Origin of the sequence: Pseudomonas californiensis (assembly GCF_021147775.1) — a bacterium.
In the GTDB taxonomy this organism is placed as follows: domain Bacteria; phylum Pseudomonadota; class Gammaproteobacteria; order Pseudomonadales; family Pseudomonadaceae; genus Aquipseudomonas; species Aquipseudomonas californiensis.
Genome location: NZ_JAGTPK010000003.1, coordinates 57,672 through 115,342, shown reverse-complemented (window position 1 = coordinate 115,342; position 57,671 = coordinate 57,672). Strand labels below are relative to the sequence as shown.

At 57.8% G+C, this 57,671-nt stretch carries 50 protein-coding genes (2 of these 50 cut by a window edge); 33 read left to right on the top strand and 17 right to left on the bottom strand.

Going from position 1 to position 57,671, the window contains the following annotated elements:
- The 8 genes from KDX37_RS04165 to KDX37_RS04130 form a co-directional block, all read right to left on the bottom strand.
- A protein-coding gene (locus tag KDX37_RS04165) for a glycosyltransferase family 4 protein (RefSeq protein WP_231651416.1) crosses the window boundary here: on the bottom strand, positions 1–950 show its 5' portion. It extends 151 nt beyond the left edge of the window; only the first 950 of its 1,101 coding nucleotides appear in the window; the start codon lies at positions 948–950; its stop codon lies off the left edge, out of view.
- On the bottom strand, positions 941–2,158 hold the full coding sequence (locus tag KDX37_RS04160; protein ID WP_231651415.1) for a glycosyltransferase family 4 protein: 1,218 nt from the start codon (positions 2,156–2,158) through the stop codon (positions 941–943). The genes KDX37_RS04165 and KDX37_RS04160 overlap by 10 nt, the downstream gene beginning before the upstream one ends.
- A gap of 3 nt (positions 2,159–2,161) precedes the next feature.
- Positions 2,162–3,418 (bottom strand): cellulase family glycosylhydrolase, encoded by a 1,257-nt coding sequence (locus KDX37_RS04155; RefSeq protein ID WP_406641499.1) that lies wholly within the window; start codon positions 3,416–3,418, stop codon positions 2,162–2,164.
- A gap of 58 nt (positions 3,419–3,476) precedes the next feature.
- Entirely contained in the window at positions 3,477–4,655 is a 1,179-nt protein-coding gene (locus KDX37_RS04150; protein ID WP_231651413.1) for a glycosyltransferase, read from the bottom strand.
- Positions 4,655–6,646 (bottom strand): exopolysaccharide transport family protein, encoded by a 1,992-nt coding sequence (locus tag KDX37_RS04145; RefSeq protein ID WP_231651412.1) that lies wholly within the window; start codon positions 6,644–6,646, stop codon positions 4,655–4,657. Before KDX37_RS04145 ends, KDX37_RS04150 begins: the two co-directional genes overlap by 1 nt.
- Positions 6,647–6,663: 17 nt before the next feature.
- On the bottom strand, positions 6,664–7,443 hold the full coding sequence (locus tag KDX37_RS04140; RefSeq protein ID WP_231651411.1) for a polysaccharide biosynthesis/export family protein: 780 nt from the start codon (positions 7,441–7,443) through the stop codon (positions 6,664–6,666).
- Positions 7,444–7,594: 151 nt separating this feature from the next.
- The gene (locus KDX37_RS04135) at positions 7,595–9,052 is read right to left on the bottom strand and encodes a mannose-1-phosphate guanylyltransferase/mannose-6-phosphate isomerase (RefSeq protein WP_231651410.1); all 1,458 of its coding nucleotides are present in this window, start codon (positions 9,050–9,052) and stop codon (positions 7,595–7,597) included.
- The gene (locus KDX37_RS04130) at positions 9,052–10,488 is read right to left on the bottom strand and encodes an undecaprenyl-phosphate glucose phosphotransferase (RefSeq protein ID WP_231651409.1); all 1,437 of its coding nucleotides are present in this window, start codon (positions 10,486–10,488) and stop codon (positions 9,052–9,054) included. The genes KDX37_RS04135 and KDX37_RS04130 overlap by 1 nt, the downstream gene beginning before the upstream one ends.
- 513 nt (positions 10,489–11,001) lie before the next feature.
- Between KDX37_RS04130 and yegS the strand changes: the two genes are divergently transcribed.
- Positions 11,002–11,922, top strand: a complete 921-nt coding sequence (yegS, locus tag KDX37_RS04125) for a lipid kinase YegS (RefSeq protein WP_231651408.1) — start codon at positions 11,002–11,004, stop codon at positions 11,920–11,922.
- Here the strand turns inward: yegS and KDX37_RS04120 are convergent.
- From KDX37_RS04120 to KDX37_RS04110, 3 genes are all read right to left on the bottom strand, one after another.
- A complete protein-coding gene (locus tag KDX37_RS04120; RefSeq protein WP_231651407.1) occupies positions 11,906–12,568 on the bottom strand; it encodes a response regulator in 663 nt (220 codons plus the stop codon). The two genes, yegS and KDX37_RS04120, sit on opposite strands and share 17 nt — an antisense overlap.
- Complete coding sequence (locus KDX37_RS04115) at positions 12,568–13,458, bottom strand: sensor histidine kinase (protein ID WP_231651406.1); 891 nt, start codon at positions 13,456–13,458, stop codon at positions 12,568–12,570. The genes KDX37_RS04120 and KDX37_RS04115 overlap by 1 nt, the downstream gene beginning before the upstream one ends.
- Before the next feature lie 372 nt (positions 13,459–13,830).
- Positions 13,831–14,262: a hypothetical protein gene (locus tag KDX37_RS04110; RefSeq protein WP_231651405.1), complete on the bottom strand. Its 432-nt coding sequence runs from the start codon at positions 14,260–14,262 to the stop codon at positions 13,831–13,833.
- Positions 14,263–14,836: 574 nt separating this feature from the next.
- Here KDX37_RS04110 and KDX37_RS04105 point away from each other — a divergent pair.
- The 3 genes from KDX37_RS04105 (at position 14,837) to KDX37_RS04095 (ending at position 17,380) form a co-directional block, all read left to right on the top strand.
- Positions 14,837–15,766, top strand: coding sequence for a chemotaxis protein CheV (locus KDX37_RS04105; protein WP_231651404.1), 930 nt, complete (start codon positions 14,837–14,839; stop codon positions 15,764–15,766).
- A 102-nt stretch (positions 15,767–15,868) separates the two neighbouring features.
- On the top strand, positions 15,869–16,678 hold the full coding sequence (locus KDX37_RS04100) for an MOSC domain-containing protein (protein WP_231651403.1): 810 nt from the start codon (positions 15,869–15,871) through the stop codon (positions 16,676–16,678).
- 69 nt (positions 16,679–16,747) lie between these two features.
- Positions 16,748–17,380: a hypothetical protein gene (locus KDX37_RS04095; RefSeq protein ID WP_231651402.1), complete on the top strand. Its 633-nt coding sequence runs from the start codon at positions 16,748–16,750 to the stop codon at positions 17,378–17,380.
- 56 nt (positions 17,381–17,436) lie between these two features.
- Here KDX37_RS04095 and KDX37_RS04090 read toward each other — a convergent pair whose 3' ends face one another.
- Complete coding sequence (locus KDX37_RS04090) at positions 17,437–19,365, bottom strand: transglycosylase SLT domain-containing protein (protein ID WP_231651401.1); 1,929 nt, start codon at positions 19,363–19,365, stop codon at positions 17,437–17,439.
- 203 nt (positions 19,366–19,568) lie between these two features.
- Here KDX37_RS04090 and KDX37_RS04085 point away from each other — a divergent pair, with 203 nt between their 5' ends.
- Complete coding sequence (locus KDX37_RS04085; protein ID WP_231651400.1) at positions 19,569–21,479, top strand: ATP-binding cassette domain-containing protein; 1,911 nt, start codon at positions 19,569–19,571, stop codon at positions 21,477–21,479.
- A 66-nt stretch (positions 21,480–21,545) separates the two neighbouring features.
- Here KDX37_RS04085 and KDX37_RS04080 read toward each other — a convergent pair whose 3' ends face one another.
- The gene (locus KDX37_RS04080) at positions 21,546–21,986 is read right to left on the bottom strand and encodes a universal stress protein (protein WP_231651399.1); all 441 of its coding nucleotides are present in this window, start codon (positions 21,984–21,986) and stop codon (positions 21,546–21,548) included.
- A 127-nt stretch (positions 21,987–22,113) separates the two neighbouring features.
- Here KDX37_RS04080 and KDX37_RS04075 point away from each other — a divergent pair, with 127 nt between their 5' ends.
- From KDX37_RS04075 to KDX37_RS04045, 7 genes are all read left to right on the top strand, one after another.
- Positions 22,114–22,551 carry a hypothetical protein gene (locus tag KDX37_RS04075; RefSeq protein ID WP_231651398.1) on the top strand — a complete coding sequence of 146 codons (438 nt, stop codon included), beginning with the start codon at positions 22,114–22,116 and terminating at the stop codon, positions 22,549–22,551.
- A 623-nt stretch (positions 22,552–23,174) separates the two neighbouring features.
- Positions 23,175–25,322 carry a fatty acid oxidation complex subunit alpha FadB gene (fadB, locus tag KDX37_RS04070; protein WP_231651397.1) on the top strand — a complete coding sequence of 716 codons (2,148 nt, stop codon included), beginning with the start codon at positions 23,175–23,177 and terminating at the stop codon, positions 25,320–25,322.
- A gap of 23 nt (positions 25,323–25,345) precedes the next feature.
- Complete coding sequence (fadA, locus tag KDX37_RS04065) at positions 25,346–26,521, top strand: acetyl-CoA C-acyltransferase FadA (protein ID WP_231651396.1); 1,176 nt, start codon at positions 25,346–25,348, stop codon at positions 26,519–26,521.
- Positions 26,522–26,626: 105 nt separating this feature from the next.
- A complete protein-coding gene (locus KDX37_RS04060; RefSeq protein ID WP_231651395.1) occupies positions 26,627–26,863 on the top strand; it encodes a DUF1653 domain-containing protein in 237 nt (78 codons plus the stop codon).
- A gap of 113 nt (positions 26,864–26,976) precedes the next feature.
- A complete protein-coding gene (gene topA, locus KDX37_RS04055) occupies positions 26,977–29,589 on the top strand; it encodes a type I DNA topoisomerase (RefSeq protein WP_231651394.1) in 2,613 nt (870 codons plus the stop codon).
- A gap of 123 nt (positions 29,590–29,712) precedes the next feature.
- Entirely contained in the window at positions 29,713–30,234 is a 522-nt protein-coding gene (locus tag KDX37_RS04050; RefSeq protein WP_231651393.1) for a DUF6586 family protein, read from the top strand.
- A gap of 64 nt (positions 30,235–30,298) precedes the next feature.
- A complete protein-coding gene (locus tag KDX37_RS04045; protein WP_231651392.1) occupies positions 30,299–30,532 on the top strand; it encodes a hypothetical protein in 234 nt (77 codons plus the stop codon).
- A 14-nt stretch (positions 30,533–30,546) separates the two neighbouring features.
- On the opposite strand, the gene sulA is transcribed toward KDX37_RS04045, so the two are convergent.
- Positions 30,547–31,017: an SOS-induced cell division inhibitor SulA gene (gene sulA / locus KDX37_RS04040; RefSeq protein ID WP_231651391.1), complete on the bottom strand. Its 471-nt coding sequence runs from the start codon at positions 31,015–31,017 to the stop codon at positions 30,547–30,549.
- Between the two features lie 9 nt (positions 31,018–31,026).
- Positions 31,027–31,635: a transcriptional repressor LexA gene (lexA, locus tag KDX37_RS04035; RefSeq protein ID WP_231651390.1), complete on the bottom strand. Its 609-nt coding sequence runs from the start codon at positions 31,633–31,635 to the stop codon at positions 31,027–31,029.
- 259 nt (positions 31,636–31,894) lie between these two features.
- Here lexA and psrA point away from each other — a divergent pair, with 259 nt between their 5' ends.
- The 3 genes from psrA to KDX37_RS04020 all read left to right on the top strand — a co-directional run bounded on the left by psrA (position 31,895) and on the right by KDX37_RS04020 (position 34,465).
- Entirely contained in the window at positions 31,895–32,614 is a 720-nt protein-coding gene (gene psrA / locus KDX37_RS04030; RefSeq protein ID WP_231651389.1) for a transcriptional regulator PsrA, read from the top strand.
- Between the two features lie 90 nt (positions 32,615–32,704).
- A complete protein-coding gene (nagZ, locus tag KDX37_RS04025) occupies positions 32,705–33,715 on the top strand; it encodes a beta-N-acetylhexosaminidase (RefSeq protein WP_231651577.1) in 1,011 nt (336 codons plus the stop codon).
- A gap of 9 nt (positions 33,716–33,724) precedes the next feature.
- Positions 33,725–34,465, top strand: coding sequence for an S-methyl-5'-thioinosine phosphorylase (locus KDX37_RS04020; RefSeq protein ID WP_231651388.1), 741 nt, complete (start codon positions 33,725–33,727; stop codon positions 34,463–34,465).
- Between the two features lie 65 nt (positions 34,466–34,530).
- Here KDX37_RS04020 and KDX37_RS04015 read toward each other — a convergent pair whose 3' ends face one another.
- A complete protein-coding gene (locus KDX37_RS04015; RefSeq protein ID WP_231651387.1) occupies positions 34,531–35,070 on the bottom strand; it encodes a cytochrome b in 540 nt (179 codons plus the stop codon).
- Positions 35,071–35,487: 417 nt separating this feature from the next.
- Here KDX37_RS04015 and KDX37_RS04010 point away from each other — a divergent pair, with 417 nt between their 5' ends.
- The 3 genes from KDX37_RS04010 to KDX37_RS04000 are packed head-to-tail and all read left to right on the top strand — an operon-like array spanning position 35,488 to position 38,443.
- Positions 35,488–36,201 (top strand): endonuclease/exonuclease/phosphatase family protein, encoded by a 714-nt coding sequence (locus KDX37_RS04010; RefSeq protein ID WP_406641496.1) that lies wholly within the window; start codon positions 35,488–35,490, stop codon positions 36,199–36,201.
- On the top strand, positions 36,198–37,448 hold the full coding sequence (clsB, locus tag KDX37_RS04005) for a cardiolipin synthase ClsB (RefSeq protein WP_231651385.1): 1,251 nt from the start codon (positions 36,198–36,200) through the stop codon (positions 37,446–37,448). The genes KDX37_RS04010 and clsB overlap by 4 nt, the downstream gene beginning before the upstream one ends.
- A complete protein-coding gene (locus KDX37_RS04000) occupies positions 37,445–38,443 on the top strand; it encodes a lysylphosphatidylglycerol synthase domain-containing protein (RefSeq protein ID WP_231651384.1) in 999 nt (332 codons plus the stop codon). Before clsB ends, KDX37_RS04000 begins: the two co-directional genes overlap by 4 nt.
- Before the next feature lie 60 nt (positions 38,444–38,503).
- On the opposite strand, the gene KDX37_RS03995 is transcribed toward KDX37_RS04000, so the two are convergent.
- On the bottom strand, positions 38,504–39,412 hold the full coding sequence (locus tag KDX37_RS03995; RefSeq protein ID WP_231651383.1) for a MurR/RpiR family transcriptional regulator: 909 nt from the start codon (positions 39,410–39,412) through the stop codon (positions 38,504–38,506).
- 273 nt (positions 39,413–39,685) lie between these two features.
- Between KDX37_RS03995 and KDX37_RS03990 the strand changes: the two genes are divergently transcribed.
- From KDX37_RS03990 to KDX37_RS03920, 15 genes are all read left to right on the top strand, one after another.
- Entirely contained in the window at positions 39,686–41,623 is a 1,938-nt protein-coding gene (locus tag KDX37_RS03990; protein ID WP_231651382.1) for a bifunctional 5-dehydro-2-deoxygluconokinase/5-dehydro-2-deoxyphosphogluconate aldolase, read from the top strand.
- 46 nt (positions 41,624–41,669) lie between these two features.
- Entirely contained in the window at positions 41,670–42,569 is a 900-nt protein-coding gene (gene iolE / locus KDX37_RS03985) for a myo-inosose-2 dehydratase (protein ID WP_231651381.1), read from the top strand.
- 13 nt (positions 42,570–42,582) lie between these two features.
- Complete coding sequence (gene iolB / locus KDX37_RS03980; RefSeq protein WP_231651380.1) at positions 42,583–43,392, top strand: 5-deoxy-glucuronate isomerase; 810 nt, start codon at positions 42,583–42,585, stop codon at positions 43,390–43,392.
- Between the two features lie 26 nt (positions 43,393–43,418).
- A complete protein-coding gene (locus KDX37_RS03975) occupies positions 43,419–44,921 on the top strand; it encodes a CoA-acylating methylmalonate-semialdehyde dehydrogenase (RefSeq protein WP_231651379.1) in 1,503 nt (500 codons plus the stop codon).
- 36 nt (positions 44,922–44,957) lie between these two features.
- Positions 44,958–45,788, top strand: a complete 831-nt coding sequence (locus KDX37_RS03970; RefSeq protein ID WP_231651378.1) for a TIM barrel protein — start codon at positions 44,958–44,960, stop codon at positions 45,786–45,788.
- A gap of 72 nt (positions 45,789–45,860) precedes the next feature.
- On the top strand, positions 45,861–47,804 hold the full coding sequence (gene iolD / locus KDX37_RS03965; protein ID WP_231651377.1) for a 3D-(3,5/4)-trihydroxycyclohexane-1,2-dione acylhydrolase (decyclizing): 1,944 nt from the start codon (positions 45,861–45,863) through the stop codon (positions 47,802–47,804).
- A 51-nt stretch (positions 47,805–47,855) separates the two neighbouring features.
- On the top strand, positions 47,856–48,866 hold the full coding sequence (locus KDX37_RS03960; RefSeq protein ID WP_231651376.1) for a Gfo/Idh/MocA family protein: 1,011 nt from the start codon (positions 47,856–47,858) through the stop codon (positions 48,864–48,866).
- 86 nt (positions 48,867–48,952) lie between these two features.
- Positions 48,953–49,972 carry a Gfo/Idh/MocA family protein gene (locus KDX37_RS03955; RefSeq protein ID WP_231651375.1) on the top strand — a complete coding sequence of 340 codons (1,020 nt, stop codon included), beginning with the start codon at positions 48,953–48,955 and terminating at the stop codon, positions 49,970–49,972.
- A 262-nt stretch (positions 49,973–50,234) separates the two neighbouring features.
- A complete protein-coding gene (locus KDX37_RS03950) occupies positions 50,235–51,854 on the top strand; it encodes a methyl-accepting chemotaxis protein (protein WP_231651374.1) in 1,620 nt (539 codons plus the stop codon).
- 583 nt (positions 51,855–52,437) lie between these two features.
- Positions 52,438–52,608 (top strand): hypothetical protein, encoded by a 171-nt coding sequence (locus KDX37_RS03945; protein WP_231651373.1) that lies wholly within the window; start codon positions 52,438–52,440, stop codon positions 52,606–52,608.
- Positions 52,609–52,671: 63 nt separating this feature from the next.
- Complete coding sequence (locus tag KDX37_RS03940) at positions 52,672–53,601, top strand: sugar ABC transporter substrate-binding protein (RefSeq protein ID WP_231651372.1); 930 nt, start codon at positions 52,672–52,674, stop codon at positions 53,599–53,601.
- Positions 53,602–53,659: 58 nt separating this feature from the next.
- Complete coding sequence (locus KDX37_RS03935) at positions 53,660–55,237, top strand: sugar ABC transporter ATP-binding protein (RefSeq protein WP_231651371.1); 1,578 nt, start codon at positions 53,660–53,662, stop codon at positions 55,235–55,237.
- A 47-nt stretch (positions 55,238–55,284) separates the two neighbouring features.
- Positions 55,285–56,310: an ABC transporter permease gene (locus KDX37_RS03930; protein WP_231651370.1), complete on the top strand. Its 1,026-nt coding sequence runs from the start codon at positions 55,285–55,287 to the stop codon at positions 56,308–56,310.
- Positions 56,311–56,612: 302 nt separating this feature from the next.
- On the top strand, positions 56,613–57,017 hold the full coding sequence (locus KDX37_RS03925; RefSeq protein ID WP_002554078.1) for a TraR/DksA family transcriptional regulator: 405 nt from the start codon (positions 56,613–56,615) through the stop codon (positions 57,015–57,017).
- Positions 57,018–57,210: 193 nt separating this feature from the next.
- Positions 57,211–57,671 carry the 5' end (the start) of a methyl-accepting chemotaxis protein gene (locus KDX37_RS03920; protein WP_231651369.1) on the top strand. It continues 1,132 nt past the right edge of the window, so 461 of the gene's 1,593 nt are visible here — the first part of the coding sequence; the start codon lies at positions 57,211–57,213; its stop codon lies off the right edge, out of view.

Below are 57,671 nucleotides of genomic sequence, written 5' to 3'. Positions count from 1 at the left end.
GAAAAATGCGGGCTGTCGGGAGGAGAGATTTCGTCGAGCGACGAACCGGTGGCGACGGCAACCCGGGTGCCAACGCTTAACGCTTCGATCACCGGCAGGCCAAAGCCTTCGCCCCATGACGGTTGCCAAAGCCGATCGGCGTTTGTGTAGACCGCCTGCAGCTCGTTGTCGTTGAGGCCGCTGAGCACATGCAGCCCCTGCAACTGGCGCTGGGCCTCGGTGAGTGGGTCAGCTCCGCCGACCAGCACCAGATCCGGGGTGTCCACAAATTGCATGCGCGCAGTCTGCCACGCGTCGACAAACCATTTGATGTTCTTGCGCGGCTCGCGGGTGCCTACGCACAGCCAGTAGCGGGCCGGTAACTGGAGGCGACTGATATCCGCGGGCTCGCCCTTGAAGCCATCAACCATCAGCGGCACGATGCGCAGCTTGTCACGGACCTTGGGAAACAATCGCACCACTTCGCCAGCGGTGTATTGCGACGGCACCCAGACCTGATCGGCCACCCGCAACGAGTGGGCGATTGACAGGTAGTCGGTCAGCCGGTAAATCCGCGCCTTGATACGCGAACCATGGTTGTTCTGTTGGGTGATCTGAAACAGATCGTGCAGTTGCAATACGTAGCGCATGTCCGCCGGTTTACGACCCAGCGGCAGACCCATATTGATGTTGGCAAAGTAGACCTGGATGCCCGCGGCCCTTAGCGCCCTGGGCAGGTAAATTCCTTCAAAACGCAGCCTGTCGGGCAGGCGGTGAACTGAATCCAGAGGTGTGGCCCACCTGGGTGCGTGAATCAGGCGACGGACCGGATGATCATAAGGTGCAACGCCGAACAGCTGCAGCTGGACGTCGGGGTGCGCACGAAAGGCCGCTTCGAGCGCAGCGTTCTGGCGGCCAATGCCGCTGGTGGGATAACCGGCGGCTGCGCGGTAATCGAGTCCTATACGCATGAGCGCGATCCTTGCCTGTTGAGCATAAGTCGGGTGTAGATAACTTCCAGCTGTGCCGCCGATACGGACCAGTCATGCCGCGTACGCACATAGGCGCGTCCAGCTTCACCGATCCGGTTGAGGCGTGTCGCTTGATCAATGTTGTCGATGATCAGTTGCGCCAGACCGCCAGTCTCTTCACTGCCCAGATACTGTTCGCCATTGGTGACGGAAAGGCCCGACACACCCTGGCCGGTGGTCACGATGGGCAGCCCTGCGGCCATTGCTTCGAGTATCTTCAATTTCGAGCCGCCGCCCTGTCGTAATGGCGCGAAGAATACCGAGGCCTTTGCCTGAAGCTCGCGCAGGTCGGGCACGAAGCCCAGCCATTCGATACGTGGGTCCGTCCAGCGCTCGCGCCAGGATTGCGGCAATGCGAAGCCGCCAATCGCAAAACGCACGTTTGGTGATTTGGTCCATACCTGAGGCATGATTTCATCCAGCGCCCATTCGACAGCGTCGATGTTGGGGCCGTATTCGTAGTTGCCGATGAACAGCAAACGCTGACTGGCGCGGTCGGCCTGCACACTGGCGTAATAACCGCAGTCGACGCTGTTGACCACGTAGGAGGTGGCTTTACCGGTCAGGCGTGACAAGACCTTGGCATCGTCTTCAGTGACGGCCACCAGCTCACCCGCCTGATGCAGTACCCGCTGCTCCCAGCGCCGATAACGCCAGCGGTCATAAGCGGCAAATGCACTGGCCCAGCGCGGCAAGCGCTCATAGCTGGCTGAGCCCAGGTCCGATTCCACGTTGTGTTCGGTCAGAATGAACGGCTTGCCCGATTGCTTGAGCGCTCTTTCGAACGGCTGGAAGGCATAGGTGTGCTGCAACTGGATCACGTCCCAGTCTTCCTGCAGCAATTGTTCGAACGCCTGTTCAAGCGCGGGCGAGTAACCGTTGACGCTGGCCAGCATTGGCGGCGGGGCAAAAGCTACTGCAAGCAGGGTACGAGGGCTTAACAGCGGGCGTCGATCGATCACGATCAGGCGCTCCAGCCAGGGCTCCAGTGCAGAGCGACATTTGTCATCCAGTGGCGTTTTGGACTGAACCAGCAACGTGATGCGATGGCCTCTTGCGGCCAGGTTGCGCAATAAATGGTATTCCCGGGTTTTTCCGCCGCTGGTAGTGGGCCAGGGCAGATAAGGAAGCGTCCAGAGTATGCGCATCGGTCAGGGCTTCCATTCCAGAATTTGCAAAGTCGGTTTGAGCGCCAGCGTAATGCCCTGGGTACCGGACAAGGGCACCCGGCTTCCCGTCAACGGATCGTGAACCACAGCGTCATTGATGTTCGGGAAATTCAGCGTGGCACCCTTGGCGCTCCAGAACATCAGCAAATGTTTGCCGTCGTCACGTCTCCAGCTCACCGCATACAAGTCGTCCGGGACCTCGCTGACCGCTGGCGGCTCGGCAGGCAACAGGCGAGGCCCGGTAATGCTCAGGAAGTTTTTCAGTCCGGTGTAGACCGGCTTGGGCATGGCTTGCAGGTCGAGCAGGCCGTAACCCTGATCGCGGGCAGAAGCGCGCTCGTCCAGGTCGCTGAGGTTGAACAGAAAGATGCGCTGGAAGTCGAGAGCGCTCATCAGCGCCAGCCGCCGCAGGGTGAAGTCGGCCTGGCCAGCGGTGCCAATCAGGTGCTGCATCTCGACAGGGCCGTCATAGCTCGACCAGCCCCATTCGGTAGCCCACACCTGGCTGACGCCATTGCTGTGCAGCAGTTGATTCATTGCGTTGGAACGCACCAGAAAATCGCGATCCGGGACCGAGTCACCTTCCGGGTATTCAGAGTAGGGATGATACGCCGCCACTATGTTCTGGGTACCCAGGCCATTTTCGAGCAACGTCTGAAGCATGTAGCCGGGCGTGCTGTGCATCTGGCTGTAGTAGGCCATACCGGCCGTCACGATGGTTTTGTCCGGCAGCACGGCGCGTATGGCATCGGCGGTCGTGGTCAGCAGACGTCCGTAAGCGACCGGGTCCTCCTTGGGCAGCCATACGATATTGGGCTCGTTCCAGACTTGCCAGTTGCCCACTTCAGGATAGCGCTGTGCGAGAGCAGTCATACGTGTAGCGAAGGTGGCGAAGTCCTTGGGCGGGTACTGATCACGGCTCGCAGCCTTGGCCGGCGCGCTGCTGGCGAACGGCGCCGAACCGACGAGATAGGCGAGGGTGTTGTAGTGACGGGCCTTGATAGCTGCCATGGCGGCATCGAGTTCGGTCAGGGCCAGCTTGTCTTTTTGCGGCTCGATGACCGGCCAGTGAATCGTCAGCCTGACCCAGTTCAGCCCCAGCTCGTCCAGCCGTGCCATCTGCTGTTCGTAGATCATCGGGTCGAAATACTGAAACTGGACATTGACGCCGAGAAAGTCCCGCCAGACCACCTCCCGGGGTGCCTTGAGTACCGTCGAAGCGTGGCTGACGCTGACCATCGTCAAGCCGATCAGCGCCGCCGCGATACTCCACCATGCTTTTGATCTGGACGGCATGTCAGTTCACCTCGCACGCTTGTCGGAACACGTCCCGGAAATGTTCGGCGGTATGGCTCCAGACTCTTGCCTGACCCATCAGCGCCGCTTTTTCGGACCACTGCACCGCCAATTGCGGATTGGCGCAAAGTTGGCCAAGCGCCTGTGCCAGCCCTGGCACATCGCCCTGCGGATAAATCATACCGTTACCGTGCGAGACCTCCTCGGCGAACGAGCGCGCATCTGACGTGATCACACCCCTGCCACAGGCCACTGCCCAGGACAATGCACCACTGGTACCGCGCAACGTGCCCAGAATCTTCAGCTTGCTGGATTCCCGGTAGGGCAGAACCATCACATGGTTGGCCTGGATGACCTGGGGGATCTGTTCGGCCGGCAGGTCGAGTTGCCAGTCAATGAGATCCACCAGCCCCAACTGACGAATGCGCAGACGAAGCTGGTCGAGATAGCTGCCCGATGGACCAAAGGCCATTTCCGGCTCACTGCCGCCAGCCAGTGTCAGCCTTACGTTAGCGCGCAACGCAGGTTGTGATGTGAACACGCTGGCCATCGCATCGAGCAGGTCCTCAATACCCTTGCCGCGATAAATGAAGCCGAAGTACAGCAGCCGCAGCGGCTGCATTGGCGGCAGCGCCATCGGTGCAATGGGAGCGTTGCCATGATTGATCACGGTCATTTGCGACGGTTTGAGCCGCATGCGTTGTCTGAGGCTCTGACTGCCCGCTTGCGTCAGGGTCACCAGACGCGTCATGTGCTGCGCCACTTGGCGCTCCTCACGCAGGCAGAGCGGATCGGCCAGTACGGTTGCGATTTCAGGTAATGGTGAGCGCATGCCGCTGACTATCGACAGCGGCCACGGCAGCTTTTCCCTGCGCCATACCAGCCTTTCGGGGTCGTGCACGGTGGCGGTCAACGGCAGCTTCGGGAAACGCCGCTGCAGGCTGCGCAAGGCCTGAAACTCGGCCAGCCGACCGCCGCCGAGTTCGGCGTGTACCAGATCGATGGCGCTCCAGTCCGTCTCATCCACTCTTTGCTGCGCAGCACGCGGGTCATTACCGACGCCGCGCAAGGGCGTGCTGACCTGCAAGCCGAGCTGCTCCAGCGCCTGTTTGAGATGCCCGGCGTAGTCGGCAATGCCGTTCTGCTCGGGAGGCAGAGGGGCGAGCAGAGCAATATGCATCAAACTCGGCTCCCGATACGCTTCAGGACCCTGAGTACCTGCTCAGGTACTTCGAAGCGACGACGGTTGAAGATAACGCCGTCTACTTTCTTGAATGCGGTATTGAGGTTGTGCAGGGTGTCTTCGAGCATCGGCACGGTAGTTTCCTGAGCCCGCACCACCAGCAGAATCAGGTCGGCATTGCGCAGCAGAACAAACGCTTCCTGATTGGTAGAGACGCCGGACGCGTTGATCAGGACAATTTCGCCAGGACGTGCCGGTGTGCGACTTTCGGTGCGCACTTGATGGCCCTGTTCGATCAGCAGAGTTGCAAGACGACTGATCACGAAGCTCACCCCCGCACCTGCCTTCACTGATGTGAAACCCAGAGTCAGACCTTTTTCATCGACCTGATCCAGCGGCAGGATGCCGTACACCCTGTGCAGGTTGGAGGTGAAAGCCGCGCTGCGTTCCTGGGCGCGCTCAAGGTCGGGCAGGCTGGTCCAGACCGGCACGCCAAAACTGCTCTCGATCTTGTCCCCATCGTGGATACGCTGGTCCAGAAGGTAGAAGAAGTACAGCGCCAGAGCACCGACCACAAGGCTCAATGGCAGTGCGAGCAGCAGCATCATCAGGCTTTTCGGAAAGACGCGGCTCGGGTTGTAAGTGGCGTCTTCGATCAGCGCGATGTTACTGATCTGGCTGTTATCCAACTCACGGTCGATACGTGCCTTCTCCAGGCTGTCGGTGTAGAGCGCGTAGCTTTTCTCTGCGGCGTCCAGCTCGTTCTGCAAGCGCGACAGCTCCGGTTCCAGGTTCAGTGCCTGTTGCCGGTCGCTTTCCAGTTGGGCGATTTGGGTGTTCTGTTGAGCCAGTTGGGTCAGCAGGCGGGCATAGCTGGTTTGCTGGTCGGCATACACGTTCTGCATACGGTTGTAGATTGGGTTGGGCGTAATGTTTTCCGAGCGCTGGACCGTTGCTTCCTGTTCATTCAACAGTTTTTTGAGGTTGTTGATTTCTTCATTGACGGCGCGGATTGGCGGCGCCTGTTCCTTGAACGAGCGCAGCAGTTCCTGACGTTCGACTTCCTTGCCGTTGATGCGGTTTTGCAGGTCCTGGCGGTTGGGGTTGAGGGCCAGTTCTCGTCCTGCCGAAACAGTCTTGGGTTGCTCGGCCAGCTGTTTCTTCAGCAGGTCCAGGCCAGCTTTGGTGGAGGCGATGGCGCGTGTGGTGTTGTTGCGTTCGGTACGCAGGTCATTCAGTCCCTGCGAGGTATCGGCCAGCCGCTGGGAAATGCTCACCGCACTCAATTGGTTGAGGTAGTTCTGGATCTGCTTCTTGTACGAAAGGATATTGTTGCCGGTGTTTTTGACTTCCGACTCATAGAAGGCATACAGGCTCACGCGACCCAGGGTGCGGGTACGTTGCACCTGATACTCTTCGATCCAGGTCTTGAGCACCGTTTGCGCGGTTTTCGGATCGTTCCAGTCAAACGTCAGCTCCATCACCGAGGAGCCTGGTTCGTGGCGGACCTTGAAGTTTTTCTCCAGATCCTCAGCCATCCGCTCCGCAGGGGTGCGTTTTTCTACCAGCCCGAGAAACTGAAGAATGCCGCGGCCTATGTCGACGATTGAGCTTATGGTGCTCTTGATCAGATTTTTAACCGACGCCAGCGCACCGGTTTCAGGTTCAGCCCTGGACAACTCGGCAAGGTACTTTTCAGACACCGTGCGCATGATCGGTCTGCCGGTCAACATGCGCTCTTCGTCGAGCAGCGGATCGCGCAGCGCACTCGGCACCACGATGGCCTGGCGGTTGGACAGCTCGATAGGCACTGTGCTGCTGTCCCGGCCTGGTTTCACCAGCAGCAGTGCAGTCGATTCATAACGGTTGGGGAGCAGCAGGGCGCCCAGCAGAACGACGATGAACGTCGCCAGAACAGTAACTTTGACTTCGCGCTTGAAAATGAAAAACAGGCGCAGCAGGTCGCGAAATGAGCGGATATTGATCATGTCTGTTTCCCTGACAGTTAATTGCTGTTGCGCAACTCGTAGTTCATGCCCAGCCCGATCGATTTTGCGAAAGGAATCAACTGGTTGAAATACAGGGTGACGCCGTCGACTTTGTTCCCGACCGATGATTTGGGAACAAACACCACGTCGCCGCGTTTCAGCAGAACTGGCGCGGTGGGACCGCCAGCGGACCCGGCCCAGAGAAACTTGCTGTAGTCAAAAAAATAGGTTTTGTAGAGGCCGTTCTCTTCCTGGCGCAGCAATGCTACCTGTCCTGCATCAGCGTCGAGCGCAACGCCGCCAGCACCGACGAGTGCCTGTTCCAGGTTGGTCGCGACGTTGGCAGGCAATGTGACCGAGTTGCGAACCGCGCCGCCCACGAACACCGTATTGCCTGGTGACTGCGAAATATTGATGGTCAGCGCAGTTTCGCGATAAACGTCCTGCAACTTGTTTTCCAGCAGATCGTTGAGCTGCGGCAGCGTAAGCCCTGCGGCTTTGACGGTGCCGATATACGGGTAGGAAAACGTACCGTCATTGAGAACCTGAAACAGAGTCAGCTCGTAGATCGAGTTGGCGGTGAACGCCGAAATCGACGGCGACTCGCCGGTATTACGCACGATTCGCAGCGTGTCCCCGGCACGAATCCTTTCCGGTGGCAGCGGTTTTCCCGCCAATGCCCGGCCTGCTGCCAGGCCTGCTTCGACCTGAGCGCGGTCATCGGGCAGCCCGATCCTTGAGGGGGTATTGCAAGCGCTTAGCAGCAATACGCTGACGATCAGCATCATGCTCTTCATTTTTCCTGAACTCCTGTCATGCACGAATACGGCTCCCTTTCGGGTAATAAAATCATGGTGGCGGGTACAGCCGGTTTCGGATTGCGTCGGTTCAGCCCTCAATGATTGAAGCAGCAGGCTGCGGTCAGCAGCCTCGTCCTGCTACTCTGTTTCAGCTTTTTACAACTTGCTCCGGTACCCTTCCGTAGATATCGGTGAAGCGCACAATGTCGTCCTCGCCCAGGTATTCACCACTCTGGACTTCGATCATCACCAGGTCGATGACGCCCGGATTGACCAGCCGATGCGTGAATCCCGGTTTGATGAATGTCGACTCGTTGGTGTCGAGCATGAACTCGCGTTCGCCGTTGGTGACTGTGGCCATGCCACTCACCACGATCCAGTGTTCACTGCGATGGTGGTGCATCTGTAATGACAACGACGCTTGCGGGCGGACGACGATGCGTTTGATCTTGAATCGCTTGCCTTCCTCCAGCACGGTGTACGTTCCCCAAGGGCGCGTCACGGTACGGTGCAGCCGGTAGGCGTCGTGACCCTGGCGCTTGAGTTCCTGGGCTATGATCTTCACGTCCTGACTGCGCGCGCCATCAGCAATCAGCAACGCATCGGGCGTGTCGATGATGATCAGGTTGTCCAGGCCGATCGCACCCACCAGACGCTTGGGTGAGTCGATGTAGCAATTGGTCACGTCATGCAGCACGGTCTGGCCATTGCACTGATTGCCCTGCGCATCGGCGGGCGACAATTCGCGCACCGCCTGCCATGAGCCGATATCGCTCCAGCCGAGCTGGCACGGAACAACGGCCACCTTGGCGGAGCGTTCCATCAGCGCATAGTCGATGGAAATGTCTGGTACCAGGCCGAACGATTCACCGTCCAGTTCTATCTGCAATTCCCGGTTGCCTTCCTTGCTCCGGCTCGATTGCAGGCACGTCCTGACTGCGTTCAGCACATCGGGCGCATGAGCTTCGAACTCCCGTAACACAGCATCGGCGCGCATACAGAACATCCCTGCATTCCACAGATGCAGGCCGCCGTCTAGATAGACCTGTGCGGTCGCTGCGTCGGGCTTTTCCACGAAGCGTGCAACCTGGTAGGTTCCTGCGTTGAGCGACTGGCCTTTTTCGATATAGCCGAAACCGGTCTCCGGTTGAGCAGGCAAAATGCCGAATGTCACCAGCCAGCCTTGAGCGGCCAGCTCCTGCGCGGTGGTAACGGCTTTGGAAAATGCGTCAACATCCGTGATGAGATGATCGGCGGGCAAGACCAGCAACTGGGCATCACCGCCATACAGTTGCGCCACGTGAATGGCTGCGGCGGCGACGGCAGCAGCGGTGTTACGCCCGAACGGCTCGAGAATGAAATCCAGTCTGACCTTGGCTTTGTTCAACTGGCGATAGTCGTCCACCGTACGGAAATACACCTCGCGATTTGTAACAGTCAGCAGTCGTTCGACCGCTGGAAGCCCTGTCGCCCGTGTGAAAGTCTTCTGCAGCAGGCTTTCTCCGTCAGGCAGGCGCATGAACGGCTTTGGCATGGCTTCGCGGGAAACCGGCCACAGGCGGGTGCCTGAACCGCCAGCGATAATGCAAGGTATGAGGATGCTCATCAATAAACCTCACGAGTGAAGATCACTGCCGGAACAGTGCGCATAAGGATGTAGAGGTCGAACCAGACGGACCAGTTTTCTATGTACTCAAGATCGAACTCGACGCGTTTTTCGATTTTTTCCACGGTGTCTGTTTCACCACGATAGCCGTTGATCTGAGCCAATCCGGTGATGCCCGGTTTGACTCGATGCCGCGACGTGTACTCCTTGACCGCTTGCTCGAAAAGAATTCCGGCCGCTTTGGTGGCCGTGGCGTGGGGGCGGGGGCCTACCATCGACATGCTGCCCGCCACCACATTGAACAGTTGCGGCAGCTCATCCAGGCTGGTCTTGCGAATGAAGCGTCCAACCCGAGTAATCCTGGCATCACCCCGGGTTGTCTGTTTTTCCGCCGTTGCGTCGGCGTGATGCTGATGCATCGAGCGAAACTTGAACACTTCGATCAGGCGATTGTTATAGCCATAGCGTTTCTGGCGGAACAGCACCGGCCCACGCGAGTCGAGCTTGATCGCCAGCGCTACCAGCACCATTACCGGCGACAGCACCAGCAGCGCCAGTGTCGACAGCACGATGTCTTCCGCACGCTTGATGAACGGTGACCATCCGCTGAGTGGCATGTCCGACGCGTTGAACATCGGCAGGCTGGCGACCTCGGTAATACGGTTGTGGCTGTGGCGGAAGGCGACCATGTCCGGCACCAGCAGAACATTGACCGGCAACCTGCGCAGTTCATGAATGATGTGGTCCATACGGTTTTCCGCCGTCCACGGCAAAGCGACCAATACCTGGGTGACTTTCTCTTCGCGGATCAGGCGTTCCAGATCGCTGGTGTTGCCCAGCATTGGCAGATTGGCAACGGTCTTGGGCAAACGGCCGATGCGATCATCGATAAAGCCACTCACCCCCGAGCGAATGTCCTGGTGCCGCTGAAGGTACTCGGCCAAGCGCTGTCCATTTTCGGTGGCGCCGAGAATTACTGCGTTCTGCAAAAACATGCCTTTGCGCATCTGGCGTTTGAACAGCAGCAACAGCAGCACGCGAACGACACAGAACAAAGCGAGGCTGGTCAGATACCAGATCACCAACTGTTCATTGGAAAAGTAGCCGAACAGCCCCAGAGTCCGTTGCATGAACAGCAACAGCCCGAACGCGGCGGACCATGCGACCACAATTCCGCGCAAACGCAGTGCGTTACTGAACAGAGCTTCGGAGTAGACGCCCATGGCCTGAAAAAGCAGCACGCAAACGATGCCGAAAAAGAGCTGAGTAGGCAGGTAGCTTTGCGGTTGCTGACCAACATTGTCCTGCATGAATGCGACGATCAGCAGGCCAGGCAAAATGCAGGCAACACCATGTGTTAGCCGGATGCCGAAAAGAAAGTATTCCACCAGGCTGGTGCGGGTGAGTGACAGGCTGTCTACCGGTTGCAACCTCATATGGCTTCCTTACTCCTTGGGAACCGACGCCTTGGCGCTGACTCACCGCTTGCCCCGTGCAATACATCGCAGAGTCAAAAAAATATCGTTTTCGGGGTTTTTCCCAAGTGTAGCCAAATACTTGTCATGGCGAATGCAATCTGGCCCTGTCTATTGTGAATATCACTTTGTGTATGTCGGCTTGCGACGCGTTTTACTTAATATTTTTCAGTCAGTTGTGAGGGGCGCCTTCCTGTGAGTGTTTCGCTTGAGTAAAGCTCATGACTCGGAAAGCGTGAGGGGAAACTGTCCGTTTTCTGTACGCAGCGAGCTCAAATTTATCGTCACAGCGCTTTGCCCCAGCCCTGCCGGGGAATGCAAGAAGGGACGGCGTCGAAAAAAAACTGTGCCCGATGGGTTTTTTTCAGTTCGCGAGGGTCACATCCATGCGCTGTGCCGATGTTTCCAAAAGCGCCAGCAGAAATGAGCGCCACTCAACCGCGGTACTCGTACAGGTCACCACAGGGGATTTTCATGACACAACGCAGGGCAATGCTCATTCTTCATGGCAAGCAATCGCTCAACGAAGATGTTAGAGACGCCGTTGCTGACAAACGCAGACAGGGATGGGACCTTGATGTGCGTCTTACATGGGAAGCTGGCGACGCGCAGCGGCTGGTGGAAGAAGCCCTGGCCGCCGGGCATCGTCACATCGTGGCGGGTGGAGGCGACGGCACGCTGCGCGATATTGCAGAGGCGCTGGCCGTTGCCTCACAGCCCGGCGCCAGCCTGACCATTCTGCCGTTGGGCACCGCCAATGATTTTGCCCGCGCCGCCGGTGTGCCTCTTGAGGTAGCCAAGGCGCTTGAGCTCATGGACGTCACACCGCGTGTCGTTGACCTGGGCGAAGTCGCCGGCAAGCTGTTTCTTAATATGGCAACCGGCGGCTTCGGCAGTCAGGTGACCGCCAATACTTCCGAGGACTTGAAGAAAGTATTGGGCGGTGCGGCTTATCTGTTTACCGGGCTGACGCGATTCAGCGAGTTGCATGCGGCTCATGGTGAGCTGATCGGCCCTGACTTTCACTGGCGTGGCGATCTGTTGGCGCTGGGAATCGGTAATGGTCGTCAGGCGGGTGGTGGGCATGTGTTGTGTCCAACCGCGCTGGCGGACGACGGCTTGTTGGACATCAGCATCCTCCCTGCGCCTCAGGAAGTGGTCGGGACACTCAAGAGTCTGCTGGAGGGAGGGTTGGGTTTCGACAATATGTTTATCCGTGCACGCCTGCCATGGGTCGAGTTGAAGTCAGCCAAAGGCTTGGATATCAATCTGGATGGCGAACCCTTGTCAGGGGAAAACCTGCGTTTCGAAGCGCGTCCTGCGGCCCTGCGCGTTCACCTGCCAGAAGATTCACCCGTGCTCGGACAGTCCGCCCGCATCAGTCGTCCAGACTGATAATACGCTCGCGTACACAGAACAGGACCAGACCGGCCACGTCAAAGATCTGCAGTCGCTTCATGATCTGCGAACGGTGAGTCTCGACCGTCTTGATACTAAGGTTCAGGCCGCTGGCGATCTCGCGTGTCGATTTGCCGCGTACGATCAGCCGGAGTATCTCCAGTTGCCGCGCGGTGAGGTTGTGTCTGTCCTGTAAAGGTTCGGCCCGGTCGGATCGAGGATTCTGCAATGCACGGTTTATAACAGTGTGAGCGATGGCGGGACTGAGGTAGCGCTCGCCGCCGCGCAGTGCTTCAAGTGCCTGCTCCAGCTCCTTGGCGGTAGCGTCTTTGAGCAGATAGCCGTGAGCGCCGGTTTCAAGCGCACGCATGATCATGTCCGGATCAGTGTACATCGACAGGATCAAAACCTTGCAATGTGGTTGAACCCTCAGCAGTTGTTCCAGGGCATCCAGGCCGTCGATGTCCTTCATGCAGATATCAAGAAGGATAATGTCGGGTTTGAGGCTTTGGGCAAGATCCGACAGTTGAGCGCCGTCCGCAGCTTCGCCAACGATCGTGTAGCCGGGTATATCCGAGACCAGGGCGCGCACGCCAGCCCTGATCAGCGAATGGTCATCGACCAGTAACAGATTGCAAGTCATTATGGCTTCTTGTGTGAACGGGCTCGCTCATCCGTGCGGGGAACCCATGGAAACAGAACATCTATACGCGTGCCCAGTCCGGGGCCGCTGTGCAAAGACCAGGAACCCTCCAGCAACACTACACGTTCACGCATGCCGGCCAGCCCTCGCTGACCTTGATGGGCTGGGTTGTTTGCGGGCTCGAAGCCTGTGCCGTCATCCGTGATGAGCAGCGATAGTCCTGCGGGAAGCCGCTGCAGGCGAATCAGCAGGTTGGTGGCATTGGCGTGGCGCAGCATGTTGGTCACTGCTTCCTGGCTGATTCGGTAGGCCGCGACGGCCATCTCTTCCGGAATGCCGGTCAGCCGCTGATGACATTCCAGACTCCAACGTATCTGGGTGTCGGCAAGTGTCGTGACCAGGTGCGCACGCAGGCCTGCTTCCAGGCCTAGGCTCGTCAGTTGGCGAGGGTTCAGGATAGTCGACAAGTCCCGCACTTTTTCCAGCGTTTCTGCAAGGGTGCCGTTGAGTTGCTCGGCATGAGTGTTCAGCTCAGCGGGCAGTCGGCGTTGAAGCCAGGCGCACTGCAACTGCGCGCCGGTCAGCATCTGGCCGATGTCGTCATGCAGCTCACGGCTGAGTCGGTGGCGTTCGTTTTCCTGAACATTCAACATGCGCTCGGCGAGTTCATGTGGGCGCATGTGAATCATCAATGACCACTGCCAAAGGAAGATCAAAACAGCGATGAAGGCCATCAGATTGAGCGCCAGCAAGCCGAACGACATCTGTATATCGATCACAAGGCACACGCTGTTGAAGATCGCGGCGCACAGACAAAGTGCGCCGGTGATCCAGTGGAGGCTTCTGGCAGTGATCGACCTGAACCTGAAAGATCTGATACTGGCTTGCATATCGAACGGCGCCATTAATCGTCATTACCTAAAATCAGATAATTTGATGTCAAATTGATATCGGACAATAAGTTGAATGATTGCCTGGCTATAATCAAACTGCCTGGAGTAGGTCATCACGATGGGAACTCAGCCTCTCTGACCGGTCCGCTCGCATGCGATGATCAATCTTACCTTAATGTCGCATGAATTTAATGAGTCCGTGCATGACTGGTAAGCAAGACAGTTAACATGCGTCGAATTGTTTTCAAATAACTAGTTATGTCGGGGATCTTGCAAATACTATCTTGTAGCGTCGTTGATCCGGCAGCGTAACTTCGGGCTGCCGTCGGCAGTTGACCTATGGCAGCCGAATCGTGAGTGAGCGGGCAATCAGCCCGGAGGATGGTCGGATGCCGACCCTGGGCGAGCAGACAATGCCGCGAGTCGGGCCAGCAGCTCCTGTTGCTCTTCGTTGTCCATGGTCAGCTCTCCGGTTTGAGGGTCGAGGAGCTCAAGTTGCCATGAAATCAACGCAAGGCAGCGCTTGACGGTAGCCAGCGTTTCCTCTGAAAGGCCATTGGCCGGTTCAGCGCAATCCAGCAAGTGCGTCAATTGGCGGGTGAAATCGGCAATGCACTGGACCGAGGCATTATTTGCGGCGTCGGTCAGCTTCAATAGCGAGGTCAGCAAACACTCGATGGCGTCTTCATCGTCGCAAATCAATTCAAGGTGCGACAAACATTCTTCCGACTTGTACAACAGGGCTTGCGACTCGGCGAGAAACTCGTCGTGTTGTTGGTGCCAATGGTTGCTGCTCAGCATCCTTCATCTCCACACATCATGGATAGCGAACTTCCGCCCGCGGCGAATGGCTGACAGTAGATGTCGATTTCACAGGAAAGTCTGTAGGGCGTTTCCGAATATAGACCAATGATGGCGTATTGAAATTGCGATGATAAACACTTCAGTGAATCAATCCGTTTGGCAGTGCCGATATAACGCACTGTATTTCCTGCAAATGTGGCCGATTGAGCGGGGACGCAGATCCCGGCTGGGTTGGCTGGTTGCAAGGATTGGAAAGCTAGCACAAGCCTGACTCCATTCATGCAATGAGAATGGCGTCACAATAGTGGCAATCAGATACCGATCATATCAGGGTAGCCCTGAGGTGATTTAGGGGATGCCCCTATTCTCGGGGTGATAACCCTGATGCTACGGCGCAAGGGAAATACACGTCATTGGTCGCGTCTGAAGCGGTCGTGTGGCACATCAGTAAAGCGTGATGGTAAAGTGACATCAATGCCTGCGAATGGCCTTTCATCGCCATTAAGGTCCGGCTCGTTTCAGCCGATACACGTTTAGCAGACTCATCGTGACCATCGCTTCAGGAGCTAAAATGGCTGGCATTCTCGACACAGTAGATCAACGCACACAGCTGGTGGGCGAGAATCGCCTGGAAATCCTCATGTTTCGCCTTGCCGGCCGACAGTTGTTCGCCATCAACGTGTTCAAGGTCCAGGAAGTGCTGCAGCTCCCCAAGCTGACGCTCATGCCGCAACGACATTCGTTCGTCTGTGGCGTCGTCAATTTGCGCGGCCAGACGCTGCCGGTGATTGACCTGTCGCAGGCCATTGGCATGCGACCGCTGGTGCCGGGGCCTGGCAGCACGATCATCGTGACTGAGTACAACCGCTCCGTGCAGGCGTTTCTGGTCGGTGGTGTGGATCGCATCGTCAACATGAACTGGGACGCGATCATGCCGCCGCCTGCCAGCGCGGGTCGTCAGCATTATCTGACGGCTATCAGCAAGGTCGATGACCAGTTGGTGGAAATCATCGACGTCGAAAAAGTACTGGCTGAAATCGTGCCCTACAACGCCAAGGTGTCCCGCGAGAAGCTGGAAGACCCGGTGCTGGAAAATGCGCGTGGCCGCGAGGTCTTGCTGGTTGACGACTCGAAGGTGGCATTGGCGCAGTTGCGCGATACATTGTCGCAGCTCGGCCTGAAGTTGCACGTGGCAAGCGATGGCCTGAAAGCTCTCAATATGCTTAAAGGCTGGGCTGACGCCGGTGAGGACGTACACGAGAAACTGCTGATGGTGTTCACCGACGCAGAAATGCCAGAGATGGACGGTTATCGTCTGACGACCGAGATTCGTAATGACCCGCGGCTGCGCAGCCTGTATATCGTTTTGCACACTTCGCTGTCTGGCAGCTTCAACGAGTCGATGGTCAAGAAAGTCGGCTGTGACAACTTCCTGTCCAAATTCCAGCCCGACAAACTGGTTGAAGTGGTTCGTGAGCGCCTGATCATGATTCAAGGCTGATAACGCTCTGCGAACCTTCGATCCGGGATGCCTGCCAGGAGCCGCTTCGTATAAGCTTTGCCGCCCATGTCAAAGCTTATCGAGCCCCCAAGGAAGCAGGTCATGCTACGTCTAAGCTCGCTCTACCGTTTTCCATTGAAATCCTGCAAGGCTGAAGCCCTGCAGCGCGCCTCGTTCGACGGCCTCGGTCTTGCCGGTGATCGGCGCTGGATGCTGGTCGATGAGCGCACAGGGCGGTTCCTCACTCAGCGCGCCATCGCGCATATGTCACAACTGTCGGTGTTATGGAATGCCGAAGGTGGTGTCACGCTCAGTGCGCCAGGCTTCGAGTCGCTCGACGTTGCTGTGCCTGTCGATGAGCCGGAGAGCCTGCGCGGTGTGACCGTCTGGCGTGACTCGTTGCAGATGCCCGACGCGGGCACTGTGGCGGCCGAATGGGTCTCGAGATTCATCGGCCAGCCAACGCGAATGGTGTACATGCCAGTTGAACGCGCCCGCTGGCTGCCCGGTGGCTACGGTGCGATCGATGACCGTGTGAACTTTGCCGACGGCTTCCCGCTGTTGCTGATCGGGCAGTCCTCCCTGAACGACCTTTCTGCAAGGCTTGGAAGGCCAATGGAGATGCTGCGGTTCAGACCCAATCTGGTGATCGAAGGGGCTGATGCGTTCGCTGAGGATGGCTGGAAGCGTATCCGTATCGGCGATATGCAGTTCCGTCTTCTCAAGCCTTGCGCCCGTTGCATCCTGACTACTATCGACCCCGCAACCGGTGAGCGAAGCCCGGATCGAGAGCCCTTCACGACGTTGAAAAGCTACCGGGAAGTAGAGGGTGGCGTGATGTTTGGCCAGAACATGGTCAATGACGGCCCCGGTGAGCTAGAGGTCGGGATGGAAGTGCAAGTGCTGGAGTGATTGTTGGACCCTGCGGTTCATTCTGCAACAGCAAGGCTGGCCAGGTCGTCGTTGTCAGGAGTCTCAGGCATGAAAACCAAGCATTCGACGCCACTTTTCGGCTCCCGGGACGTGCCGGATGCCGTGGTCTGGGGGCAACATTCAGAGCATCCTCTCAAGTGGACGTGTCCGGATGAAGTGCCCAGGCCGGGATCCTTCGGGACCGTTTTATATGTCGTCGCGTTGCTGTTGGCGTTGCCGGTCTATGTGTCGGTAGTACTGTGCATCAATTTTCTCTACGCCGGACGGGGGCTGGTGACAGCGCACGTGAACTTCATCAACAACTCGATCGTATGGGTGCTGGTGCCTCTCTGTTTGATGTCGGCTGTCTGGGTGCTTCGTTGGCTCGCTTGCGAGCCTGAAGGGCTTGGTTTCTGCTTTGATGAGGAGCAGCAATGCCTGACTTTTACCCAGTGTCGCCCGGCCCGGGTACCTACCGAAGAGCGCGTGCCTTACAGTGATATTCATAGCATTACGCCCTGCAAGATGACCGCGTCTGGTTTCATCTGCTATTTTTCGGTGTGCTTCGCTGGACTCGATGGCAAACCGACTGAGCGCAAATTCTGGATATATCTGACGGAAAAGGAGGCGCGGTTCCACACCGATTGGCTGAGGCGGTCAATCGGCGAAAGAATGCACGAGGTATTGGATCTCGATAAGTAGAGAGGGCGTCCCGGCAGCTGGCCACGAGCATGGCCAGCGCACTCGGTCAAGCAGCCTCAAAGATCATCAAAAAACCTTTCATGCCAGTCCACCAGCGGCTGTGGTGAGTTGAGTTTCTGGCCGTAGATCACCGAGTAAGACAATACGTTCTGCACGTACTGACGGGTTTCGTCAAACGGAATGCTTTCTACCCAGACGTCGAATGCCAGGTGATTGGCACCTTTCAGCCATTGACGTACACGTCCCGGCCCCGCGTTGTAGGCAGCTGAGGCCAGCACGCGGTTGCCATTGAACTGGCTGTGCACCGAACTCAGGTAGGCAGCGCCCAGCTGGATGTTGGTGTCCGGGTCCAGTACCTGCTGAGGCGAGGCCAGCGGGATGCTGTACTTGCGAGCGGTTTCTTTCGCGGTGGCGGGCATCAACTGCATCAGGCCGCTTGCGCCTACGCCTGAGCGCGCATCGTCCATGAATGCGCTTTCCTGACGTGTAATGGCAAACACCCAGCTTGAATGCAGGCCGCGAACCTTGGCTTCGCGTACCAGCGTGTCGCGGTGTGCCATTGGGAAGCGGATGTCCAGGTCATCCCAGTACTGCGCCTGGCTGATAGTGCGAATCGCAGGGAAATACCATTTCAGGTCGTACGCCAGCTTGGCTTGCGCAACCATCTCATCGCGATTGAAGAGGCGGCTGACGTGATACCACTCGCGGCGCCCGTCGACGATTTCGCCACGGTCATGAAATTCCAGCGCACGGCGGACGCCCGGTGTGTTGCGTACTTTGTTGATCAGGGCCTGGCTGAGCACCAGTGGTTTGTTATTGAGCTGATAAGGACTCTGCGTGCGATCAGCAGCCAGGAAACCGTAGAAGTCGCGCTCCTTGGCCACATCCTTGTATAGCGCAGCAATCAGCGGACTGTTGGGCTGCGCAAGCTCCAGGGCTCGCGCTTCCCAGTAGCGCCAGCGGTTAGTGCTTGCCAGATCCTTGGGCAGTCGGCGGGCGAGCTCATAGGCGTCCTCCCAGCGACCCAATCGCAGCAGCAGCCTCAGGCGCCATTCGGTGACCGTGTTGTCGCGCAGCTCCGGGTCGTACCTGGTCATGACCTCAAGGGCACGATCATCGTACCGCCGTGCCAGTGTCAGGCCGATTTCCTTGGCAATTTCCACCTGCTCCTCTCGCGAGAAATGCATGGTGGCGGCGTAGCCATCAAGCATGGCCAACGTTTTTTGCGGATCCTGACGTGCAAGGCGGCGCAAGCCGAGGCCTACTACGTCGGACATGGCTTCATCGACCGGCGCGAATTGCGCCGGATTGTTGACCATCTCCGGTTTTTGGGCGACTGCGACCAGCAAGCGGCCCTGCGGCGCCAGCGAGTTGAGGCTGTTGACCAGCGTGTTGGCCAGTGTGTAATTGCGCGCCTGGGCGGCAAGCTTGGCCCGCTGCCAGCGTTTCTGCTCGGTCAACTGACCCGCTGCAGCCCACTGGGCGAAGAACCCATCGCACGAAGCGGGCAGCGTCTTGCCGGTCATCCAGAGCTTCTCGGCACTGGCAAAGCCCTCGGCGCGTTGATTGTTGTTGAGCTGGTACTGGCCGTACAGGCAATCCAGCTCGACGAAATTCATCTTGGGGTCGTAATACTTGACGAAGGTCGTCCAGTCACCGCGCTCGGCCAGCCAGCGCAGCCAGCGGAGTTTCATCCAGTTGGCCTGGGGCAGATCGCCGTGCTCGGCAAGGAATTTCTCGATCTCGGCATTGCTGGCGGTCTTCAGGCGCGCCGTCAGCTCGTCGTATTCCAGATAAGGCTCGAGCGGATAGTCGGCAAGGGCAGTGCTGTACATCTGGTAAGGACCAGAGTCGCCCTTGGCCAAGGCCCTTTTTGCCTCGTCGTAATACTTGCGTTGTTGGTTGATATCTACCGCATGAGCAGTCTGGACGGCGATAGCGGAGAGGAGCAGGCACGATAAAAAGCTGAACAAACGACTGCGCATGAGACTTCCGAGCAGATGAGTCGTGAAAAGTGCCGCTAGCTTAGCCTTTTGCCGGCGCATGGTGAAAGCATTGCTGACGAGGTTGACTCATGCGGAAATAATTGGCGGTTATAAAGAATATAACCCTGTCTGCCCGGCGCCAGGAAACCCGACATCCAACTGCTATCTCAGGTAGAATGCGCGCCCGGTTTTTGGAGAAGCTCATGACCCTGCTCAAATTCAGCGATGTGTCCCTTGCTTTCGGCGCGATGCCGTTGTTGGACAAGGTGTCCTGGCAGATCGCCCGTGGTGAGCGGGTGTGCATCATCGGTCGCAACGGCACTGGCAAATCCAGCATGCTCAAGTTGGTAAAGGGCATTCAGAAGCCCGACGACGGAGCCGTCTGGCGCGCGCCAGGCCTCAAGATTGGCGAATTGCCCCAGGAATTGCCGGTAGCCGACGGACGGACAGTGTTCGACGTGGTTGCTGAAGGCCTGGATGGCGTCGGCGCATTGCTCGCCGAGTATCACCATCTGGCGCAGAATTGCGTGACCGAGGAAGACCTCAACAAGCTGATGCATGTGCAGCAGGACCTCGAAGCCCGTGACGGCTGGCGCCTGCAGCAACTGGTCGACAGCACTCTGAGTCGCCTGCAGTTGCCTGCTGACAAGACCCTTGCCGAGTTGTCGGGCGGCTGGCGTCGTCGCGTTCTGTTGGCGCAGGCGCTGGTATCCGAGCCGGACCTGCTGCTGCTCGACGAGCCAACCAACCACCTGGATATCGGTGCAATTGCCTGGCTCGAAGAAGCGCTCAAGGAATTCCAGGGCGCTGTGCTGTTCATTACGCACGACCGGGCATTCCTGCAGAACCTGGCGACCCGGATTCTCGAGCTTGATCGCGGCGGTCTGATCGACTGGAACGGCGACTACGCCAGCTTCCTGGTGCACAAGGAAGCGGCGCTGGCTGCTGAAGAAACTGCCAACGCGCTGTTCGACAAGCGTCTGGCTCAGGAAGAAGTCTGGATTCGTCAGGGCATCAAGGCTCGGCGTACCCGAAATGAAGGTCGCGTGCGTGCGCTCAAGGAGCTGCGTGTCGAGCGCAGCGAGCGCCGTGAGCGTACCGGCAAGGCCAATATTCAGCTGGATACTGCCGAGAAGTCGGGCAAGCAGGTGATGGTGCTGGACAACGTCAGTTTTGCGCACCCGGGTGGTCCGACGCTGATCAAGGACTTCTCCATGGTTCTGCAGCGCGAAGACCGCATCGGTCTGCTGGGTGCCAACGGCACCGGCAAGACCACGCTGCTCAAGCTGATGCTCGATAACCTTCAGCCGACAGGCGGCAAGGTTGAAGTCGGTACGCGTCTGGACGTCGCCTATTTCGATCAGCTTCGGCATCAACTGGATCTGGAAAAGACCGTTATCGACAACGTTGCCGAAGGTCGCGACTTCATCGACATCGACGGCCAAAGCCGCCATGTTCTGAGCTATCTGGGCGACTTCCTTTTCAGCCCGGCGCGAGCGCGTACGCCAGTCAAGGCATTGTCCGGTGGCGAGCGTGCCCGCTTGTTGCTGGCAAAGCTGTTCAGCAAGCCAGCGAACCTGCTGGTTCTCGACGAACCGACCAACGACCTTGATGTTGAAACCCTTGAGTTGCTTGAGGAGGTGCTCCTGACCTTCAAGGGCACGGTACTGATGGTCAGTCACGACCGGGCATTTCTCGACAACGTCGTGACCAGTACGCTGGTCTTCGAAGGCGAGGGCAAGGTCCGCGAATACGTGGGTGGTTATCAGGACTGGCTGCGTCAGGGCGGTTCTCCGCGTCTGTTGGGGGTTGCCGATACCAAGTCAGGCAAGGCCGAGCTGGCGAGTGCCGTGGTTCAGGCTGCACCGGTTGCCGCGCAGGAAATGCCGGTCGCCAGGAAGAAACTCAGCTACAAGCTTCAGCGTGAGTTGGAAGCCTTGCCTGGGCTGATCGATGCAGTCGAAGCCAAGATGGCTGTGTTGACTGCCGAAATGGCCGAGCCAGACTTCTATCAGCGTTCAGCGGAGCAGACCACCGCTGCGCTGGCGCAGATGGAAAACCTGCAGGCCGAGCTTGATGGCCTGCTGGAACGCTGGGCCGAGCTGGACGAGTAATCGCCTGACGCGCAGAAGCAAAAAAGCCCGGGTCAATGCCCGGGCTTTTGCTGTTGAGTGGTCAGGTTACTCAGGTTTCTTGAGGCGCACCGCCAACACGTCGCAGGGGGCGCCGTGAAGTACGTCATTGGCGGTTGAGCCGAGCAGCAGCGCCAGTCCGTGTCGGCCGTGGCTGCCGACCACGATCAGATCGCAGTTCTGGTTTTTTGCCAGTTGATGAATTTCCTGGCGTGGCTGTCCGTACACCAGATGGCTCTCACCGGCTTTCATTTGCGGGTACTTGATTTTCAGCTTTTCAAGTTTTTCCTTGGCCTGATCGAATTGCTGCTGTTGCAGCTGCGAGAGGTCCATCGGTACGTCGCCCCCAAAGGCCATTGCCATGGGTTCGACGATGTGAACCATCGACAACGTCGCGCCGCTGGCTTCTGCCAATTCCCGAGCGCGACGGATGACCGGATCGCATTCGTCGGTGAGATCTATGGCAACCAGAATATGTAGATACGACATGAGGGTGTCCTCCGGGAGGATTGCGATGGGTCAAGTATGGCTGTTTCGGTCGCATCTGGGCAGACCCTTGTGCAAGCCATTGTTTTCAAGATTGTTGTGAGCCTGACAACGGGCGGGGGCAAGAAATATGACGGTCTGGATAGTCCTGTCAATCATTTGTGTAATGTTGAGTCCACTTGTCTGGTTGCGTCCGTCCCGTCACCAGAGTGGCAGGATGGCGCTACGCATGGAGGCCAGGCGTATCGGCATGGGCATGCAGCTTACGCCACAGGAGTGGCCGCACTGGCTGCCCAAGGAGCCACCAAACCCCTGTGCGCAATACCATATCCCCCGCCGCATGGCTGGGGCTGACACTTGGGTGTACTGGCAAAGCGAGCCGGGGATCTGGCTCAACCGCTGGCGCGAGCCTTGTGAGGACAGCCGGTTGATGGTGCACTTCGGCACGCTGCCGGCCGACGTTTTCAAGGTCGAGGCCGACGCACAAATGGTTGCGGTCTATTGGGCCGAGCGGGGCGAGCCGGAAGTCTTGCAGCGTATTGACGCAGTGCTCAAGGCGCTCGCGTGAACGCTATGCGACGCTGCTTTCGAATGCTTGCAGGCTGAATCGCAGGCAATAAAAAGCCCGATAACAACATCGGGCCGGGGTTGGCCAGGCAGGCCGATAATTCGTCGCGTGCCGACATGCAATTCATCCGCATGCCGGCCACCGCTGTTGCGCACCCGCAATCAGTCGCATCGCGAGCCTCTTATGGCGCAGTGTGCAGACTCTAGTCGTTCTGCTCTGTTTTGTCGCGTTTTTATCCAACCTTTTTCCTCCGTGAGCACCAACGGTGCAAAGTCTTGCCAACGCTTTGCGACCCTGCTGGTCATATCACGTCGCTGAATAAGACTGGACCAAATAATCGTTTGCTTGTCATAAATGGCTCCAGGCTTTGGCAATTGGCCGTTTTTATTGGCGTTTAGGCGAATTGACAATTTTCGGATTTTGCCTGATGGTGTGCGTACCCAAATCAAACGGGCGTATGAAATGAGCGTTTGGTCGTCAGACGGCTCTGACAGAATCCTGGCTACCACGTCGCAGCGGATGTACGTGTGATTTGGCGTGTTCATCGACGGCGACGTCGTAGTCCCGTTGAACGTTGACGTTCAGCGGGTATTGTTCAGCTTCCATATTGTGGAGATCAGTTGATGATTTACGAAGGTAAAGCCATCACGGTTAAGGCTCTTGAAAGTGGCATCGTCGAATTGAATTTCGATCTCAAGGGTGAGTCCGTCAACAAGTTCAACCGTCTCACCCTCAATGAGCTGCGTCAGGCAGTCGATGCTCTCAAGGCCGACACCTCGGTCAAGGGTGTGATCGTTACCAGCGGCAAGGACGTTTTCATCGTCGGCGCCGACATCACCGAGTTTGTCGACAATTTCAAATTGCCTGAAGCCGAGCTGGTTGCGGGCAACCTTGAAGCCAACCGAATCTTCAGCGATTTCGAAGACCTCGATGTGCCTACCGTAGTCGCCATCAACGGTATTGCGCTGGGTGGCGGTCTGGAAATGTGTCTGGCGGCAGACTATCGAGTGATCGCCAACGGCGCAAAGATCGGTCTGCCAGAGGTCAAACTGGGTCTGTACCCAGGCTTCGGCGGTACCGTGCGCCTGCCTCGCATCATCGGTGCGGACAACGCCATCGAGTGGATCGCGTCGGGCAAGGAAGGCTCGGCAGACGATGCTTTGAAAGTGGGCGCAGTCGATGCCGTTGTCGCTCCAGACAAGCTGCAGGCTGCTGCGCTGGACTTGATCAAGCGCGCCATTTCCGGTGAGTTCGATTACAAGGCCAAGCGTCAACCGAAGCTGGACAAGCTCAAGCTCAACGCCATTGAACAGATGATGGCGTTCGAAACCGCTAAAGGCTTTGTCGCAGGTCAGGCTGGCCCTAACTATCCGGCTCCTGTCGAAGCCATCAAGACCATCCAGAAAGCCGCTAACTTTGGTCGGGACAAGGCACTGGAAATCGAAGCTGCCGGTTTTGTGAAAATGGCCAAGACCTCGGCCGCGCAGAGCCTGATCGGCCTGTTCCTGAACGATCAGGAGCTGAAGAAAAAATCCAAGGCGTATGACGAGCTTGCCAAGGACGTGAAACAGGCGGCTGTACTGGGCGCTGGCATCATGGGCGGCGGTATTGCCTACCAGTCAGCCGTCAAAGGCACGCCGATCCTGATGAAGGATATTCGTGAAGAGGCCATTCAGTTGGGTCTGAACGAAGCCTCCAAGCTGCTGGGCAATCGTGTTGAAAAAGGTCGTCTGACGCCTGCGAAAATGGCAGAAGCGCTCAATGCCATTCGTCCTACGCTGTCATACGGCGATTTCGGCAACGTCGACCTGGTGGTCGAAGCGGTTGTCGAGAATCCGAAGGTCAAGCAGGCGGTACTCGCCGATGTTGAGGCGCAGGTGGGTGAGCACACCATCCTGGCTTCCAACACTTCAACTATCTCCATCAGCCTGTTGGCTCAGGCGCTCAAGCGTCCTGAAAATTTTGTCGGGATGCACTTTTTCAATCCGGTGCACATGATGCCGCTGGTTGAAGTGATTCGTGGCGAGAAGTCCAGCGAAGAAGCTGTTGCCACAACCGTTGCCTATGCCAAAAAAATGGGCAAGAACCCGATCGTGGTCAATGACTGCCCGGGCTTTTTGGTCAACCGCGTGCTGTTCCCGTATTTCGGCGGTTTCGCCAAGCTGGTCAGCGCTGGCGTCGACTTCGTGCGCATCGACAAGGTCATGGAAAAATTCGGCTGGCCAATGGGCCCTGCGTACCTGATGGATGTGGTCGGGATCGACACCGGCCACCATGGTCGTGACGTCATGGCGGAAGGTTTTCCGGACCGTATGAAGGATGATCGTCGTTCGGCGGTGGATGTCCTTTACGAAGCCAAGCGTCTGGGTCAGAAAAACGGCAAAGGCTTCTATGCTTACGAGATGGACAAGAAGGGCAAGCCGAAAAAGGTCAACGACCCTGCGGTGCACGATGTCCTCAAGCCGATCATCTTCGAACAGCGTGAAGTCACCGACGAAGACATCATCAACTGGATGATGATCCCGTTGTGCATGGAAACCGTGCGCTGCCTGGAAGACGGCATCGTCGAGACCGCTGCCGAAGCCGACATGGGTCTCATCTACGGCATTGGCTTCCCTCCGTTCCGCGGTGGTGCGCTGCGTTACATCGATTCCATCGGTGTTGCTGAATTCGTTGCCCTCGCTGACCAATATGCCGAGCTGGGTGCCTTGTATCAACCGACCGCGAAGCTGCGCGAAATGGCCAAGAACGGCCAGAGCTTCTTCGGTTAAGCGCCTTTCTGAGGAATGAACGTATGAGCTTTAATCCAAGAGACGTCGTGATTGTCGACTTCGGTCGCACCCCGATGGGCCGCTCCAAGGGTGGCATGCACCGCAACACCCGCGCCGAAGACATGTCCGCGCACCTGATCAGCAAGCTGCTCGAGCGCAACAACAAGGTGGATCCCGCAGAAGTCGAGGATGTTATCTGGGGTTGCGTCAACCAGACTCTCGAGCAGGGTTGGAACATCGCGCGTATGGCGTCATTGCTGACCCAGATCCCGCACACTTCGGCTGCGCAGACCGTCAGCCGCTTGTGTGGCTCTTCAATGAGCGCACTGCACACCGCTGCTCAGGCGATCATGACCAACAACGGTGACGTGTTCGTGATCGGTGGCGTCGAGCACATGGGCCATGTCAGCATGATGCACGGCGTTGATCCGAACCCGCACATGTCGCTGCACGCCGCCAAGGCGTCCGGAATGATGGGTCTGACTGCCGAGATGCTGGGCAAGATGCATGGCATCACCCGCGAACAGCAGGACGCTTTCGGCCTTCGGTCGCATCAGCTTGCGCACAAGGCGACCCTTGAAGGCAAGTTCAAGGACGAAATCATCCCGATGCAGGGTTATGACGAAAATGGTTTCCTCAAGGTCTTCGACTACGATGAAACCATTCGTCCGGATACTACTCTGGAAAGTCTGGCGGCGTTGAAGCCTGCATTCAATCCCAAGGGCGGTACGGTGACAGCAGGGACATCCTCGCAGATCACTGATGGTGCATCGTGCATGATTGTCATGTCCGCGCAGCGCGCCAAGGACTTGGGCATCCAGCCAATGGCCGTGATTCGTTCGATGGCAGTAGCGGGTGTCGACCCTGCAATCATGGGGTATGGCCCGGTTCCTGCCACTCAGAAAGCACTTAAACGTGCGGGCCTGGGTATCGCCGATATCGACTTCATCGAGCTCAACGAAGCCTTCGCCGCACAAGCGTTGCCGGTGTTGAAAGATTTGAAAGTGCTCGACAAGATGAACGAGAAGGTTAACCTGCATGGCGGCGCCATTGCTCTGGGCCATCCATTTGGGTGTTCTGGTGCACGTATCTCCGGCACTTTGCTCAATGTCATGAAGCAGAATGGCGGTAACCTCGGGGTTTCCACCATGTGCATCGGACTGGGCCAAGGCATCGCGACCGTTTTCGAACGCGTCTGATATCTCGGTTTGATACGAGCCGGGGCTTGGTGCCCCGGCTTTTGTTTTTTTGAAAAAGCGCTTTTTTTACCAAATGTTTTGGGTGTGTTTCACGAGGGCTGCACCATGCAACTGCAACCAGGTTTGTATCGCCACTATAAAGGCCCTGAGTACAGGGTGTTCAGTGTCGCCAGGCATTCCGAAACCGAAGAGGAAGTCGTGTTCTATCAGGCTCTCTACGGCGATTTCGGCATGTGGGTACGCCCACTCGAGATGTTTCTCGGGGCTGTCGAGGTTGACGGCGAGCAAGTCCCGCGCTTTGCTTTGGTCCAGGCGGAAACCAGTCTGTTTTCCCGGCCATGAGTCGAGATTGCACAACAGCCTGTGCTTGACCTCACCTTGTAGCCACTATATATAGCGTGGCCTTTACAAGCGCCTCACTGTCTTTCATCTAGCATTCAGGAATTTTCTGATCCATGGGCAAATCGCTGGTCATTGTGGAATCCCCGGCTAAGGCCAAGACCATCAACAAGTATTTGGGCAACCAGTACGTGGTGAAGTCGAGTATCGGCCATATCCGAGACCTGCCCACCAGCGGTTCGGCCAGTGCTGCCAAGGACCCTGCCGCCAAGCGTGGCAAGGCCGCTGCGGGCGAGGGCCCGGTGCTGACGCCGAAAGAAAAGGCGCATCGCCAGCTGGTATCGCGGATGGGTGTCGATCCGGAACACGGCTGGAAAGCCAAATACGAAATCCTTCCCGGCAAAGAGAAGGTGATCGAAGAGCTGCGCAAGCTCGCCAAGGATGCTGACACCATCTATCTCGCGACGGACTTGGACCGCGAAGGGGAAGCCATTGCATGGCACCTGCGCGAAGCCATCGGCGGCGATGACAGCCGTTACAAGCGAGTGGTGTTCAACGAAATCACCAAGAAAGCGATTCAGGAAGCCTTCTCCAAGCCGGGCGAGCTGGACATCGCCCGCGTCAACGCTCAGCAGGCGCGGCGCTTTCTTGACCGCGTCGTCGGCTACATGGTTTCGCCTTTGCTTTGGCAGAAAGTCGCCCGTGGCCTGTCGGCCGGGCGTGTTCAGTCTGTGGCGGTGAAGCTGGTGGTCGAGCGTGAGCGCGAGATCCGTGCGTTCAACCCAGAAGAATACTGGGAGATCCACGCTGACCTGGGTACCGCCAAGGGTGCCAACGTGCGTTTCGAAGTGGCCCGTGAAAACGGTGAAGCCTTCAAGCCGCTCAATGAAACCCAGGCCATGACCGCGCTGGAAAAGCTCAAGGCTTCCAGCTACAGCATCATCAAGCGCGAAGACAAGCCGACCAGCAGCAAGCCGTCTGCTCCGTTTATCACGTCCACACTGCAGCAGGCCGCGAGCAACCGCCTGGGCTACGGTGTGAAGAAGACCATGATGATGGCTCAGCGTCTTTATGAAGCCGGTTACATCACTTACATGCGTACTGACTCGACAAATTTGTCAGCTGACGCAATAGCTATGGCTCGCACCTACATCGAGACTGAGTTCGGAAAGAAGTACTTGCCGGATTCGCCGAATGTCTACAGCAGCAAGGAAGGCGCACAAGAAGCGCACGAAGCGATTCGTCCTTCCGACGTCAATACGCATCCGTCCAAGCTTACCGGCATGGAGCGCGACGCCGAGCGCCTTTACGAGCTGATCTGGCGCCAGTTCGTGGCGTGCCAGATGCCGCCTGCGCAATACCTGTCGACCACCGTCAGTGTCGCCGCCAGCGATTTCGAGCTGCGCGCCAAGGGCCGCATCCTGAAATTTGACGGTTATACCCGTGTGTTGCCGCAGATGGCCAAGCCTGGAGACGACGACGTACTCCCGGACATGGCTCAGGGCGAAACCCTGAAGCTGAACAAGCTCGACCCTAGCCAGCATTTCACCAAGCCGCCTGCGCGTTACTCCGAGGCGAGCCTGGTCAAGGAAATGGAAAAACGCGGCATCGGTCGTCCTTCGACCTATGCGGCGATCATTTCGACCATCCAGGACCGAGGTTACGTGGCGCTGCATAACCGCCGCTTCTATTCGGAAAAGATGGGCGACATCGTGACCGGGCGCCTGTCCGAGAGCTTCGCCAACCTGATGGACTATGGCTTCACCGCCGGGATGGAAGAAAACCTCGACGACGTGGCACAGGGTCAGCGCGACTGGAAAAACGTTCTCGACGAATTCTACGGCGATTTCCGCAAGAAGCTGGAGGTGGCCGAGGCCCCTGACAGCGGCATGCGCGCCAACCAGCCGGTTATGACCGACATTCCGTGCAAGGTCTGCGGGCGTCCAATGCAGATTCGTACTGCATCGACAGGCGTGTTTCTGGGTTGCTCCGGTTACAGCCTGCCGCCAAAAGAGCGCTGCAAGGCGACCGTCAATCTGACTCCCGGCGACGAGATTGCCGAGGACGACGAGGGCGAGTCCGAATCCAGAGTTCTGCGCGGCAAGCACCGCTGCCCGATTTGCAGCACCGCCATGGATGCTTACCTGCTCGACGAAAATCACAAGCTGCATATCTGCGGCAACAACCCGGATTGCACCGGTTACGAGATCGAGAAGGGCACGTATCGCATCAAGGGCTATGAGGGCCCCAGTCTTGAGTGCGACAAGTGTGGCAGTGAAATGCAGCTCAAGACCGGCCGTTTCGGCAAGTTCTTCGGCTGTACCAATGCAGAGTGCAAGAACACCCGCAAACTGCTCAAGAGCGGTGATGCTGCGCCACCGAAGATGGACCCGGTCAAGATGCCGGAGCTCAAATGCGACAAGGTTGACGACACTTACATCTTGCGTGACGGTGCATCGGGCCTGTTTCTCGCGGCGAGTCAGTTCCCGAAGAACCGCGAAACCCGTGCTCCGCTGGTCATCGAGATCGCGCCTCACAAGGACGAAATCGATCCCAAGTACCACTTTCTGTGCGATGCGCCGCAGAAAGACCCGGATGGTCGTCCAGCGGTGATCCGCTACAGCCGCAAGACCAAAGAGCAGTACATCCAGACCGAAGTGGAAGGCAAGCCGACTGGCTGGCGCGCGTTCCATGACGGCAAAGCCTGGAAAATCGAAGACAAGCGTTGAAAGTCCGTGTCCGTCATGCAAATGACGGACACCTGCTTTCAGGCGAACGGGTGCCGAGAGCTTCGTTGACTCCAACGCTTGGGGCTATGCTGAAGGTATTCGCTTGTTAGGGAGGGGCTTGCCATGGCTCAAGAACTGTATACCCGTACAAACCAGAAGATTTATTTTGCCGGTCTGTCGCTCGAGGCGCTGGGGAAGGCCGAGAAGGGCCAGGCCATCAATGCGCAGGCGTTGTTGCAGGCTGAACGCGAGTCTGCGCTGTTCCATCTTTATGGAGCGCTGCTCGGGTTGTGTCATGAGATCGCCGGTTTCTACCGTCTGCCTCAGGCCAATGCTCGTCGTGCTGAGGAACTGCTGACTCAAGAAGTTCTCGACGCAATCGCTATTCCGGAAATGGCCGAACTGCTCGAGCTGGCTCAAAACCGTCAGACCTGGTTGGCGCAGTTGCTGGCTGCCTATAACGCGCTGTATGAGCCTCCGCGCGCACCTCGCAAGCCCAAGGGTGACGTGACGCAACCGATGATTGTGGCGGTCAATCTGGACGCCGAACCGGAACCCGAGCTGACGCGTGACGAGCTTGAGAGCTGGCGTCAGCAGCTGAAAAGCCTTGCCGTTCGTTTCCGTGAAGGCTTGAGCGAGTGTTGAAAACCCATGAAGTATAGGTTGGCAGGCTGCTACAATGCCCGCCTACTGCGGAGTAACCTTACCAATGCCTACCTCTTTTCTTGAAATAGTCGAACTGCCTGACGGTCGTATCGAGTTGCGTCGTGCAGATGACGAGGGCTCACTGGTCACGTTGGACTTCTCTGCCGACGCCAAGGCATTCATGCAAGGTCAGCACGTTGAAGTGGCCAAGGCCATGCTCAGCGTAGGCGTGCAGATGGCTGGGAAGCTTGCTGAAGGTGATACCGAGAAGGATGAAGGGCCGCGCGTACTGCACTGATTCAGGACCGGGCCTTAGCCCAGTCGAATGTTCAGGCTTTGTGCTTGGCCGATTTTTGCTGCACTGATCAACTGCTGGCGCGCTGATGTGCCAAGTGGATTGATCCAGCTCACCACCGTATGGCTGCGTCCCAGTCGCAGCGCTTCGCGAGTCAACTCCAAAGCACTTTGAGTGCCCCGTGGTTGCAGCAGAAGAATTCTTTCCCGGTTCAACCCCGCCTCACGCAACCAGGCTTGCGTGAGACTTGAGGGTGGTGCAATCAATGTCAGCCAGCGGGCGTCCATGTCCTGGCTCAGCTCTCTCAGGATGGGCGCCAGAAGATTCAGGCAGTTCCCGGCAGCGCCACGCAAAGACAGTTCACTGAACACTTCCGGCTCGTTGGTCCAGGGTGTTTCGACGACATCTGTAAGCAACGGGGCGATGGGCTGGGCCATGAACGCCTCGAACAGCGGTAACTGCGTGTGCGGTGCTTGATGGAACTGCATAACGTCTCCTTAACGGCGAATGACGCCGACGCTCAAACCTTCGATCACCAGATCCTGATCCTTGAGATCGACCTCAATGGGTGCGAACTCCGGGTTTTCCGCCAATAGCCAGACCTTGCTGCCTTCGCGCTTGAAGCGTTTGACAGTGACTTCGTCGCCGATTCTGGCCACAACGATCTGGCCATTGCGGGCCTCGCGGGTTGTGTGTACGGCAAGCAGATCGCCGTCCAGAATGCCGATGTCCTTCATGCTCATGCCATGCACGCGCAGCAGGTAGTCAGCGCTCGGATGAAAGAAAGCAGGGCTGATGTTGCAGGACTCTTCGATGTGTTGTTGCGCCAGAATCGGCGCACCAGCGGCAACGCGTCCGATGATGGGCAAGCTGGTTTCGTCGGCCCGAGCTTCGAAGCCGGGAATGCGTATTCCGCGTGATGCGCCCGGAGTCATTTCGATCGCGCCTTTGCGAGCGAGCGCCTTGAGATGTTCTTCGGCCGCGTTTGGTGATTTGAAGCCCAATTCCTGAGCGATCTCCGCACGGGTCGGCGGGAAGCCGTTGTCTTCAAGGCAGCGTTTGATGAAGCCCAGGATCTCGGCCTGGCGTGGCGTCAGTTTAATCATTTTGATCGCTCTGTCTTTTTATACAGTGACTGGGATTATATACAGTGAAAGCGTCTTGGCAATCGCCGATTTCATTTTCGTTGTCATGCGGTTGAACGACTGTCTTAATCGGGTGAGGCACCATTACGGAAGGCAGGCATGCAACCCATCGTTTACTGGCTGTTTTCGTGACTGTTCGGCCATAAAATGAACGGGTTTGCTTGACAATAGGGTCGTCTGATACGTATGTTTCAAACGTTCGTTTGTTAGGCAGAGAGCCATGGCCCAGTCGGAAACCGTTGAACGCATTCTTGATGCTGCCGAGCAGCTGTTCGCAGAGAAAGGCTTCGCTGAAACTTCCTTGCGTCTCATCACCAGCAAGGCTTCGGTCAACCTGGCTGCGGTGAATTACCACTTCGGGTCCAAGAAGGCACTTATCCAGGCGGTGTTCTCACGGTTTCTCGGTCCGTTCTGTATCAGTCTCGATCGTGAGCTCGAGCGCCGACAGGCCAGGCCCGAGCACAAACCGAGTCTTGAAGAGCTGCTGGAGATACTCGTCGAGCAGGCACTGGTAGTGCAGCCTCGCAGCGGCAACGATCTGTCTATCTTCATGCGTCTGCTGGGCCTGGCCTTCAGTCAGAGTCAGGGGCACCTGCGCCGCTATCTGGAAGACATGTACGGCAAAGTGTTTCGTCGCTACATGACGTTGGTCAACGAAGCTGCACCCCGTATCCCGCCGATCGAGCTGTTCTGGCGCGTGCACTTCATGCTGGGGGCTGCGGCGTTCAGCATGTCGGGGATCAAGGCGTTGCGCGCCATTGCCGAGACCGACTTCGGCATCAATACCTCAATCGAACAGGTCATGCGCCTTATGGTGCCGTTTCTGGCTGCAGGCATGCGCGCCGACACCGGCGTCACCGACGCTGCGATGATCGCCGCTCAGTTGAAACCCCGCACCAAGACCAGCAGTTCCAGCGCACCGGTTGCCGCCAAGGCCTGATCACTGCCCAGGCAGCTCGCATTGCGCCGGGCTTCAGGATCAAGCACCATGCCCGCATTGAAATGGGCACTGGTGTGTAAGGGTTTTTCTATGAGTTCTGGCCTCAATGGCTCCCTGATGGTCGATGTCGCCGGTACGTGGCTGACCAGCGAAGACCGTCAGTTTCTGCGGCAGCCCGAAGTGGGCGGTCTTATCATTTTCGCTCGAAACATCGAGCATCCCCGTCAAGTCCGTGAACTGAGCGCGTCGATTCGCGCCCTTCGTCCAGACCTGCTGCTGGCCGTGGACCAGGAAGGCGGTCGCGTTCAGCGCTTGCGCCAGGGTTTCGTGCGTCTGCCGGCGATGCGTTCCATCGCAGAAAAGCCGGACTCGGTGACGTTGGCCGAGCATTGCGGCTGGCTGATGGCTACAGAGGTGCTGGCGGTGGGGCTCGACTTGAGCTTCGCGCCGGTGCTGGACCTGGATTACCAGCGCAGCGCGGTAGTCGGTACGCGTGCTTTCGAGGGTGATCCGGAGCGTGCTGCGCTCCTGGCAGGTGCATTCATCAAAGGCATGAACGCTGCAGGTATGGCCGCCACGGGCAAACATTTTCCCGGCCATGGCTGGGCAGAGGCCGATTCGCATGTTGCCATCCCGACCGATGAACGCAGCCTGGAGCAGATTCGCGCCAATGACCTGGTACCGTTCGCACGTTTGAGCCAACAGCTGGCGGCTGTCATGCCTGCACACGTCATTTATCCGAAAGTCGATTCACAACCGGCGGGATTCTCGCGTCGCTGGCTGCAGGACATCCTGCGCGACGAATTGAAATTTGACGGGGTTATTTTCAGTGATGATCTGTCCATGGCGGGCGCTCATGTGGTCGGTGATGCCGCAAGCCGAATCGAGGCCGCGCTGACCGCTGGCTGCGACATGGGCCTGGTCTGCAACGACCGCGGTGCAGCAGAGCTGGCGCTCACTGCGGTCCAGCGCATGAAGGTCAGACCTTCGGCGCGTATTGCCCGGATGCGTGGCAACGTTCATGCCTGCACGGATTATCGACAGCACCCCCGCTGGCTGGCGGCGCTTCAGGCGCTGCGTACTGCTCAATTGATCGACTAAGGATCTGCAATGACTGTTTACGCGATTATTGGCGGCACGGGCCTGACCCAACTCGACGGACTCAATATCCGCCAGTCGCTGCCCATGAACACACCCTATGGCGCGCCTTCTGGCGAGATCCAGATGGGTGAATATGCCGGTCGTGAAGTGATGTTTCTGGCCCGTCACGGTCATCCGCATCGTTTGCCACCTCATCAGGTGAACTACCGGGCCAACCTGTGGGCGCTCAAGCAGGCGGGCGCCGAGGCGATTCTTGCGGTCAATGCTGTGGGTGGTATTCATCCGGCGATGGGCACCGGGCACTTTTGCGTGCCTCATGACCTGATCGACTACACCAGTGGTCGCGAGCACACCTTCTTTGCCGATGATCTGGACCACGTCACGCATATCGATTTCAGCTTTCCGTACAGCGAAGCGTTGCGTGACCGTCTGATCGCTGCGCTCACCGCTGAAGGTTGTGCGTTCAGTGGCCAGGGCGTGTATGCCTGCACGCAGGGTCCACGTCTGGAAACAGCAGCCGAGGTTGCGCGGCTTGAGCGCGATGGCTGCGATATCGTCGGAATGACAGGTATGCCTGAGGCGGCGCTGGCTCGTGAGCTGGAGCTGGATTACGCTTGTCTTGCGCTGGTGGTCAACCCGGCCGCTGGCAAATCGAGCGCGATCATCACAATGGCGGAAATCGAGCAGGCGCTGCACGACGGGATGGGCAAGGCGAAGGCCACGCTGGCACGGGTGTTATCAGCCCAGTAGTTTTCCTGGGGCGTATTAACGTCCCGAATCTGCTCAAGGGCTGATGCACAGCCCTTGAAGCCAGCCTACACCATACGCTTGAGCGTATTGTCCTTGCGCACCCAGTGGTGCCAGACCGCCGCGATCACATGCAGACCGATAATGTAATAGAAGATAGAGCCCAACAGCTTGTGCAGGTCTTCAAAGTACTCGGCCGTGCGCCCGGATGTCGCAAACGGCCAAGGTATCTGCGCATCGATCAGCGGAATCGGTAACGCCCCTTTTTCGATCATCACCGTCAACATGCCGAGTATCGGCTGTGTGAACAGAAACGCATAAAGTGCGTAGTGCGAAACCGTGGCGGCCACGCGCAGCAGACCTTCCAATGGGGGCGTGATTGCCGGTGGATGGTGGCGCCGCCGCTCAGCAACCCGAAAAAAAGCCATCACAAGGACCAGGATGCCGACCCAGAAGTGGCTCTGCACCACCAGGGTACGGTATTCCGAGCCACGTCCGAACTGGGTACGGCTGAGAATCAACGTGTAGGCCAGCACGATCAGTGCTGCCATCACCCAGTGGAACCAACGTGCTCTGGACGTGTAACGCTGCGAGGAGGGTGCATCCACAATTGAATTCCTTGTCTCGTTATAGCTTACGGGCCAGCCATTCAGTCTCAGAACCCGTCCGGCTTTGTGCGTTTCATCCCTGGCCAACTATTTTGTGCCGGTTGCCAGCTTTCTTCACTGTTCGGTGTCATTGCAGCTGTCTTCTTGTGCTCGCCTGAACGTCAGCTGCGCATCACCGATATATCGGCCCGGGCCTCGCAGACTTGACTGTAATCGTGAGCCGCAAAGCCTTGAGAGCCGGAAAACTCTGGCCGACAGAGCAATCAGCTACCGATGCCAAGAAGGCAGGGAACCTGCGTTAACGGGCGGCTTCATATGAGGTGAATATTCATCCAGGAGTCAGTCTTGACCAGTGCCAATACGTCAATCGGCCAGCAAGCGCCGGTGTCGGCCAGTATTTCGCTGAATGTACTGACCATGAACATGCATATGGGCTTCGGCATTTTCAATCGCCGCTTCATTCTTCCTGAGCTCCGCGAGGCGGTGCGCAGCGTGTCTGCTGACGTTGTGTTTCTTCAGGAGGTGCATGGCGAGCATCAGAGTCATGCACGCAAGGTGAAGGATTGGCCGACCATTTCTCAGTACGAATTCCTGGCTGACAGCATGTGGAGCGACTTCGCCTATGGTCGCAATGCGGTGTACCCCGATGGCGACCACGGCAATGCGTTGCTTTCCAAGTACCCCATCATTCGTCATGAAAACCTCGATATTTCGATTCACGGGACCGAGCAGCGCGGTTTGCTGCATTGCGTTCTGGACGTTCCGGAATACGGGGAAGTGCACGCTGTCTGTGTGCATCTGGGGCTGATGGAGAGCCATCGCCGCGAGCAACTCAGGTTGCTCGCTGAACTGATTCATCGCCTCCCTGTTGGCGCGCCGGTGATTGTCGCCGGCGACTTCAATGACTGGCGTCAACGGGCCGATGCGCTGCTTGAGGGGACCGGGTTGCACGAGGCATTCGTAGAGCGCTTTGGCGCACCGGCGAAAAGCTTCCCGGCACGTTGGCCGCTATTCAGGCTGGACCGCATCTATGTACGCAACGCAACCACTCACAGACCGAAAGTGTTATCCAACCGACCTTGGTCCCATCTTTCCGATCATGCACCGCTGGCGGTGGAGGTGACCTTATGAACAACCCGACAGGGCAGTGGCGCGACGGCAATTCAGTGGAACTGCTGATCAACGGTGAGGATTTCTTCACCCGGGTGTTTGAGTGCATCAGGGCGGCGCGCACTGAAGTGCTGATCGAGACGTTCATCATATTTGAGGACCGTATCGGGGTTGGCCTTCAGCAAGCAGTGATCGAGGCCGCGAACAATGGCGCCAATGTGGTTATTACGGTAGATGACTACGGCACATGTGACCTGAGTTCGGCTTTTGTCCGTGCCATGATCGACGCAGGCGTGCAGATTCAGTTGTTCGATCCACGCCCGCGATTCATGGGCATGCGGACCAATCTGTTCCGGCGTTTGCACCGCAAGGTGGTAGTGGTTGACGGAGAACTGGGCTTCATTGGCGGTATCAATTACAGCGTCGATCACATGACTGACACCGGCCTGACCGCCAAGCAGGATTATGCTGTGCTGGTGCGTGGTCCTATCGTCGGTGATATTCACCGCAGTGCGTTGCACATGCTCAGTGACGTCGTTCGGGAAAAACTGCCCCGGATCCCCCTCAAGCTGGAACCGGCTGGCAGCGCATCCATGATGCTGGCCGAGCGTGACAACAGTGATCACACCACCGACATCGAAGAGCAGTACCTGAAGGCCATTCGTGAGGCGAAACAGCGGATCACGATTGCCAATGCCTACTTCTTCCCCAGTTATCGTTTTTTGCGCGAGCTGCGCAACGCCTCGCGTCGTGGCGTCAAGGTCACCATGATCCTGCAAGGCAAGCCGGACATGCCATTCGTGCGGGTCTGTTCGCGCCTGACTTACACCTACCTGCTGCGTGACGGCGTGATCATTCATGAGTACAAGCAGCGCGCGTTGCACGGCAAGGTTGCGCTGATCGATCAGGACTGGTCCACAGTGGGTTCCAGTAATCTTGATCCGTTGAGCCTCGCGTTGAACCTGGAAGCCAACCTGTTCATTCGCGACCAGGACCTCAATGATCGGTTGCAGAACCATCTGATGGAACTGGCAGCTGCGCACAGTATTCAGATCAGCCTGAAGGGGGCCGCACGTGGCCAGTGGTGGCGTGCGCCGATGATTGTATTGAGCTTCTTTTTTCTGCGGCGTTTTCCGGCGATTGCCGGGTTGTTCCCGGTTCACGGCATGCGCTTGAAGCCGCTGCGGGCGGGGGATGTGGTGCCGGAAGCCAAGGTCATCGAGCAGCAACAGGCCAGCCGGGAAATGGATCAGGAGAAAACATCATGACTGAGGCTGCGAGCGCATCGCCCCAGAGCGGGAAGAGCAACAAGTGGAAGTGGGCGAAGCGGGCCTTCAACGTGTTCTTTTTTGTGGCCGTACCGGTCCTGCTGTTCTTGTTGGTCAAGAATCTAGACTGGCAAGAGGTCAAGCAGGCGCTGGCGTCCTATAAGGCCAGCACGCTTTTGATTGCGGCGGTTGTGGCGTTAGGCAGCTACCTGACCTATTGCTGTTTCGACGTACTGGCGCGCTTTTATACGGGCCACAAGTTGTCGATTCAGCAGATCGTGCCGGTGACGTTTGTCTGTTATGCGTTCAACCTCAACCTGAGTTCATGGGTGGGCGGTATTGCGCTGCGCTACCGTCTGTATTCACGGCTGGGACTGGACGTGTCGACTATCACGCGTATTTTGAGCTTGAGTCTCATCACTAACTGGCTGGGTTACATGTTGCTGGCAGGCTTCGTGTTCTCGATGCGTTTTCTGGAGTTGCCAAAAGAGTGGTCGATTGGCACCGGAACCTTGCAAATGATCGGCTTCGGTCTGCTGGCCGTGTGCTTCGCGTACCTGCTGGCGTGTCGTTTTTCCAAACGGCGTTCCTGGACCATTCGCGATCAGGAGTTCAACCTGCCTTCCATGAAGCAGGCACTGATGCAAGCCAGTCTGGGCGCCCTGAACTGGTCGCTGATGGCTGCGGTAATCTACACGCTGTTGCCTGACAGCGCCTTTTACCCGGCAATTCTGGGTGTCTTGCTGATCAGCAGTATCGCCGGGGTTATTACACACATTCCGGCGGGGCTGGGTGTGCTGGAGACGGTATTCATCACTTTGCTGGCCCATCAGTTTTCCAAGGGCAGCTTGCTGGCCGCCCTGATCGGCTACCGCGCTATCTACTTCCTGATGCCGCTGATGCTGGCGCTGGTGGTGTATCTGGTCCTCGAAAAGCGTGCGAAGGCGATGAATGCGAAGAACCAGCAGCGAGATGATAATCGAATCAAATCGTGAAGATCGGCGGCGCGAACTTTCTGGGGTTCGCATCGCTGTGGCTCACACCAGCGCTGCCAGTCAGTCGTCGAAACCGACCTGCTCGTGTATTTCATCCACCTTGAGTTCCAGGCGGTACGCGACAGCGATGAACAACGCCTGACACAGGCACAGCGTTGCGCTCAGGGAGCGGAAGGCGAATGAGCTGCCTTCGTTGACCAGCAGTACAGAGTTGGCGCGCTTGGCCAGCGGGGACAGGTTGCTGTCAGTAATGATCAGCGTCTTGGCCTGGTGATGCTGGGCGATGCGCAGGCAGTGCTGGGTTTCCTTGCCATAAGGTGTGAAGCTGATCGCGATCACCAGGTCATTGGCCCGCACACTGCGCATCTGCTCACGGTAACTGCCACCGAGACCTGAAATCAGGTGGATGCGCTTGTTGGTGTGCTGCAGGTTGTAGACCAGATAATCCGCCACGGCGAATGAGCGGCGTACGCCCACCACGTAAATATTGTCGGCGTTGACCACCAGATCCACGGCCTTTTCGAATTCCTCGTCGTCCAGATCCGCACCCAGGCGCTCCAGGCCGGAGAGGGTGGCGTTCACGCATTCGCGCGCAAGGTCTCCACCGTTGGCTTTCTGCGACTTGTTGGCGATCATGCTGCGGATGCGCTGTTGGTAGTTCTGTACTGGCGTGGTCTTGTGGGTATAGGCCTCCCGAAACAGCGCCTGCATCTCACTGAAGCCGCTGAAGCCGAAGCGTTGGGAAAACCGCACAATCGCTGAGGGATGGACTTCACACTCGCGGGCAATATCGCTGATGCGATCAACCATGATCCGGTCGCTTTGCTGGCTCATGTAGCTGGCGATGCGTTTGAGCTGGCGGGGCAGGCTGTCGTATTCGTCTGTGATCAGGCGCAGCAACCCTTCGGCACTGGACGGCGGCATGTCGACACTCGTGTCCGGGAGGGATGGGTGATCGGCGCTGGTCATATTCAATCCTTTCTGCTTGTTCTTTGCGGCGCACCGGAGGGTTGCGGTGGCCTCAGACAATAGAGGCTGCTTTTGGCAGGAATGCCAACTATATCGCACCTGCCCGCCCATTGTGCCAGCACTTGGCGTTGCGCTATGGAAAATATATTCCACATTAAAAAATTATAGAATAAATATTGATTGATGCTGCGCGACGTTTTAGGCTGCATGCACAAAGGCAATGCGTGCGACCAAGGCACGCGATGCAGGCTGATAAAAATAACAGGAGCCACCATGGGCCAGACACGCTTTGCCACTGGGCGTCAGTTGGATCTGATTTGCCTCGGACGCTTGGGCGTCGACCTCTATGCGCAGCAGGTCGGTGCCCGCCTGGAAGATGTCTCAAGCTTCGCCAAGTACCTCGGCGGATCCTCCGCGAATATCGCGTTCGGTACCGCGAGGCTAGGGCTCAGGTCCGCCATGCTCAGTCGCGTTGGTGATGACCACATGGGCCGTTTTCTGGTGGAGTCACTGGCGCGTGAAGGCTGCGACGTCAGCGCAATCAAGCGCGATCCCGAGCGTCTCACCGCAATGGTGCTGCTGGGTCTGAAGGACCGCGAGACCTTTCCCCTGGTGTTTTACCGCGAGAACTGCGCCGACATGGCGTTGCGTGCCGAAGACATCAATGAGCAGCAGATCGCCTCAAGCAAGGCGCTGCTGATCACCGGTACCCATTTTTCGACTGATCAAGTCTTCAAAGCCAGTATTCAGGCGCTCGATTACGCCGAAAAGCATCATGTTCATCGAGTTCTCGATATCGATTATCGGCCGGTGCTCTGGGGGTTGGCAGGCAAATCGGATGGCGAAACCCGCTTTATCGCCGATCAGAAGGTCAGTGAGCATGTGCAGCGGATTCTTCCGCGTTTCGACCTGATCGTCGGTACCGAAGAGGAGTTTCTGATTGCTGGCGGCCACACCGATTTGCTGACCGCGTTGCGTACTGTCCGTGAACTCACCGCCGCGACCCTGGTGGTCAAGCTGGGTCCGCAGGGTTGCACGGTCATTCATGGGGCCATCCCGTCACGCCTTGAAGACGGCGCCGTTTATCCCGGTGTGCGGGTCGAGGTGCTCAATGTGCTGGGCGCTGGCGATGCATTCATGTCCGGCTTTCTCAGTGGCTGGCTCAAGGATGCCAGTGATGAACGTTGCTGCCAGTTGGCCAATGCCTGCGGCGGGCTGGTGGTGTCGCGGCACGCGTGTGCGCCTGCCATGCCGACACCTGCCGAACTCGAATATCTGCTGAACAGTCAGGAGCCTATTACTCGGCCCGACCAGGACGCCGTTCTGCAGCGTTTGCATCAGGTCAGTGTGCCCCGCAAACAGTGGCGCCAATTGTTCATTTTCGCGTTTGATCACCGTGGACAGTTGGTCGAGCTCGCACAGCAGGCTGGTCGCGACCTGAGCAGCATCGGCCAGCTCAAGCAACTCTTCGTACAGGCAGTCGAACGGGTAGAAAGCGATCTGCGCGAACGTGCGATCGAGGCTGATGTCGGTCTGCTTGCCGATCAGCGCTTTGGTCAGGACGCGTTGAATGCCGCGACCGGTCGCGGCTGGTGGGTGGCGCGTCCCGTTGAAGTTCAGGGCTCCCGGCCGTTGGCGTTCGAACATGGCCGCTCCATTGGCAGCAACCTGATCAACTGGCCGCAGGAACAGGTCATCAAGTGCCTGGTGCAATATCACCCGGACGACGAGCCCATGCTGCGCCTGGAACAGGAAGCCCAGATCAGGGCAGTGTACGAGGCGTCCAAAGTCAGCGGGCACGAGTTGCTGCTGGAAATAATTCCGCCCAAGGATCATCCCTCCAAACACCCGGACGTCATGCTCCGCGCACTCAAGCGTCTGTACAACCTTGGCATCTACCCGGCGTGGTGGAAAATCGAAGCGCAGACGGCTGCCGTCTGGCAGCAACTGGATGCGCTGATTCTCGAACGTGATCCGTATTGCCGTGGTGTCGTGCTGTTGGGGCTCAATGCTCCGGTCGAGGATCTGGCAGCGGGGTTTGCCGAGGCTCGCCACAGCCAGACCTGCCAGGGTTTTGCCGTTGGGCGGACGATTTTTCGCGAGCCGAGTCGGGCCTGGATGGCCGGCGAGATCGACGACGCGACGCTGGTTGCCCGTGTGCAGAGCACGTTCAACTGGTTGATCGAGTCCTGGCGTGAAAGTCGCGCCTGAATCCCACTGTCATTGACGCCGTGATAACAACAAAAAAGGTGCAGCCATGCCCGCTTCCGTACCCCCTATCCGCATCGGCATCAACCCGATCTCCTGGAGCAACGACGACTTGCCAGCACTGGGCGGTGAAACTCCGCTGAGCACAGCGCTGAGCGAAGGCAAGAGCATCGGCTACGAAGGATTCGAACTCAATGGCAAATTCCCCCGGGATGCAAAGGGTGTGGGCGACGTACTGCGTCCCTACGACCTGGCGCTGGTGTCCGGTTGGTATTCCAGTCGTTTGGCCCGCCGTACGGTTGCCGAAGAAATCCAGGCCATCGAGTCACACGTTGAATTGCTCGCGCAGAATGGCGCCTCTGTTCTGGTGTACGGCGAAGTGGCTGACTCGATCCAGGGGCAACGCATTCCTTTGGTCGAACGACCGCGTTTTCATACTGACGATGCCTGGCGTGACTACGCTGACAAACTGACCGAGCTTGCCCGTTTCACGTTGTCGCGCGGTGTGCGCCTGGCGTATCACCATCACATGGGTGCCTATATCGAATCACCGCAGGATATTGATCGCTTGATGTCATTGACCGGACCCGAGGTCGGTCTGCTGTTCGATTCGGGTCACTGCTACATGGGTGGCGGTGAGCCGCTTGAGGTGTTGAGCAAGCACATCGCGCGTGTCTGCCATGTGCACTTCAAGGATGTCCGCAAACCGGTGGTGCAGTTGGCACGCAACAACCTCTGGAGTTTTCCGGATTGCATCATCAATGGCACCTTTACTGTGCCAGGTGATGGCGATATTGATTTCTCGGCCCTGCTCAAGGTGCTGTTGCAGGCCCATTACACCGGCTGGCTGGTTGTCGAGGCCGAACAGGATCCAGCAGTGGCGCCCAGTTACGCCTATGCCAAAAAGGGCTACGACACGCTGCGCCAATTGCTGGTCGATGCTCGATAAGGAGGATTGAACAATGAGTCTTTTGACTAAAAGTAATGCACATGGGCGAGACATCGTCGCGCTGCCCACAGGGGCACTGGAGTATGTGAACTTTGCCGCCTATCGCCTCGAAGCTGGCGAGCAACTCTCTGTGGATGCCGAAGATAACGAGCTATGCGTAGTACTGCTCTCGGGCCACACCAGCGTCAGCGGTGAAGCGCCAGGGCAGGGTGCATTCGAGTGGAAGAATATCGGTGACAGGCATTCGGTATTTGAGGAAAAGTCGCCGTTTGCCGTTTACTTGCCGCCCCACAGTCAGGCGCTGTTTACCGCGATGGGACCTGCGCATGTGGCCGTGTGCAAGGCGCCTGGCGATACCGGGAAGTTGGCTCCGGCCCGCCTGATCACTCCGGACAGCATGAAGCGCAGTGTGCGGGGCAAAGGTGCCAATACCCGTTACGTGTGCGACATCCTGCCGGACACCGAATTGGCCCATTCGCTGCTGGTGGTCGAGGTGCGCACGCCCTCTGGTCATTCCTCCAGCTACCCGCCGCACAAGCATGATCTGGATAACCTGCCGCACGAGAGCTTTCTCGAAGAAACCTACTATCACCAGGTCAACCCGCCTCAGGGCTTCGTGTTCCAACGCGTCTACACCGACGATCGCAGTATCGATCAGGCCATGGCGGTGGAAAACAACGACCTCGTGACGGTGCCCAAGGGTTATCACCCGGTCACCGTGCCGTACGGCTACGAGTCCTACTATTTGAATGTGATGGCCGGCCCTAAGCGTGCCTGGCAGTTTCACAACGATCCGCAGCACAGTTGGCTGCTGGACCTTTAACCCTTTCAAGCCTTGGAGTCCTTCAGATGAGCGAGTCACCGGTGATCGGCCATTACATAAACGGACAGTTGCATAACGGCGACGGCGAGCGCTACAGCGATGTCTTCAACCCGGCTCTGGGCAGTGTTCAGGCACGTGTTGCGCTGGCCAGTCTGAAAACCGTCGATGAAGCAGTCGTCGCAGCGAAGGCTGCGTTCCCGGCCTGGGCCGATCAGTCGTCATTGCGTCGCGCGCGCGTGATGTTCAAGTTCAAGGCGTTGCTGGACGAACACCATGAGGAACTGGCGCAAATCATCTGCCGCGAGCACGGCAAGGTCTTGTCGGACGCCCGCGGCGAAGTGGTGCGCGGCATCGAGATCGTCGAATTTGCCTGCGGCGCACCGAGCCTTCTGAAGAGCGATTTCAGCGACAACATCGGTGGTGGTATCGATAACTGGAACCTGCGTCAGCCGTTGGGCGTGTGCGCGGGTGTTACGCCGTTCAACTTTCCGGTCATGGTGCCGCTGTGGATGATCCCCATGGCTCTGGTCACCGGCAATTGCTTCATCCTCAAACCGTCCGAGCGTGACCCATCGGCCAGCCTGCTGATGGCGCGACTGTTGAAGGAAGCAGGTCTGCCAGACGGCGTATTCAGCGTGGTGCAGGGCGACAAGGTGGCAGTCGATGCGCTGCTGCAACATCCCGATATCGAGGCGATTTCCTTTGTGGGATCAACGCCGATTGCCGAATACATCCACCAGCAGGGCACCGCTCAGGGCAAGCGCGTGCAGGCGTTGGGTGGGGCCAAGAACCACATGATCGTGATGCCTGACGCTGACCTGGATCAGGCGGCCGATGCACTGATCGGTGCCGCTTACGGTTCGGCTGGCGAGCGTTGCATGGCGATTTCTGTGGCCGTTGTGGTGGGTGACGTCGGGCAGCGGTTGATCGACAAGCTGTTGCCACGCATCGATCAGCTCAAAGTGGGCAATGGCATGAATGCCGATTCCGACATGGGGCCACTGGTGACAGCGGTGCACAAGGCCAAGGTCGAGGGGTTTATCGATCAGGGCGTCAAGGAGGGGGCGAAGCTTATCGTCGATGGGCGCAATTTCAGCGTGCCGGGTGCCGAGCAGGGTTTTTTCGTGGGCGCGACGTTGTTCGACAACGTGACGCCGGACATGCAGATCTATAAAGAGGAAATTTTTGGCCCTGTGCTGGGCATCGTTCATGTGGCGGATTTCGCCAGCGCGGTGGAATTGATCAACGCCCATGAATTCGGCAACGGCGTGTCGTGCTTCACCAGCGATGGCGGCGTGGCCCGTGCGTTCGCCCGTACCATCAAGGTCGGTATGGTCGGGATCAATGTGCCGATCCCTGTGCCCATGGCCTGGCATTCGTTCGGTGGCTGGAAGCGTTCACTGTTCGGCGATCACCATGCCTACGGTGAAGAGGGGCTGCGCTTCTACAGCCGTTACAAAAGCGTCATGCAGCGCTGGCCTGACAGCATCGCAAAAGGCCCCGAGTTCAGTATGCCGACGGCCAAATAGCCTGCTGTCATCATCACGGTGTGGAGAACAATAACAATGAAACAGCGTCTGCGTTTTGCCCTGAACCGAATGGTTGCACCGCGTCTGTCACTGGTCGATTTTCTGGATCTGGCCGTCACGCTTGGCGCCGATGCGGTCGAGATTCGCAACGACCTCAAAGGTGTCGAGATCGAAGACGGCACCGCCCCGCAGGTGGTGCGTGATCAGTGTGACGCCCGTGGGCTGCAGGTGCTGTCGATCAATGCGCTGTATCCGTTCGATGTCTGGAACGAAGAACGCCGTCACCAGGCAACGGCCCTGGCGCAGTACGCCCGTGACTGTGGCGCGCAGGCACTCGTGTTATGCCCGTTGAATGACCGTGCCGATCCTCGCAGCATTGCGCAGCGAGCATCTGAACTGCGTACAGCGTTGACGGCGCTCGCACCGATCCTTCGCGAACACGGCATCCTGGGTTTCGTTGAGCCGTTGGGTTTCGAGGAGTGCTCGTTGCGTTTCAAACGTCAGGCGGTCGAGGCTATCAAAACCATCGGCGGGCTGGATGTATATCGTCTGGTACATGACACCTTTCATCACCATCTGGCGGGCGAAGTCGAACTGTTTCCCGAGCTGACCGGGCTGGTGCACATCTCGGGTGTCGAGGATGCCTTGGCCCCCCTCAACACGATTCGTGATGCGCATCGTGTGTTGGTCGGGGAGGGGGATATTCTGGGTAATGCTGCGCAGATCGAGCGCTTGCTGGCCAGTGGTTATCAGGGGCATCTGTCGTTCGAGCCATTTGCCGACAGCGTTCACGCGCTTGATGACATTCCTGGCGCTGTATCCGCAAGCATGGCGCACTTGTCGCGCGTTGTTTCCGTTGATCACTGACCAGCGTTTTTTGCACGTCACCCCGATTTCCACAGCGGTACCGGTCACCTAAAACAACTATAAGGTGCAAGTATGAGTACAACGACCACTCGACTCACCATGGCTCAGGCCCTGGTCAAATTCCTTGATAACCAGTACGTCGAAATCGATGGCGTACAGACCAAATTCGTTGCCGGTGTATTCACTATTTTCGGTCATGGCAACGTACTCGGGCTTGGGCAGGCGCTTGAGCAGGACAGTGGCGACCTGGTTGTCCATCAAGGCCGTAATGAACAAGGCATGTGCCACGCGGCCATCGGTTTCGCCAAGCAGCATCTGCGTCGACAGATCTACGCCTGCACCTCATCTGTCGGGCCGGGGGCTGCCAATATGATCACGGCGGCAGCCACGGCGTCAGCCAACCGTATCCCGCTGTTGCTGCTGCCTGGCGATGTCTACGCCAGCCGCCAGCCGGACCCGGTGTTGCAACAGATCGAGCAGTTCCATGACCTGAGCATCAGCACCAACGATGCGTTCAAGGCGGTCAGCAAATACTGGGATCGGATCAACCGCCCCGAGCAACTGATGAGTGCCGCACTCAATGCCATGCGTGTGCTGACTGATCCTGCCGATACCGGCGCAGTAACGCTGGCCCTGCCTCAGGACGTCCAGGCCGAGGCCTACGATTATCCCGACAGCTTCCTGCAAAAGCGCGTGCACCGCATCGATCGCCGTCCGCCCAGCAAGGCCATGCTCGACGATGCGCTGACGTTGCTGGCAGGCAAGCGTAAACCCTTGTTGATCTGTGGAGGCGGCGTGCGTTATTCGGGTGCCGCGCGAGCGTTGCAGGCGTTTGCGGAGCGGTTCGGCATCCCTTTCGCCGAAACCCAGGCAGGCAAGAGCGCGATCGTCTCGGCACACCCGCTGAACATGGGCGGCATTGGCGAAACCGGTACCGTAGCGGCCAATCAACTGGCCAGCCAGGCGGACCTGATTATCGGCGTCGGCACTCGCTACAGCGATTTCACCACTGCGTCCAAATGGTTGTTTCAGAACCCCGAGGTGCAGTTTCTTAACCTCAACGTCAGTGCCTTCGATGCGCAGAAGCTGGATGGCGTTCAGGTGCTGGCAGACGCGCAACTGGCGCTGGAACTGCTGACCGAGCAGTTGCAGACCCGTGATTATCGAGCCGCCTGGGGCGATGTGCCGCGTTCGGCTCGCGCTGAACTGGATGCCGAGGTCGAGCGGGTCTATGCGGTCGAGTACCAGGCCGACGGCTTCATTCCGGAAATCAACGATGCTCTGAACCCGGCGGTGCTGCGTGAATTCATCGAGCTGACCGGTTCTTGCCTGACCCAGAGTCGTGTGCTGGGCATTCTCAATAACAGCGTGCCAGCCGATGCCGTGATCGTCGCGGCGGCGGGCAGTCTTCCGGGTGACTTGCAGCGTGCCTGGCGCAGCACCGGGGTGGAAACCTACCACGTCGAGTATGGTTACTCGTGCATGGGCTATGAGGTAAACGCCGCACTGGGCGTGAAACTGGCGGCGCCAGATCGAGAGGTCTTCGCGCTGGTGGGCGACGGCTCCTACATGATGCTGCATTCCGAACTGGCGACCTCGATTCAGGAGCGCCGCAAGATCAACGTCGTGCTGCTGGACAACATGACGTTCGGGTGCATCAACAATTTGCAGATGGGCAACGGCATGGGCAGCTTCGGCACCGAGTTCCGGTTCCGAAATGCGCAGACCGGCAAGCTCGATGGCGATTTTGTACCGGTGGATTTTGCCATGAGCGCGGCGGCCTATGGCTGCAAGACCTACAAGGTCACCACAGCCGAACAACTGCTCGAGGCGCTGCTGGACGCGCAGCGCCAGACAGTGTCGACGCTCATCGATATCAAGGTTCTGCCCAAGACCATGATTCACAACTACCTGTCGTGGTGGCGAGTGGGGGTGGCCGAGGTGTCGACTTCCGGTGCCACAGCCAAAGTCTACGACGCGCTTACCCGTGAGCTTGCCAAGGCTCGTCAGTATTGATCGTTGCTGGTTTGTTCAGACCCCATCACACATTCGGACAGGAATAACGAAATGGCATTGAAATTAGGCGTGATCGGTACCGGCGCAATCGGTCAGGACCATATCCGGCGTTGCAGCAAGACATTGTTGGGCAGTCAGGTCGTCGCTGTGACCGACATCAATCTGGCGCAGTCGGCGAAAGTCATCAGCGATCTCGGCATTACCGCCGAGGTCTATGCCGATGGCCATGCGCTGATCGCAGCCCCGGATGTCGAGGCAGTACTGGTCTGTTCGTGGGGGCCGAGCCACGAAGAGTTTGTACTGGCGGCTATAGCAGCCGGTAAGCCGGTATTCTGCGAGAAGCCGCTGGCGGTCACGGCTGAAGGCTGTCGGCGCATTGTCGATGCCGAAATTGCCAGTGGCAGGCGTCTGGTCCAGGTCGGATTCATGCGGCCTTACGACCACGGCTATCGGGCGCTCAAGTCAGTGATCGACAGCGGCCAGATCGGCGAGCCACTGATGTTGCATTGCGCGCACCGCAACCCGCGTGTGGGCGAAAACTACAAAACAGACATGGCGATCACCGACACCCTCATCCACGAGCTCGACGTGCTGCGCTGGCTGCTCAACGATGATTACGTGTCGGTCCAGGTGGTGTTCCCGCGCAAGACCAGCAAGGCCTTGGCGCACATGCGCGATCCGCAGATTGTCATGCTGGAGACGGCCAAAGGCACACGCATTGACGTCGAAATCTTCGTCAATTGCCAGTATGGTTACGACATTCAGTGCGAAGTAGTCGGTGAAACCGGCATCGCCAAATTGCCAGAGCCCTCGCAGGTGCAATTGCGCAGCGAGGCCAAGCTGTCAAACGCCATCCTGATGGACTGGAAAGACCGTTTCATCGGTGCTTACGACGTCGAGCTTCAGGCCTTCATCGATGGCGTCGTCGCTGGCACACTGACCGGGCCATCGGCCTGGGACGGCTACGCCGCTGCGGTGGCTGCCGATGCGTGCATCGAGGCGCAAGGCAGCGCAGCGATCGTTCCGGTCACGCTGGACCGGCGTCCTGCTTTCTACGGCTGAACCCCTTGCAGGCAGGCTCGTCACAGTCCGTGGCAATTCATGAATGGCTCAAGGTTTGGCCTGGCCACGAACCACAGGAGAACGACATGCGAACAGGATTGGTGGGCTACGGCAAAGGCGGCCGTTACTTTCATTCGACGTTGATTTCGAGCTTGCCCGGCGCGACCTTTGTGGGCGTCGTGACCCGGTCGCCCGAGCGCAAGCGCGAGGTAGCCAGTGATCATCCGGGTGTCGCAACCTTCGATACGCTGGCCGAGCTGGTCGCTGCGGGTGTGGATGTGGTGGTGATCTCCACGCCGCTGGCATCGCGGCGCGCCCTGATTCTCGAAGCCATCGAACTGGGCGCAGGTGTAGTCAGCGACAAACCATTCGCGCCTGATGCTGCACAGGCGCGTGAGTTGGTAGAGGCGGCCGAGCGGCGCGGCGTGCTGCTCAGCGTGTACCAGAACCGGCGCTGGGATTCGGACTTTCTCACCGTGCGCAAGTTGATTGAGGGTCAGGTGCTGGGTGATATCAGCCGGTTCGAGTCCAGCATCGAGCGCTATTCGCCCAGGTCTGTGGGCAAGGAAAGCGGCGGCGGGATGTTGCGAGACCTGGGCAGCCACTTGGTGGATCAGGCGCTGGTGCTGTTCGGTCCGGTCGAGCGGGTCTACGCGGAATTGGCCTTCGCAGCGCCGGACACTGAACTCGACCACACGTTTTTTGTGGCGCTGACGCATGCCAGTGGCGTGATCTCGCACTTGTCTGGCAGTTGTCTGCAGAGCAGTCCGCGGCCACGCTTTCGGGTCGGTGGCTCACAGGGTTGTTACAGCGTTGAAGGGCTTGATGGGCAGGAGGCCGCAGCATTCGCCGGTCTGACGCCACGGTCCGAGGGTGAGCGCTGGGGCGTGGAGGAGCATCGCCGCTGGGGCTGGTTCGAGCAGGGTGATCATCGTGAGCGCGTGCCTTCTGAGCGAGGCTGCTGGCTCGAATTCTATCGACAGTTGCAAGACGCCGTTGATGCGCAGGGTAGCAACCCCGTTAATCCGCACGACGCGGTGGCTTCCACAGTCATTCTGGACGCAGCCCGGCGCAGTGCCAGAGACGGCATAGTCGTCATTCTCTGAGTCATCATCAGGCCCCGTGGCCGTTCTTTTTCCGGCCGGTTCTCCTTGTGGGGCCCGGGCGTTCGGGTGTGCGCACAGAACCTTCCTGCCCTGTAAATAGCGTCCATTCCGGTCAGGGCATTTTCGTCAGCATTGCCTACCACTGTTTTGTGACGGTTGTGGCCTAGTGCCATGTCTTTCGGCGAGTACGCCTAAAGTTTTCGGCATTGAGTCGATAGCGTGTTGAACGTATCAACCCTTCGCCGGAAAGCAGGAATCCTGTATGCGCCTTAGAAATCTCAATGTTGCCCCACGTGCCGCCCTGTTTTTCGCGTTGATAATCGCACTGGTTTTTGTGCTCGGCACGTTTGCAGTGCTGCAAATGGGCAAGCTGAGGGACGCCGAAAAAGACGTCGAACTGAATTGGATGGCCAGTATCCGACAAACGGCCTTGATGAACACCGCAACTCTTCGTTTGAGGCTCGAAACACAGCGTGGTCTTGCTGACCCCCAATCGATCCAGAAGACCATCGATAGCTTCGCTGGCTACCGGAAAGTGTTCACCGATGCGGTGGCAAATTATGAACCGCTCATAGCGAACGAACAGGAACGCTCGTTTTATACGCCGGTGAAGAACAGCGCTGATGCCTATGCCAGGCAATTGGATCTTCTCGAGCCGATGATGAGGCAGGGCGATATAGCTGCGGCAGTCAATCTGGTAAGCACAGGCATCCGCCCTCTGACGAATATGATGGAGGGGCAGGTCAAGGATCTGACCAACTACAACAACGAGGGCGCAGCGCGGGCTGGGCAGAACGCTACCGATCTCTATAACAATGGCTTCTGGCTGGTTGTCGGTCTTATCACTGGCGTCGTCATCCTGACAATTGGTTTGGCATTACTGCTGACAAAAAGCATTACATCTCCGATCAACGACGCCCTGTTTGTCGCAGAGCGTATCGCTGCCAGCGATCTCTCCCGGGAGGTTTTGGTCAGTGGTACTGATGAAGCAGGCCGACTGTTGAAAGCGCTGGCGCAGATGCAGGCAAACCTGCGCGCCACAATCATGCAGATATCAGATTCATCTACTCAGTTGGCCTCTGCTTCTGAGGAGATGACTGCGGTCACTGAAGAGTCGAGTCGTGGGCTTGTTGCCCAGAATGACGAGGTCAATCAGGCGGCAACCGCTGTCACTGAGATGAGTGCGGCCGTGGATGAGGTCGCTCGCAACGCGGAGTCGGCTTCCATCGAGTCGAAGAAGACACAGGGCTATACCGAGGTAGGCCTGGCGCGAGTGGCTCAGACATTGACGTCCATTCAAAAGCTGAACGGTAACGTAGAAGATACGAGTAACCAGATTCAGGGATTGTCGGATCGCGCTCAGAGCATCACCAAGGTTGTCGAAGTGATTCGGGCGATTGCCGAGCAAACCAACCTGCTGGCTTTGAACGCGGCTATCGAGGCGGCACGAGCAGGCGAACAAGGTCGCGGGTTTGCGGTGGTGGCTGACGAAGTCAGGGCTTTGGCTCATCGAACCCAAGTGTCGACTCAGGAAATCGAGCAGATGATCGCCGCCATTCAGAACGACTCTGATCTGGCGGTGAAAGCAATGAATATCAGCAGAGATCTTGCGACCGAATCGCTTGGCGTCGCCCGGGAGGCCAGCACCTCCCTGGATCAGATATCAACGGCCATTGTTCAGATCAATGAACGTAATCTTATGATCGCCACAGCTTCTGAGGAGCAGTCTCACGTTGCTCGTGAGGTGGACCGAAACCTGGTCAGTATTCGCGAGCTCGCAACTCAGAGTGCTGCGGGAGCAAGCCAGACAGCCAGTGCATGTGGTGAGATGTCAAAACTGGCGATCAACCTGAATCAGTTGGTTAACCGTTTCGTGGTCTGAAAAAGCACTTCATGGAGCTGATGATGAGCTTAAGAAGTGTAGCGAAGACATAGTCGACATGTCGCGCTGCAGGGCAATTACTGGACACTGACTTGCCCATGGCGTGATGCATGCTGCGGCATCACGCCATCCTGCACCTTTCGCAGTGACTATGCGACTTTCGTTCACCATGTGCGTCAGCACGTTTATTAGATCGGACAGGCATGCCGCTTGGGGCCATTCGTTCGCGGCGTTCGACCAGCTCAGTTATTTCCATCGCCCGATTTCCACTGAGCAGGGATCCAGCAAAAAAAGCCGGGTCCTGAGCACCAACGGCCAAGCCGAGATTCCCTCCCTGTACTCCAGACAACAGTAGATTGCTCCCGTCGGCTCCAGTGTAATGCTGCCAATCGCGACGCTGAGTGTACGCTTGCATAAGAAATTATAATTAAATTCTAAAACTGGTTGAATTAGAAAATATTTCCCAATACAGTCGTTTTCAGGTTACCGACTATCGAATCATCCGGTCTGTCAGATTCGTCTGAAAACCGGGTAAAAACACCAATAAAAACAAAACCTGGCAAAACCAAGATAGGTACCGTCGATGAAAACCCCCACTTCTGGCCTTGCTGCCAAGTCTCCTGCCCCCTCGTCGTTCTGGATTCAGTTCATGGAAAAATGCCTGACGGTCGTTGGCCGTGGCATGTGCGTGCAACACAAGGATGCTCTGCTGTTCTGTATGCCTGGCGCAACAGGCGTCCGCCTGGATCGCTGATCTGCTTCATCGCTACGTCGTTACCAAGTCCGAACAACAACAAGAATTTGGAGACAGACCTTCATGAAGACCACGCTTCGTTTTACTTCACTCTCCCTGGCACTGATGCTCTGCAGCGGCGCGGCTCTGGCTGATATCAAGGTCGGGGTTGCGATGTCGCAATTCGACGACACCTGGCTTACTTACCTGCGCGAAGACATGAAGGCCAAGGCCAAGACCTTGCCCGACGGTGTTGATCTGCAATTTGTCGATGCCCGCGCGGACGTGAACAAACAGCTCGACCAGGTGCAGGAGCTGATTGGCAAGAAGGTCGACGCGCTGATCGTCAATCCCGTCGACACCGCCGCCACCGCCCGCATCACCAAGGCTGCCGTGGCCGCCGGTATCCCGCTGGTATACGTCAATCGTCGCCCGGATGACCTCAAGCTACCGGCAGGCGTCGCCACCGTCACCTCTGATGACATGGAGGCCGGGCGTCTGCAGATGCAGTACATAGCCGACAAGATGAACGGCAAAGGCAGTGTGATGATCCTGTTGGGCGATCTGGCCAACAACTCCACGCAGAACCGCACCAAAGGCATCAAGGAAGTTCTGGCCAAGTACCCGAATATCAAGATCGACCAGGAACAGACAGGTATCTGGCTGCGCCAGAAAGGCATGGACCTGACCAACGACTGGATCACTCAAGGCAAGGCGTTCAATGCTGTTCTGGCGAACAATGACGAGATGGCGATTGGTGCTGCCATGGCGTTGAAACAGGCGGGAACCAAGGCTGGCACGGTATTCGTTGCCGGTGTCGATGGCACACCTGACGGTCTCAACGCGGTGAAAAAAGGCGATCTGACCGTTTCGGTCTATCAGGACGCCAAAGGGCAGGCTGATGGTGCCATCGATGCCGCAGTGAAAATGGCCAAAAAGGAAAAGGTCGAGCCTCAGGCAATCGTCATTCCCTATCGTTTGATCACGCCTGAAAACGTCGACACCTTCAAATGAGAACAGTGGTCAGGCCTGGCGTCCGCGCCATGGCCTGCCGCTTGAGGAGCTTGTGATCATGCCTGGTTCAGCCACCGCCACTACGCCCATCCAGCGCGACCTTTCTTCCGGTCGTGCAGCCAGCGAGACACCTGACGCTCAATCGCCGTATTTGCTGGAAATCAGCAATATCAGCAAGGGTTTCCCCGGCGTCATCGCGCTCGACGATGTGCAATTGCGGGTCCGCCCTGGCAGCGTGCTGGCCCTGATGGGCGAGAATGGCGCTGGCAAATCGACCTTGATGAAAATCATCGCCGGCATCTACCAGCCTGACGCAGGTGAAATACGCCTGCGGGGCCAACCGATCAAGTTCGAAACCCCGCTTTCGGCCTTGCAGGCGGGGATCGCCATGATCCATCAGGAGCTGAACCTGATGCCGTTCATGAGCATCGCCGAAAACATCTGGATCGGTCGCGAGCAGCTCAACAGCCTGCACATGGTCGATCACAAGGAAATGTTTCGCTGCACGGCCGAGCTACTGCAGCGCCTGCGCATCAAGCTTGATCCAGAGGAACTGGTGGGCACCCTGAGCATTGCCGAACGGCAGATGGTCGAGATTGCCAAGGCTGTTTCATACAACTCGGACGTCTTGATCATGGATGAGCCGACGTCGGCCATCACCGAGACTGAAGTCGCCCATCTGTTCTCGATCATTGCCGACCTGCGTGCCCAGGGCAAAGGCATTATCTATATCACCCACAAGATGAACGAAGTCTTCGAGATAGCAGACGAAGTGGCCGTGTTTCGTGACGGCCGCTATATCGGGCTGCAGCGCGCAGATAGCATGGATGGCGACAGCCTGATATCAATGATGGTCGGGCGCGAACTGAGCCAGCTGTTCCCTGAACGGGAGAAACCGGCCGGTGACCTGTTGCTCTCGGTGCGCAACCTGAGTCTGAACGGCATTTTCCAGGACGTTTCATTCGACTTGCGGGCCGGAGAGATCCTTGGCATTGCCGGTTTGATGGGCTCGGGCCGCACCAATGTTGCGGAGACGCTGTTTGGCATCACGCCCAGTGACGGTGGCGAGATTCAACTCGACGGTACAACGGTTCGCGTCGGCGACCCGCACAAGGCCATCGAGCTGGGTTTTGCCTTGTTGACCGAGGACCGCAAGTTGACCGGGCTGTTTCCCTGCCTGTCGGTCATGGAAAACATGGAAATGGCGGTTCTGGCCAATTACGCCGGTAATGGCTTCGTCAAGCAGAAAGCGTTGCGTGCCTTGTGTGAAGACATGTGCAAGAAGCTGCGCGTCAAAACGCCATCCCTTGAGCAATGCATCGATACGCTGTCGGGCGGCAACCAGCAGAAGGCGCTATTGGCCCGCTGGCTGATGACCAACCCGCGTGTCCTCATACTCGACGAACCGACTCGGGGTATTGATGTCGGGGCCAAAGCGGAGATCTATCGTCTTATTTCTGCGCTGGCCAGCGAAGGCATGGCCGTCATCATGATCTCGTCAGAACTGCCCGAAGTGTTGGGCATGAGCGACCGGGTCATGGTCATGCACGAAGGCGAAATGATGGGGATTCTTGCGCGCAGTGAAGCCACCCAGGAAAAAGTCATGCACCTGGCTTCTGGTCACCACCACCGCTGAGCGGTGAAAACCGGTCCGACGTCAGAGAAGAACAAGAGGGTAACAACATGAGCAACGCAATCCTGCAGAACAAACCGGCCCTGGCGCCAAACAAGAGCAAACGGCGGCTGCCGACCGAGCTGAGTATTTTTCTGGTACTGATTGGCATCGGCCTGGTGTTCGAACTGTTGGGATGGATTGTCCGGGATCAGAGTTTTCTGGCCAATTCCCAGCGGCTGGTGCTGATGATTCTGCAAGTCTCGATCATCGGTCTGCTGGCAATTGGTGTGACGCAAGTGATCATCACCACCGGGATCGACCTGTCATCCGGTTCGGTGCTGGCGCTGTCAGCGATGATTGCCGCAAGCCTTGCGCAGACATCGGATTTTTCCCGCGCAGTGTTCCCGTCTCTGACCGATCTGCCTGTCTGGATACCGGTGGTAGTCGGGCTGGGCGTCGGGCTGCTGGCGGGCGCAATCAACGGCAGTATCATTGCGATTACCGGTATCCCGCCTTTTATTGCCACGTTGGGGATGATGGTATCGGCCCGTGGTCTGGCGCGCTTTTATACCGAGGGCCAGCCGGTCAGCATGCTGTCCGACTCCTACACGGCCATCGGCCAGGGCGCCATGCCGGTGATCATCTTTCTGGTGGTGGCGGTGATTTTCCACATCGCCTTGCGCTATACCAAGTACGGGAAATACACCTACGCCATCGGCGGCAACATGCAGGCGGCCCGCACCTCGGGGATCAACGTCAAGCGCCACCTGGTGATCGTTTACAGCATTGCCGGCCTGTTGGCCGGGCTGGCTGGGGTCGTGGCGTCGGCAAGGGCGGCCACCGGTCAGGCAGGCATGGGCATGTCCTACGAGCTGGACGCGATTGCCGCTGCGGTCATCGGCGGCACCAGTCTTGCTGGCGGAGTAGGGCGCATCACCGGCACTGTCATCGGGGCACTGATCCTCGGCGTCATGGCCAGCGGGTTTACGTTTGTCGGGGTGGATGCCTACGTTCAGGACATTATCAAAGGTCTGATCATTGTGGTCGCGGTAGTGATCGACCAGTACCGTAACAAGCGCAAGACCAAACGCTGAATCGTTGGCAACGCACAAAGGGCCTTTTCAGGCCCTTTTGTGCATCCGACGGAGCTGGAACTGATGGGTTTAATGTATGTCAGACCCTGATCAAGCCAAGGTAAGGGCAGCGTCAAGCCCCATTTTACGGGGCCATGCCGCGATTGTTGTACAAAATTCCTTCAATTGTGTTGCCGTGTCTGCAAGCCGGCCTTAGACTGCCGCCCCTCGTAAATTGAGTGCCAGGTGGCGCTTGGAGAATATGGCGCTTGTACGGCAACGTTGAGCCGCTCCTCAATGCACGTTTTTTTATAGAGAAATAAATGACAAAGGAAAAGTTGCTGGCCATGCCGGCCGATGACTACATGAACGCCGAGCAGCACGCTTTCTTCGTCGAGCTGCTACAGGGCATGAAGGTCGAAATCCACGAGCGAATCGAGCAGAGCCGTATTGCGATCGAAAGCCTGGATACGCCTGCCGACCCTGCTGATGCCGCTTCTGTTGAAGAAGAGCGTCACTGGCTGGTCAATGTGATCGACCGTGATCAGCGCATGCTTCCACAGCTGGAGATGGCGTTGTCGCGTATTGCCGACGACACCTTTGGCTGGTGCGACGACAGTGGCGAGCCGATTGGCCTCAAGCGCCTGCTGATCAGCCCGACCACCAAGTATTGCATCGAGGCACAAGAGCGCCACGAGCAGATAGACAAGCACCAACGCCAGGCCTGATTCTCGGGTAGCAGGGTTGCGTGACCGGAACCGGGAGGCCAGTAATGGCTTCCCGGTTTTCTTGTGCCTGCGATTTAGTGAGGTGCCTGCGAACAGCCTTGCATCGGCTGTTACAACTAATGGCTCATGGCACTTAGCCGTTATCTAGCGTTTAATGAGGAAAACAACGATAAGACTAACGAGGTAACGCAACATGGCCGAGCGCTCATTCGTGGCAGACAGTTTGCTGGCCAGGTGGGGTCTTCCACTACTGCAGAGCATTTTGCTGTGTGCGTTGCTTGCCGCCGTACTCTATTTCGGCCTGACCCCTTATGTAGCGTTTCCCGTTGTTCTGCTGCTGGTCTGGTTGCCGCATCTGTCACGCAAAGACCTTGCGGTGAACCTGATCGAAACCGACGACAGCGCCATTGTTCGTCTGACCCGCGATCTTTCTCATACGACCAGTCACAACGCGCTCTCGGCGGCTCAAGTCGCATTTTCGGTACGCCAGCTGGCAGGCAAGGTGCAGTCGCAGTTGGACGCTGCCGAACAGGTCGTCAGCAGCGCTGATGTGATGATCGCCACCGAGCAACAGACGGCGCAATTGAGTCAGCAAGCCCTCACCGCCGCCAGTCAGGCGCGTGAGAAGAGTGACGCCGGTTCAGGCGTACTGAA

Coding starts and splice junctions, on each gene's coding strand:
- KDX37_RS04160 (WP_231651415.1), bottom strand. CDS start 2,158: ATGCGCATACTCTGGACGCTTCCTTATCTGCCCTGGCCCACTACCAGC.
- KDX37_RS04155 (WP_406641499.1), bottom strand. CDS start 3,418: ATGGTCAGCGTCAGCCACGCTTCGACGGTACTCAAGGCACCCCGGGAG.
- KDX37_RS04150 (WP_231651413.1), bottom strand. CDS start 4,655: ATGCATATTGCTCTGCTCGCCCCTCTGCCTCCCGAGCAGAACGGCATT.
- KDX37_RS04145 (WP_231651412.1), bottom strand. CDS start 6,646: ATGATCAATATCCGCTCATTTCGCGACCTGCTGCGCCTGTTTTTCATT.
- KDX37_RS04140 (WP_231651411.1), bottom strand. CDS start 7,443: ATGAAGAGCATGATGCTGATCGTCAGCGTATTGCTGCTAAGCGCTTGC.
- KDX37_RS04135 (WP_231651410.1), bottom strand. CDS start 9,052: ATGAGCATCCTCATACCTTGCATTATCGCTGGCGGTTCAGGCACCCGC.
- KDX37_RS04130 (WP_231651409.1), bottom strand. CDS start 10,488: ATGAGGTTGCAACCGGTAGACAGCCTGTCACTCACCCGCACCAGCCTG.
- yegS (WP_231651408.1), top strand. CDS start 11,002: ATGACACAACGCAGGGCAATGCTCATTCTTCATGGCAAGCAATCGCTC.
- KDX37_RS04120 (WP_231651407.1), bottom strand. CDS start 12,568: ATGACTTGCAATCTGTTACTGGTCGATGACCATTCGCTGATCAGGGCT.
- KDX37_RS04115 (WP_231651406.1), bottom strand. CDS start 13,458: ATGCAAGCCAGTATCAGATCTTTCAGGTTCAGGTCGATCACTGCCAGA.
- KDX37_RS04110 (WP_231651405.1), bottom strand. CDS start 14,262: ATGCTGAGCAGCAACCATTGGCACCAACAACACGACGAGTTTCTCGCC.
- KDX37_RS04105 (WP_231651404.1), top strand. CDS start 14,837: ATGGCTGGCATTCTCGACACAGTAGATCAACGCACACAGCTGGTGGGC.
- KDX37_RS04100 (WP_231651403.1), top strand. CDS start 15,869: ATGCTACGTCTAAGCTCGCTCTACCGTTTTCCATTGAAATCCTGCAAG.
- KDX37_RS04095 (WP_231651402.1), top strand. CDS start 16,748: ATGAAAACCAAGCATTCGACGCCACTTTTCGGCTCCCGGGACGTGCCG.
- KDX37_RS04090 (WP_231651401.1), bottom strand. CDS start 19,365: ATGCGCAGTCGTTTGTTCAGCTTTTTATCGTGCCTGCTCCTCTCCGCT.
- KDX37_RS04085 (WP_231651400.1), top strand. CDS start 19,569: ATGACCCTGCTCAAATTCAGCGATGTGTCCCTTGCTTTCGGCGCGATG.
- KDX37_RS04080 (WP_231651399.1), bottom strand. CDS start 21,986: ATGTCGTATCTACATATTCTGGTTGCCATAGATCTCACCGACGAATGC.
- KDX37_RS04075 (WP_231651398.1), top strand. CDS start 22,114: ATGACGGTCTGGATAGTCCTGTCAATCATTTGTGTAATGTTGAGTCCA.
- fadB (WP_231651397.1), top strand. CDS start 23,175: ATGATTTACGAAGGTAAAGCCATCACGGTTAAGGCTCTTGAAAGTGGC.
- fadA (WP_231651396.1), top strand. CDS start 25,346: ATGAGCTTTAATCCAAGAGACGTCGTGATTGTCGACTTCGGTCGCACC.
- KDX37_RS04060 (WP_231651395.1), top strand. CDS start 26,627: ATGCAACTGCAACCAGGTTTGTATCGCCACTATAAAGGCCCTGAGTAC.
- topA (WP_231651394.1), top strand. CDS start 26,977: ATGGGCAAATCGCTGGTCATTGTGGAATCCCCGGCTAAGGCCAAGACC.
- KDX37_RS04050 (WP_231651393.1), top strand. CDS start 29,713: ATGGCTCAAGAACTGTATACCCGTACAAACCAGAAGATTTATTTTGCC.
- KDX37_RS04045 (WP_231651392.1), top strand. CDS start 30,299: ATGCCTACCTCTTTTCTTGAAATAGTCGAACTGCCTGACGGTCGTATC.
- sulA (WP_231651391.1), bottom strand. CDS start 31,017: ATGCAGTTCCATCAAGCACCGCACACGCAGTTACCGCTGTTCGAGGCG.
- lexA (WP_231651390.1), bottom strand. CDS start 31,635: ATGATTAAACTGACGCCACGCCAGGCCGAGATCCTGGGCTTCATCAAA.
- psrA (WP_231651389.1), top strand. CDS start 31,895: ATGGCCCAGTCGGAAACCGTTGAACGCATTCTTGATGCTGCCGAGCAG.
- nagZ (WP_231651577.1), top strand. CDS start 32,705: ATGAGTTCTGGCCTCAATGGCTCCCTGATGGTCGATGTCGCCGGTACG.
- KDX37_RS04020 (WP_231651388.1), top strand. CDS start 33,725: ATGACTGTTTACGCGATTATTGGCGGCACGGGCCTGACCCAACTCGAC.
- KDX37_RS04010 (WP_406641496.1), top strand. CDS start 35,488: ATGAACATGCATATGGGCTTCGGCATTTTCAATCGCCGCTTCATTCTT.
- clsB (WP_231651385.1), top strand. CDS start 36,198: ATGAACAACCCGACAGGGCAGTGGCGCGACGGCAATTCAGTGGAACTG.
- KDX37_RS04000 (WP_231651384.1), top strand. CDS start 37,445: ATGACTGAGGCTGCGAGCGCATCGCCCCAGAGCGGGAAGAGCAACAAG.
- KDX37_RS03995 (WP_231651383.1), bottom strand. CDS start 39,412: ATGACCAGCGCCGATCACCCATCCCTCCCGGACACGAGTGTCGACATG.
- KDX37_RS03990 (WP_231651382.1), top strand. CDS start 39,686: ATGGGCCAGACACGCTTTGCCACTGGGCGTCAGTTGGATCTGATTTGC.
- iolE (WP_231651381.1), top strand. CDS start 41,670: ATGCCCGCTTCCGTACCCCCTATCCGCATCGGCATCAACCCGATCTCC.
- iolB (WP_231651380.1), top strand. CDS start 42,583: ATGAGTCTTTTGACTAAAAGTAATGCACATGGGCGAGACATCGTCGCG.
- KDX37_RS03975 (WP_231651379.1), top strand. CDS start 43,419: ATGAGCGAGTCACCGGTGATCGGCCATTACATAAACGGACAGTTGCAT.
- KDX37_RS03970 (WP_231651378.1), top strand. CDS start 44,958: ATGAAACAGCGTCTGCGTTTTGCCCTGAACCGAATGGTTGCACCGCGT.
- iolD (WP_231651377.1), top strand. CDS start 45,861: ATGAGTACAACGACCACTCGACTCACCATGGCTCAGGCCCTGGTCAAA.
- KDX37_RS03960 (WP_231651376.1), top strand. CDS start 47,856: ATGGCATTGAAATTAGGCGTGATCGGTACCGGCGCAATCGGTCAGGAC.
- KDX37_RS03955 (WP_231651375.1), top strand. CDS start 48,953: ATGCGAACAGGATTGGTGGGCTACGGCAAAGGCGGCCGTTACTTTCAT.
- KDX37_RS03950 (WP_231651374.1), top strand. CDS start 50,235: ATGCGCCTTAGAAATCTCAATGTTGCCCCACGTGCCGCCCTGTTTTTC.
- KDX37_RS03945 (WP_231651373.1), top strand. CDS start 52,438: ATGAAAACCCCCACTTCTGGCCTTGCTGCCAAGTCTCCTGCCCCCTCG.
- KDX37_RS03940 (WP_231651372.1), top strand. CDS start 52,672: ATGAAGACCACGCTTCGTTTTACTTCACTCTCCCTGGCACTGATGCTC.
- KDX37_RS03935 (WP_231651371.1), top strand. CDS start 53,660: ATGCCTGGTTCAGCCACCGCCACTACGCCCATCCAGCGCGACCTTTCT.
- KDX37_RS03930 (WP_231651370.1), top strand. CDS start 55,285: ATGAGCAACGCAATCCTGCAGAACAAACCGGCCCTGGCGCCAAACAAG.
- KDX37_RS03925 (WP_002554078.1), top strand. CDS start 56,613: ATGACAAAGGAAAAGTTGCTGGCCATGCCGGCCGATGACTACATGAAC.